Source organism: Rossellomorea sp. GCM10028870, from assembly GCF_042666755.1.
In the GTDB taxonomy this organism is placed as follows: domain Bacteria; phylum Bacillota; class Bacilli; order Bacillales; family Bacillaceae_B; genus Rossellomorea.
The window spans coordinates 1-56,196 of record NZ_JBHTGN010000008.1 but is presented as its reverse complement, the minus strand read 5'-3'; the positions used below and the strand labels follow the sequence as shown (position 1 = coordinate 56,196).

72 protein-coding genes and 2 other annotated features (1 of these 74 only partly in view) are annotated in these 56,196 nt (G+C 41.6%); of the genes, 70 read left to right on the top strand and 2 right to left on the bottom strand.

Going from position 1 to position 56,196, the window contains the following annotated elements; translation table 11 throughout:
- From clpC to ACFQWC_RS22205, 68 genes are all read left to right on the top strand, one after another.
- Positions 1–1,290: the 3' portion of an ATP-dependent protease ATP-binding subunit ClpC gene (clpC, locus tag ACFQWC_RS22540; protein WP_299746073.1), read on the top strand. 1,158 nt of this gene lie to the left of the window's left edge; the window shows 1,290 of its 2,448 coding nt (coding positions 1,159–2,448); its start codon lies beyond the left edge, outside the window; it ends in the stop codon at positions 1,288–1,290.
- A 480-nt stretch (positions 1,291–1,770) separates the two neighbouring features.
- Entirely contained in the window at positions 1,771–3,147 is a 1,377-nt protein-coding gene (gene radA, locus ACFQWC_RS22535) for a DNA repair protein RadA (protein WP_044340501.1), read from the top strand.
- A 3-nt stretch (positions 3,148–3,150) separates the two neighbouring features.
- Positions 3,151–4,224 carry a DNA integrity scanning diadenylate cyclase DisA gene (gene disA, locus ACFQWC_RS22530; protein WP_113970866.1) on the top strand — a complete coding sequence of 358 codons (1,074 nt, stop codon included), beginning with the start codon at positions 3,151–3,153 and terminating at the stop codon, positions 4,222–4,224.
- Positions 4,225–4,438: 214 nt separating this feature from the next.
- On the top strand, positions 4,439–5,530 hold the full coding sequence (locus ACFQWC_RS22525) for a PIN/TRAM domain-containing protein (RefSeq protein ID WP_299746078.1): 1,092 nt from the start codon (positions 4,439–4,441) through the stop codon (positions 5,528–5,530).
- Between the two features lie 76 nt (positions 5,531–5,606).
- Positions 5,607–6,311 carry a 2-C-methyl-D-erythritol 4-phosphate cytidylyltransferase gene (gene ispD / locus ACFQWC_RS22520; protein WP_377109123.1) on the top strand — a complete coding sequence of 235 codons (705 nt, stop codon included), beginning with the start codon at positions 5,607–5,609 and terminating at the stop codon, positions 6,309–6,311.
- On the top strand, positions 6,304–6,780 hold the full coding sequence (gene ispF, locus ACFQWC_RS22515; protein WP_299746083.1) for a 2-C-methyl-D-erythritol 2,4-cyclodiphosphate synthase: 477 nt from the start codon (positions 6,304–6,306) through the stop codon (positions 6,778–6,780). Before ispD ends, ispF begins: the two co-directional genes overlap by 8 nt.
- 83 nt (positions 6,781–6,863) lie before the next feature.
- Positions 6,864–8,321, top strand: a complete 1,458-nt coding sequence (gene gltX / locus ACFQWC_RS22510; protein ID WP_299746086.1) for a glutamate--tRNA ligase — start codon at positions 6,864–6,866, stop codon at positions 8,319–8,321.
- A 43-nt stretch (positions 8,322–8,364) separates the two neighbouring features.
- Positions 8,365–8,586, top strand: a binding site (T-box leader).
- A gap of 72 nt (positions 8,587–8,658) precedes the next feature.
- Positions 8,659–9,309 (top strand): serine O-acetyltransferase, encoded by a 651-nt coding sequence (gene cysE, locus ACFQWC_RS22505; RefSeq protein WP_148971226.1) that lies wholly within the window; start codon positions 8,659–8,661, stop codon positions 9,307–9,309.
- Positions 9,306–10,706 (top strand): cysteine--tRNA ligase, encoded by a 1,401-nt coding sequence (gene cysS / locus ACFQWC_RS22500; protein ID WP_299746090.1) that lies wholly within the window; start codon positions 9,306–9,308, stop codon positions 10,704–10,706. The genes cysE and cysS overlap by 4 nt, the downstream gene beginning before the upstream one ends.
- Positions 10,706–11,125 (top strand): Mini-ribonuclease 3, encoded by a 420-nt coding sequence (locus ACFQWC_RS22495; RefSeq protein ID WP_113970873.1) that lies wholly within the window; start codon positions 10,706–10,708, stop codon positions 11,123–11,125. Before cysS ends, ACFQWC_RS22495 begins: the two co-directional genes overlap by 1 nt.
- 2 nt (positions 11,126–11,127) lie before the next feature.
- Entirely contained in the window at positions 11,128–11,871 is a 744-nt protein-coding gene (gene rlmB / locus ACFQWC_RS22490) for a 23S rRNA (guanosine(2251)-2'-O)-methyltransferase RlmB (RefSeq protein ID WP_148971229.1), read from the top strand.
- Positions 11,872–11,877: 6 nt separating this feature from the next.
- Complete coding sequence (locus ACFQWC_RS22485) at positions 11,878–12,387, top strand: NYN domain-containing protein (protein WP_299746109.1); 510 nt, start codon at positions 11,878–11,880, stop codon at positions 12,385–12,387.
- A gap of 77 nt (positions 12,388–12,464) precedes the next feature.
- Positions 12,465–13,109, top strand: a complete 645-nt coding sequence (gene sigH / locus ACFQWC_RS22480; protein ID WP_374056919.1) for an RNA polymerase sporulation sigma factor SigH — start codon at positions 12,465–12,467, stop codon at positions 13,107–13,109.
- Positions 13,110–13,181: 72 nt separating this feature from the next.
- A complete protein-coding gene (gene rpmG / locus ACFQWC_RS22475; protein WP_079534455.1) occupies positions 13,182–13,328 on the top strand; it encodes a 50S ribosomal protein L33 in 147 nt (48 codons plus the stop codon).
- A gap of 48 nt (positions 13,329–13,376) precedes the next feature.
- A complete protein-coding gene (gene secE / locus ACFQWC_RS22470) occupies positions 13,377–13,556 on the top strand; it encodes a preprotein translocase subunit SecE (protein WP_044340513.1) in 180 nt (59 codons plus the stop codon).
- Positions 13,557–13,727: 171 nt separating this feature from the next.
- Entirely contained in the window at positions 13,728–14,261 is a 534-nt protein-coding gene (gene nusG, locus ACFQWC_RS22465) for a transcription termination/antitermination protein NusG (RefSeq protein ID WP_098353402.1), read from the top strand.
- 175 nt (positions 14,262–14,436) lie between these two features.
- Positions 14,437–14,862, top strand: coding sequence for a 50S ribosomal protein L11 (gene rplK / locus ACFQWC_RS22460; RefSeq protein ID WP_032085258.1), 426 nt, complete (start codon positions 14,437–14,439; stop codon positions 14,860–14,862).
- A gap of 119 nt (positions 14,863–14,981) precedes the next feature.
- On the top strand, positions 14,982–15,683 hold the full coding sequence (gene rplA, locus ACFQWC_RS22455; protein WP_034766007.1) for a 50S ribosomal protein L1: 702 nt from the start codon (positions 14,982–14,984) through the stop codon (positions 15,681–15,683).
- Positions 15,684–15,733: 50 nt separating this feature from the next.
- Positions 15,734–15,878 (top strand) — a sequence feature (ribosomal protein L10 leader region).
- A 42-nt stretch (positions 15,879–15,920) separates the two neighbouring features.
- Positions 15,921–16,421 (top strand): 50S ribosomal protein L10, encoded by a 501-nt coding sequence (gene rplJ / locus ACFQWC_RS22450; RefSeq protein ID WP_299746133.1) that lies wholly within the window; start codon positions 15,921–15,923, stop codon positions 16,419–16,421.
- A 57-nt stretch (positions 16,422–16,478) separates the two neighbouring features.
- Positions 16,479–16,838: a 50S ribosomal protein L7/L12 gene (gene rplL, locus ACFQWC_RS22445; protein WP_299746135.1), complete on the top strand. Its 360-nt coding sequence runs from the start codon at positions 16,479–16,481 to the stop codon at positions 16,836–16,838.
- A 157-nt stretch (positions 16,839–16,995) separates the two neighbouring features.
- Positions 16,996–17,604, top strand: coding sequence for a class I SAM-dependent methyltransferase (locus ACFQWC_RS22440; RefSeq protein ID WP_299746137.1), 609 nt, complete (start codon positions 16,996–16,998; stop codon positions 17,602–17,604).
- Positions 17,605–17,836: 232 nt separating this feature from the next.
- Positions 17,837–21,394 carry a DNA-directed RNA polymerase subunit beta gene (rpoB, locus tag ACFQWC_RS22435; protein ID WP_299746140.1) on the top strand — a complete coding sequence of 1,186 codons (3,558 nt, stop codon included), beginning with the start codon at positions 17,837–17,839 and terminating at the stop codon, positions 21,392–21,394.
- Positions 21,395–21,445: 51 nt separating this feature from the next.
- On the top strand, positions 21,446–25,045 hold the full coding sequence (gene rpoC, locus ACFQWC_RS22430) for a DNA-directed RNA polymerase subunit beta' (protein ID WP_219166393.1): 3,600 nt from the start codon (positions 21,446–21,448) through the stop codon (positions 25,043–25,045).
- Positions 25,046–25,205: 160 nt separating this feature from the next.
- Complete coding sequence (locus ACFQWC_RS22425; RefSeq protein ID WP_148971237.1) at positions 25,206–25,454, top strand: 50S ribosomal protein L7ae-like protein; 249 nt, start codon at positions 25,206–25,208, stop codon at positions 25,452–25,454.
- Between the two features lie 99 nt (positions 25,455–25,553).
- Positions 25,554–25,976: a 30S ribosomal protein S12 gene (gene rpsL / locus ACFQWC_RS22420; protein WP_032085266.1), complete on the top strand. Its 423-nt coding sequence runs from the start codon at positions 25,554–25,556 to the stop codon at positions 25,974–25,976.
- A gap of 44 nt (positions 25,977–26,020) precedes the next feature.
- On the top strand, positions 26,021–26,491 hold the full coding sequence (gene rpsG / locus ACFQWC_RS22415; RefSeq protein WP_034765993.1) for a 30S ribosomal protein S7: 471 nt from the start codon (positions 26,021–26,023) through the stop codon (positions 26,489–26,491).
- Positions 26,492–26,542: 51 nt separating this feature from the next.
- Positions 26,543–28,621, top strand: a complete 2,079-nt coding sequence (fusA, locus tag ACFQWC_RS22410) for an elongation factor G (protein WP_299746152.1) — start codon at positions 26,543–26,545, stop codon at positions 28,619–28,621.
- Between the two features lie 130 nt (positions 28,622–28,751).
- Positions 28,752–29,942 (top strand): elongation factor Tu, encoded by a 1,191-nt coding sequence (gene tuf / locus ACFQWC_RS22405; protein ID WP_299746155.1) that lies wholly within the window; start codon positions 28,752–28,754, stop codon positions 29,940–29,942.
- A 732-nt stretch (positions 29,943–30,674) separates the two neighbouring features.
- Positions 30,675–30,983 carry a 30S ribosomal protein S10 gene (gene rpsJ / locus ACFQWC_RS22400; RefSeq protein ID WP_007085291.1) on the top strand — a complete coding sequence of 103 codons (309 nt, stop codon included), beginning with the start codon at positions 30,675–30,677 and terminating at the stop codon, positions 30,981–30,983.
- A gap of 35 nt (positions 30,984–31,018) precedes the next feature.
- Complete coding sequence (gene rplC, locus ACFQWC_RS22395) at positions 31,019–31,648, top strand: 50S ribosomal protein L3 (RefSeq protein ID WP_044340523.1); 630 nt, start codon at positions 31,019–31,021, stop codon at positions 31,646–31,648.
- Positions 31,649–31,678: 30 nt separating this feature from the next.
- Positions 31,679–32,302: a 50S ribosomal protein L4 gene (gene rplD, locus ACFQWC_RS22390; protein ID WP_299746166.1), complete on the top strand. Its 624-nt coding sequence runs from the start codon at positions 31,679–31,681 to the stop codon at positions 32,300–32,302.
- Positions 32,302–32,586: a 50S ribosomal protein L23 gene (gene rplW, locus ACFQWC_RS22385; RefSeq protein WP_098353388.1), complete on the top strand. Its 285-nt coding sequence runs from the start codon at positions 32,302–32,304 to the stop codon at positions 32,584–32,586. Before rplD ends, rplW begins: the two co-directional genes overlap by 1 nt.
- 31 nt (positions 32,587–32,617) lie before the next feature.
- The gene (gene rplB, locus ACFQWC_RS22380; protein ID WP_044340525.1) at positions 32,618–33,448 is read left to right on the top strand and encodes a 50S ribosomal protein L2; all 831 of its coding nucleotides are present in this window, start codon (positions 32,618–32,620) and stop codon (positions 33,446–33,448) included.
- A gap of 60 nt (positions 33,449–33,508) precedes the next feature.
- On the top strand, positions 33,509–33,787 hold the full coding sequence (rpsS, locus tag ACFQWC_RS22375) for a 30S ribosomal protein S19 (protein WP_044340526.1): 279 nt from the start codon (positions 33,509–33,511) through the stop codon (positions 33,785–33,787).
- 19 nt (positions 33,788–33,806) lie between these two features.
- A complete protein-coding gene (gene rplV / locus ACFQWC_RS22370) occupies positions 33,807–34,148 on the top strand; it encodes a 50S ribosomal protein L22 (protein WP_034765976.1) in 342 nt (113 codons plus the stop codon).
- A 3-nt stretch (positions 34,149–34,151) separates the two neighbouring features.
- Positions 34,152–34,808 carry a 30S ribosomal protein S3 gene (gene rpsC, locus ACFQWC_RS22365; RefSeq protein WP_034765973.1) on the top strand — a complete coding sequence of 219 codons (657 nt, stop codon included), beginning with the start codon at positions 34,152–34,154 and terminating at the stop codon, positions 34,806–34,808.
- 2 nt (positions 34,809–34,810) lie between these two features.
- Positions 34,811–35,245, top strand: a complete 435-nt coding sequence (gene rplP / locus ACFQWC_RS22360) for a 50S ribosomal protein L16 (protein ID WP_044340527.1) — start codon at positions 34,811–34,813, stop codon at positions 35,243–35,245.
- On the top strand, positions 35,235–35,438 hold the full coding sequence (gene rpmC, locus ACFQWC_RS22355; protein ID WP_032085278.1) for a 50S ribosomal protein L29: 204 nt from the start codon (positions 35,235–35,237) through the stop codon (positions 35,436–35,438). The genes rplP and rpmC overlap by 11 nt, the downstream gene beginning before the upstream one ends.
- A 20-nt stretch (positions 35,439–35,458) precedes the next feature.
- Entirely contained in the window at positions 35,459–35,722 is a 264-nt protein-coding gene (gene rpsQ, locus ACFQWC_RS22350; protein ID WP_032085279.1) for a 30S ribosomal protein S17, read from the top strand.
- A gap of 44 nt (positions 35,723–35,766) precedes the next feature.
- A complete protein-coding gene (gene rplN / locus ACFQWC_RS22345; RefSeq protein WP_032085280.1) occupies positions 35,767–36,135 on the top strand; it encodes a 50S ribosomal protein L14 in 369 nt (122 codons plus the stop codon).
- A 39-nt stretch (positions 36,136–36,174) separates the two neighbouring features.
- The gene (rplX, locus tag ACFQWC_RS22340) at positions 36,175–36,486 is read left to right on the top strand and encodes a 50S ribosomal protein L24 (RefSeq protein WP_034765969.1); all 312 of its coding nucleotides are present in this window, start codon (positions 36,175–36,177) and stop codon (positions 36,484–36,486) included.
- A gap of 26 nt (positions 36,487–36,512) precedes the next feature.
- Positions 36,513–37,052, top strand: coding sequence for a 50S ribosomal protein L5 (rplE, locus tag ACFQWC_RS22335; RefSeq protein WP_034765967.1), 540 nt, complete (start codon positions 36,513–36,515; stop codon positions 37,050–37,052).
- Positions 37,053–37,076: 24 nt separating this feature from the next.
- Entirely contained in the window at positions 37,077–37,262 is a 186-nt protein-coding gene (locus ACFQWC_RS22330; RefSeq protein WP_044340528.1) for a type Z 30S ribosomal protein S14, read from the top strand.
- Between the two features lie 30 nt (positions 37,263–37,292).
- Complete coding sequence (gene rpsH, locus ACFQWC_RS22325) at positions 37,293–37,691, top strand: 30S ribosomal protein S8 (RefSeq protein WP_299746197.1); 399 nt, start codon at positions 37,293–37,295, stop codon at positions 37,689–37,691.
- A 30-nt stretch (positions 37,692–37,721) separates the two neighbouring features.
- Positions 37,722–38,261 carry a 50S ribosomal protein L6 gene (gene rplF, locus ACFQWC_RS22320; protein ID WP_044340529.1) on the top strand — a complete coding sequence of 180 codons (540 nt, stop codon included), beginning with the start codon at positions 37,722–37,724 and terminating at the stop codon, positions 38,259–38,261.
- A gap of 33 nt (positions 38,262–38,294) precedes the next feature.
- On the top strand, positions 38,295–38,657 hold the full coding sequence (rplR, locus tag ACFQWC_RS22315) for a 50S ribosomal protein L18 (protein WP_044340530.1): 363 nt from the start codon (positions 38,295–38,297) through the stop codon (positions 38,655–38,657).
- Between the two features lie 23 nt (positions 38,658–38,680).
- The gene (gene rpsE, locus ACFQWC_RS22310) at positions 38,681–39,181 is read left to right on the top strand and encodes a 30S ribosomal protein S5 (protein ID WP_044340531.1); all 501 of its coding nucleotides are present in this window, start codon (positions 38,681–38,683) and stop codon (positions 39,179–39,181) included.
- Positions 39,182–39,194: 13 nt separating this feature from the next.
- Positions 39,195–39,377, top strand: coding sequence for a 50S ribosomal protein L30 (gene rpmD, locus ACFQWC_RS22305; RefSeq protein WP_044340532.1), 183 nt, complete (start codon positions 39,195–39,197; stop codon positions 39,375–39,377).
- 32 nt (positions 39,378–39,409) lie between these two features.
- Positions 39,410–39,850 carry a 50S ribosomal protein L15 gene (gene rplO / locus ACFQWC_RS22300; protein ID WP_377109111.1) on the top strand — a complete coding sequence of 147 codons (441 nt, stop codon included), beginning with the start codon at positions 39,410–39,412 and terminating at the stop codon, positions 39,848–39,850.
- The gene (gene secY, locus ACFQWC_RS22295) at positions 39,850–41,142 is read left to right on the top strand and encodes a preprotein translocase subunit SecY (protein ID WP_044340534.1); all 1,293 of its coding nucleotides are present in this window, start codon (positions 39,850–39,852) and stop codon (positions 41,140–41,142) included. The genes rplO and secY overlap by 1 nt, the downstream gene beginning before the upstream one ends.
- Positions 41,143–41,202: 60 nt before the next feature.
- Complete coding sequence (locus ACFQWC_RS22290) at positions 41,203–41,853, top strand: adenylate kinase (RefSeq protein WP_299746202.1); 651 nt, start codon at positions 41,203–41,205, stop codon at positions 41,851–41,853.
- On the top strand, positions 41,853–42,599 hold the full coding sequence (gene map, locus ACFQWC_RS22285) for a type I methionyl aminopeptidase (RefSeq protein ID WP_341357230.1): 747 nt from the start codon (positions 41,853–41,855) through the stop codon (positions 42,597–42,599). Before ACFQWC_RS22290 ends, map begins: the two co-directional genes overlap by 1 nt.
- Positions 42,600–42,614: 15 nt before the next feature.
- Positions 42,615–42,938 (top strand): KOW domain-containing RNA-binding protein, encoded by a 324-nt coding sequence (locus tag ACFQWC_RS22280; RefSeq protein WP_201716425.1) that lies wholly within the window; start codon positions 42,615–42,617, stop codon positions 42,936–42,938.
- Positions 42,931–43,149, top strand: a complete 219-nt coding sequence (infA, locus tag ACFQWC_RS22275) for a translation initiation factor IF-1 (protein ID WP_034765945.1) — start codon at positions 42,931–42,933, stop codon at positions 43,147–43,149. The genes ACFQWC_RS22280 and infA overlap by 8 nt, the downstream gene beginning before the upstream one ends.
- 38 nt (positions 43,150–43,187) lie before the next feature.
- Entirely contained in the window at positions 43,188–43,301 is a 114-nt protein-coding gene (rpmJ, locus tag ACFQWC_RS22270; RefSeq protein ID WP_003156543.1) for a 50S ribosomal protein L36, read from the top strand.
- A 24-nt stretch (positions 43,302–43,325) separates the two neighbouring features.
- Positions 43,326–43,691 carry a 30S ribosomal protein S13 gene (gene rpsM / locus ACFQWC_RS22265; protein ID WP_034765943.1) on the top strand — a complete coding sequence of 122 codons (366 nt, stop codon included), beginning with the start codon at positions 43,326–43,328 and terminating at the stop codon, positions 43,689–43,691.
- 25 nt (positions 43,692–43,716) lie between these two features.
- Positions 43,717–44,106: a 30S ribosomal protein S11 gene (gene rpsK, locus ACFQWC_RS22260; protein WP_032085294.1), complete on the top strand. Its 390-nt coding sequence runs from the start codon at positions 43,717–43,719 to the stop codon at positions 44,104–44,106.
- A gap of 171 nt (positions 44,107–44,277) precedes the next feature.
- Positions 44,278–45,222, top strand: a complete 945-nt coding sequence (locus ACFQWC_RS22255) for a DNA-directed RNA polymerase subunit alpha (protein WP_034765941.1) — start codon at positions 44,278–44,280, stop codon at positions 45,220–45,222.
- 46 nt (positions 45,223–45,268) lie between these two features.
- Positions 45,269–45,631: a 50S ribosomal protein L17 gene (gene rplQ / locus ACFQWC_RS22250; RefSeq protein WP_299746220.1), complete on the top strand. Its 363-nt coding sequence runs from the start codon at positions 45,269–45,271 to the stop codon at positions 45,629–45,631.
- Between the two features lie 285 nt (positions 45,632–45,916).
- The gene (locus tag ACFQWC_RS22245; RefSeq protein WP_299746223.1) at positions 45,917–46,753 is read left to right on the top strand and encodes an energy-coupling factor ABC transporter ATP-binding protein; all 837 of its coding nucleotides are present in this window, start codon (positions 45,917–45,919) and stop codon (positions 46,751–46,753) included.
- Complete coding sequence (locus ACFQWC_RS22240) at positions 46,729–47,598, top strand: energy-coupling factor ABC transporter ATP-binding protein (RefSeq protein WP_299746225.1); 870 nt, start codon at positions 46,729–46,731, stop codon at positions 47,596–47,598. The genes ACFQWC_RS22245 and ACFQWC_RS22240 overlap by 25 nt, the downstream gene beginning before the upstream one ends.
- On the top strand, positions 47,595–48,392 hold the full coding sequence (locus tag ACFQWC_RS22235; RefSeq protein ID WP_299746228.1) for an energy-coupling factor transporter transmembrane component T family protein: 798 nt from the start codon (positions 47,595–47,597) through the stop codon (positions 48,390–48,392). The genes ACFQWC_RS22240 and ACFQWC_RS22235 overlap by 4 nt, the downstream gene beginning before the upstream one ends.
- Before the next feature lie 14 nt (positions 48,393–48,406).
- Complete coding sequence (truA, locus tag ACFQWC_RS22230) at positions 48,407–49,159, top strand: tRNA pseudouridine(38-40) synthase TruA (RefSeq protein ID WP_341357231.1); 753 nt, start codon at positions 48,407–48,409, stop codon at positions 49,157–49,159.
- Positions 49,160–49,341: 182 nt separating this feature from the next.
- The gene (gene rplM, locus ACFQWC_RS22225; RefSeq protein ID WP_113970906.1) at positions 49,342–49,779 is read left to right on the top strand and encodes a 50S ribosomal protein L13; all 438 of its coding nucleotides are present in this window, start codon (positions 49,342–49,344) and stop codon (positions 49,777–49,779) included.
- Positions 49,780–49,801: 22 nt separating this feature from the next.
- Positions 49,802–50,194 carry a 30S ribosomal protein S9 gene (gene rpsI, locus ACFQWC_RS22220; RefSeq protein WP_034765933.1) on the top strand — a complete coding sequence of 131 codons (393 nt, stop codon included), beginning with the start codon at positions 49,802–49,804 and terminating at the stop codon, positions 50,192–50,194.
- Positions 50,195–50,402: 208 nt separating this feature from the next.
- Entirely contained in the window at positions 50,403–50,849 is a 447-nt protein-coding gene (locus tag ACFQWC_RS22215) for a DUF2521 family protein (RefSeq protein ID WP_299746240.1), read from the top strand.
- 106 nt (positions 50,850–50,955) lie between these two features.
- Entirely contained in the window at positions 50,956–51,684 is a 729-nt protein-coding gene (gene cwlD / locus ACFQWC_RS22210) for an N-acetylmuramoyl-L-alanine amidase CwlD (protein WP_341357232.1), read from the top strand.
- A 391-nt stretch (positions 51,685–52,075) separates the two neighbouring features.
- Positions 52,076–53,125 (top strand): P-loop NTPase, encoded by a 1,050-nt coding sequence (locus ACFQWC_RS22205; protein ID WP_299746245.1) that lies wholly within the window; start codon positions 52,076–52,078, stop codon positions 53,123–53,125.
- 58 nt (positions 53,126–53,183) lie between these two features.
- Here the strand turns inward: ACFQWC_RS22205 and gerD are convergent, their stop codons facing one another.
- Entirely contained in the window at positions 53,184–53,831 is a 648-nt protein-coding gene (gene gerD / locus ACFQWC_RS22200; protein ID WP_299746248.1) for a spore germination lipoprotein GerD, read from the bottom strand.
- Positions 53,832–53,979: 148 nt separating this feature from the next.
- Between gerD and ACFQWC_RS22195 the strand changes: the two genes are divergently transcribed.
- Positions 53,980–54,615, top strand: a complete 636-nt coding sequence (locus ACFQWC_RS22195; RefSeq protein ID WP_341357233.1) for a KinB-signaling pathway activation protein — start codon at positions 53,980–53,982, stop codon at positions 54,613–54,615.
- Between the two features lie 46 nt (positions 54,616–54,661).
- On the opposite strand, the gene pdaB is transcribed toward ACFQWC_RS22195, so the two are convergent.
- Positions 54,662–55,411 (bottom strand): polysaccharide deacetylase family sporulation protein PdaB, encoded by a 750-nt coding sequence (gene pdaB / locus ACFQWC_RS22190; protein ID WP_341357234.1) that lies wholly within the window; start codon positions 55,409–55,411, stop codon positions 54,662–54,664.
- A gap of 140 nt (positions 55,412–55,551) precedes the next feature.
- Here pdaB and ACFQWC_RS22185 point away from each other — a divergent pair, with 140 nt between their 5' ends.
- Entirely contained in the window at positions 55,552–55,779 is a 228-nt protein-coding gene (locus tag ACFQWC_RS22185; protein ID WP_299746257.1) for a hypothetical protein, read from the top strand.
- Positions 55,780–56,196 lie beyond the last annotated feature (417 nt).

The following is a 56,196-nucleotide window of genomic DNA, read 5'->3' as shown; positions in this document are numbered from 1 at the left end:
TTACCGGATAAGGCAATTGATTTAATTGATGAAGCTGGGTCTAAGGTGCGCTTACGTTCTTATACAACGCCGCCAAACCTGAAAGAGCTTGAAGCAAAGCTGGAAGAAATCCGTAAAGAGAAGGATGCAGCGGTTCAAAGCCAAGAGTTTGAAAAAGCAGCTTCTCTAAGAGATTCAGAGCAAAAGCTTCGTGAAGAGCTGGAAGAAACGAAGAACACATGGAAAGAAAAGCAAGGTCAGGAAAATACGGAAGTGACGGTAGAAGATATTGCGAAGGTTGTATCGAACTGGACGGGAGTGCCGGTATCGAAACTTGCCCAGACTGAGACGGATCGATTACTTAAGTTAGAAGAGATCCTTCATTCCAGAGTCATTGGTCAATCTGAAGCAGTCGTAGCAGTATCGAAAGCGGTCCGTCGTGCAAGAGCAGGGCTGAAAGATCCGAAGCGTCCGATTGGTTCCTTTATTTTCTTAGGACCGACAGGAGTAGGGAAAACGGAACTTGCCCGTGCATTAGCGGAATCTATGTTCGGTGACGAGGATGCCATGATCCGCATCGATATGTCTGAGTACATGGAGAAGCATTCGACTTCACGTTTAGTAGGTTCTCCTCCAGGGTATGTAGGATATGAAGAAGGCGGTCAGTTAACAGAAAAAGTTCGCCGTAAGCCATATTCCGTCGTACTTTTAGATGAAATTGAAAAGGCACATCCTGATGTATTTAACATCCTCCTTCAAGTCTTGGAAGATGGTCGTTTGACAGACTCAAAAGGAAGAACGGTAGACTTCAGAAACACGGTGTTGATCATGACATCCAACGTTGGCGCCCAGTCCCTTAAGAGCAACAAATATGTTGGGTTCAATATTCAAGATGGAAAGCAGGATTATAAGGATATGAAAGGTAAGGTAATGGAAGAGCTGAAACGTGCGTTCCGACCAGAGTTCCTTAACCGTATCGATGAAATCATTGTCTTCCACTCACTTGAAAAAGATCACCTGAAAGAGATTGTGACACTAATGTCAAACCAACTGACAAGTCGCTTGAAAGAGCAGGATATTCATTTAGAGCTATCTGCTGCTGCTAAAGAAAAAATAGCAGATGAAGGATTCGATCCTGAATACGGTGCGCGCCCACTGCGTCGGGCCATTCAGAAACATGTAGAGGATAAACTGTCAGAGGAGTTATTAAGAGGCAAGGTGCTGACAGGTCAGAATATTGTCATTGATGTAGAAGATAGTGAGTTTGTTGTAAAGGTAAAAGAAGAAGAAGCAGCTAATACTCCTACTTAATACAAAGGTGAAAAAAGAGGTACACGTTTATGTTTTTCGTGTACCTCTTTTATAATAATGGATACCTTTGATGAGCTCTGGAAAAGCTTGTCGCCTCTGGGCAAGCCACCTGCGCTTTTCATATTGTCTGGCTCCGCCGGCTAGGCCCTCGAGGTCATAAGTCAATCTCGCCAAAAAGGCAAAGACCGCCTTTTCAGCAAGCTCGACTTATGCTTGTCGGGCCTGAACGAGCCGGCTGCGCTTTTCATATTGTCTAGCTCCGGTGGCTAGAGGCTCGAGGTCATAAGCCAAGTTAACCAAAAAGGCAAAAAACGCCTTTCCGGTTAACTCGTCTTATGCTTGTCGCCTCTAAGCAAGCCACCTGTGCTTTTCGAAGGGTCCTAAATTGAATACAGTACATAAAACCGATACAATCATTTCGAATGGGTATTGTCATGAAATGTAAAAAAAACAAATAGAGTGAAAGAGGAGAAGAATAGATTGGCAAAGAAAAAGACAAAGTTTGTATGTTCATCATGTGGTTATGAGTCTGCTAAATGGATGGGCAAATGTCCAGGTTGTAACGAGTGGAACACGATGGTGGAAGAAGTTGAGATGACGGGGAAAAAGCCTCGAGGATCATTTATGCATTCTGAAAATAGCGGGCCCACTAAAGCAGAAAAGCTTATCTCAATCGAAACAAAGCAAGAACCAAGAGTATTGACTGAATCGAAAGAGCTGAATCGGGTGTTAGGTGGAGGAGTAGTTCCGGGTTCACTTGTGTTGATCGGTGGAGATCCCGGGATCGGGAAATCTACTTTATTGCTTCAGGTATCTTCCCAGCTTGCCGATCAAAAGCAGAAGGTGCTATATATATCCGGAGAAGAATCGATCAAGCAAACAAAACTTCGGGCAGATCGATTAAGTATTAAGTCGGATGATTTATATATATTTGCGGAAACGAATCTTGAATTGATCCATCAAACGATTGAACAAATCTCTCCTGATTTTGTCATCATCGACTCGATTCAAACGATTTTTCATCCTGAAGTGACGTCTGCTCCCGGTAGTGTTTCCCAGGTGAGGGAGTGTACAGCTGAATTAATGAGAATAGGAAAAACAAAAGGCATTGCCATCTTCATAGTAGGGCATGTTACAAAGGAAGGATCCATTGCCGGACCTCGTTTGCTGGAGCATATGGTAGATACCGTACTGTACTTTGAAGGGGAGCGCCATCATTCATATCGTATTTTAAGAGCCGTGAAGAATCGCTTCGGTTCCACGAATGAGATGGGGATTTTTGAAATGAAAGAGCTTGGTCTGGAGGAAGTCGCAAATCCTTCTGAGATATTCCTGGAGGAGCGCTCACAAGGCGCGGCAGGCTCAACGGTCGTTGCATCCATGGAAGGTACAAGACCTGTTCTGGTGGAGATACAAGCCCTTGTCACCCCGACCAGCTTCAATAACCCTAGACGAATGGCGACGGGGATCGATCATAGCCGTGTTTCACTCATTATGGCCGTGTTGGAGAAACGCGCAGGAATGCTATTGCAGCAGCAGGATGCTTATTTAAAAGTGGCAGGAGGGGTCAAACTGGATGAACCTGCGATTGATTTGGCTGTTGCCGCGAGTATTGCGTCCAGCTTCCGTGATAAAGCGTCCAGTGCTCATGATTGTATTATCGGAGAGGTCGGATTAACGGGTGAAATAAGAAGGGTGTCAAGAATTGAGCAACGTGTTCAAGAAGCGGCTAAACTAGGCTTTAGACGTGTGATTATTCCCCAAAATAACTTAAGTGGATGGCAGCCGCCTTCGGATATAGAGGTCACAGGAGTGTCAAATATAAACGAAGCGCTGGCTATTATTTTAGGAGGATAAGAAATGGAAGATAAGAAGGCAAGAGAAAAGTCCATGTCGGATATATTGCAATTTGTTGCTCCAGGTGCTCCGATAAGAGATGGCATCGATAATGTTCTGAGAGCCAATACGGGCGGCCTTATTGTCGTTGGTTACAATGATAAGGTGAAATCTGTACTGGATGGCGGATTTCATATCAATTGTGCTTTTTCACCAAGCTATCTGTATGAGCTTGCCAAGATGGATGGGGCCATCATCCTGAATGAAGCGGGTACGAAGATCATTTTGGCAAACGCTCAGTTGGCTCCCGATGTGTACGTTCCCTCTACCGAAACGGGAATGAGACACCGCACGGCAGAGCGGGTTGCCAGGCAGACCAATGCCCTTGTCATCGCTATTTCGCAACGTAGAAACGTGATCACGTTGTATCAAGGGAATTTTCGATATGCTTTAAAGGATATCTCTGTCATCTTAACGAAGGCCAACCAGGCGATTCAAACTCTGGAGAAGTATAAGGTGGTTCTCGATCAGAGTATCTCTAATCTATCGGTTCTGGAGTTTGAGGAGCTTGTGACACAAAGCGACCTACTGCAAGTTCTTCACAGATTCGAAATGGTATTAAGGATTAAAAACGAGTTATTGACCTATTTAAGCGAGCTGGGTGTCGAAGGAAGATTGATACGCCTTCAGATGAATGAGCTATTGGCAGATATTGAAGATGAGGCGATGCTCATTATTAGGGATTATTCTCAGGAAAGAAATATAAAGCCGTTCGAACTACTCTATAAATTTCAGGAGCTTGTCCATTCAGAAGTATTAGAGGATAATGTCCTATTAAAATTATTAGGCTATCATGGGTATGTTCATCACGATGATGCCATCTATCCAAGAGGATATCGCGTGTTGAATAAGATCCCACGGTTACCGATTGTGATCATCGAAAACCTTATTACCAGGTTCGAAACCCTTCCCCATGTAGTGAGTGCTTCAGTGGATGATTTGGATGAAGTGGAAGGAATAGGAGAGGTCAGGGCACGGAAAATCAAAGAGGGATTAAAACTGATCAAAGAACAAACGTTTGCCGATCGACAGTTATAGGTATGTGGTCCTGTATTTGCCATACAGGGGATAATTGAAGCATTTTCAAAAAATTGACAGTCTTTAAGAGACATGTTAGCCTTCACTTAAGGAAGCTAGTAAAATGGGATAAGTATATCAAAATGGTTTCCAAAGTATTAAATTTAAAATTTTCAAGGGCTAAGACGTTTCAAAAATAGCAAATTGTTTATAATGAATAGGAGGAGGTGAGGGAATGTTAAAAAGAATCGTTCAAGCGTGCTTCCTTATAGTCGGGGGAACACTGGGGATATTTCTGCTTCCCGAATTATTTACCGTCATAAATTTATCAGACATTCCTTTAATTAATAACCCTTATATGACTGCTATATTTGGTGCCATTATTTTTTATATTCTTTCGTTTTGGGCAGTCGAGTATGTCGTCAATTTCGTCAAGTGGTTTGAAGATAGTTTAGTAAAAGCTCCAGTAACGGATCTGTTATTTGGCAGTTTAGGACTTATTATCGGTCTTTTTGTTGCGTATCTGTTTGGGATTCCTTTCAATCAAATGGAGATCCCGATTGTCAACACAGTGGTTCCGATTCTATTAACGCTGATTCTTGGTTATTTAGGCTTTCAAGTTGGCTTTAAGAAAAGGGATGAGCTGGTCGGTCTGTTTGGTACTACAAATAAAGGCAAGAAAAAAGGGACTGACGAAGATTCTGATGAAGCGGGTGTGAAAACGCTGAAGATACTGGATACGAGTGTGATTATCGATGGTCGTATCGCAGATATCTGTCAAACTGGATTTTTAGAAGGAATTGTCGTCATTCCACAGTTTGTGCTGGAAGAGCTTCAGCATATTGCGGATTCTTCAGATGTTTTGAAACGAAACCGTGGCAGGCGTGGACTTGATATCCTGAATCGAATTCAAAAGGAGCTCCCTGTAGAGGTTCAGATTTATGAAGGTGACTTTGAGGAAATTCAGGAAGTTGATTCGAAGCTTGTGAAATTAGCGAAGCTTACGAATGGGATCGTTGTCACGAATGATTTCAACTTGAATAAAGTATGCGATCTTCAAGGTGTACAAGTATTAAATATCAATGACTTGGCCAATGCCGTTAAGCCAGTTGTATTACCTGGAGAAGAATTGAAGGTTCAGGTAATCAAAGACGGTAAAGAACATAATCAAGGAATCGCCTATCTCGATGATGGTACGATGATTGTAGTGGAAGAGGGACGCAATTATATCGGCAAGTATATCGATGTACTTGTGACGTCTGTTCTTCAAACCTCTGCGGGTCGAATGATCTTTGCGAAGCCGAAGCAATTAGAAAAAGCTTTATAAGTAATCTTTGCCCTGACTCTATTGATTCAGTGAGGTATAATAAATAGTATTACTCGAGTGTTAAAGGAGTTATCGTATGGAATATGAAGTTGTCATTCCGGCTGCAGGGCAAGGGAAACGAATGAAAGCAGACAAGAATAAACTGCTCCTCGAGCTGAATAGCTGTCCAGTCATTATTCATACACTGCGCGTTTTTGAACTTGACTCCCATTGTCAGGGTATCTATTTAGCGATTCATCCATCGGAGCGAGATGAGTTCAAAAGTTTATTAGACCGCTTTGGTATTAAAAAGGTCGTTAAGCTTGTAGATGGCGGGGAAGAAAGACAGCATAGTGTATACAACGCATTGCTTGAGGTTGATCATGAAATTGTTCTTGTACACGACGGGGCAAGACCTTTTATTAAAGAATCCACGATTCACCAATTAGTAGAAAAAACTCAATCAACAGGAGCCGCCATTGCCGCTGTTCCTGTTAAAGATACGATCAAAAAAGTGATGGATGGAGAAGTCGAGGAAACGATTGAACGCTCAAGCTTGTGGATGGTTCAAACTCCACAAGCTTTTCGTGTTTCATTGTTGAAAAGAGCGCACGGGGAAGCGGAGCAAGATGGTTTCCTTGGCACAGACGATGCTTCTCTAGTAGAAAGAATGGATGTTATGGTTGCTGTTGTGGAGAGTGATTATGACAATATTAAACTGACAACACCTGAGGACTTATATTTTGCTGAGGCCATTTTGAAGAAGCAAGAGGAAATGAGTGGAGGAGACAACCATGTTTAGGATCGGACAAGGATTTGATGTTCATCAATTAGTAGAAGACAGACCCCTTATTATGGGAGGCATAACCATACCATATGAAAAAGGGTTATTAGGTCATTCAGATGCAGATGTACTATTACATGCTGTAGCGGATGCATGTTTGGGGGCGATTGCCGCTGGGGATATCGGAAAACACTTTCCAGACACAGATCCTGAATTCAAGGATGCAGATTCAGCTAAGCTTCTCGAGCATGTATGGGCTCTTGTGAAAGAGGAAGGCTATGAATTAGGGAATATCGATTGCACGATCATTGCTCAGAAACCAAAGATGGCTCCTTATATCGACGAAATGAGACAAAGCATCGCAACCCTATTAGAAGCGGATAGTACGCAAGTGAACGTGAAAGCCACAACCTCAGAGAAGCTTGGTTTTACTGGAAGAGGCGAAGGGATCGCAGCGCAAACCACCGTGTTGATCAAAAAGAAGTAAGGGGACAAATTCGCTTTATTCCCTTTCATAACGGTGTTAAAATAGGTCAGAGACTTTAATGCAGGAAAAGAGGAGGAAATCAAATGACAAAAGAAGTACGCGTCCGTTATGCTCCAAGTCCAACGGGTCATTTACATATTGGGAATGCAAGAACCGCTTTATTTAATTACTTATACGCTCGCAGTGTAGGTGGAAAGTTCATCATCCGTATTGAAGACACGGATAAGAAACGTAATATTGAAGGCGGAGAAGAAAGTCAGCTTAAATATCTTCAATGGCTTGGAATTGATTGGGACGAAAGCGTAGATAAGCCTGGTGACTATGGCCCTTATCGCCAATCAGAGCGTAATCATATTTATGAGCAATATTTAAATGAGCTGTTAGAAAGCGGACAAGCTTATAAATGCTACTGTACGGAAGAAGAGCTGGAAGCGGAACGCGAAGCTCAATCAGCATCAGGCCAAATGCCCCGCTATTCCGGTAAATGCCGTAACCTGACAAAAGAAGATCAAGAGAGATTAGCTGCAGAAGGACGTCAACCAAGTATTCGTTTCCGTGTGCCTGCAGGGAAAGTATATTCTTTCAATGATATTGTGAAAGAAGATGTGGCATTTGAATCAGACGGAATCGGTGATTTTGTCATCGCGAAAAAAGACGGTACACCTACATATAACTTTGCCGTTGCAGTAGACGATTACCTGATGAAAATTTCACACGTTCTACGTGGAGAAGATCATATTTCCAATACACCAAAGCAATTAATGATTTTTGAAGCTCTTGGATGGGAAGCTCCTGTTTACGGGCATATGACATTAATCGTTAATGAAAGCCGTAAGAAACTGAGTAAGCGTGATGAAAGTATCATTCAGTTCATCGAACAATACGAAGCATTGGGTTATTTACCAGAAGCTTTATTCAACTTCATAGCGCTACTCGGCTGGTCTCCTAAAGGAGAAGAAGAGATATTTTCTAAAGATGAGTTTATTGAAATCTTTGATCCGGCGCGTCTATCTACTTCTTCTGCCCTGTTCGATAACCAGAAGCTAACATGGATGAACAATCAATACATGAAGAATTTAGAATTAGAGCAAGTGGTGGAGTTATCCCTTCCTCACTTAATCAGCGCTGGTAAATTAGAAGAGAATATGTCTGACGAGCAGCGTGAATGGACGAGTCGCGTCATTTCTTTATACCAGGAGCAAATGAGCTTCGGTGCTGAAATCGTGGAGCTGTCTGAAATGTTCTTCAAAACAGATCTTGAATATGATGAAGAGGCGAAAGCGGTGTTGGAAGAGGAGCAGGTCCCTGAAGTACTTCAAGCTTTCTTGAACGAGATTGAAGCTCTTGAAAATTATGAAGCAGCAGAAATCAAATCGTCTATCAAAGCGGTGCAAAAGTCGACTGGTCATAAAGGGAAGAAGCTGTTTATGCCGATCCGTGTAGCGGTAACAGGACAGACACATGGTCCTGAATTACCGAATGCGATTGAGCTTTTAGGGAAAGATACCGTTAAACATCGTCTTCAAAGTCTTTTAGGTTAACATTTTGGATGTTATGTAATATAGTAAGAGTATCACAATAAATGATATCGCGTTGATGAGGAGAAGTAAGAAAAGGATGCTTAGTAGAGAGAACCATCACCGGCTGAAAGTGGTTTAAGCCCCTCCGATTCTGAAATGCACCTCTGAGCCCGTTACTGAAATATAGTAGGTAAAGGCGGCTTCCTACCGTTAACAGGATTCGAGTTGGAGAAGGGTATTTTTCTTCTCAATCAGAGTGGAACCGCGCTACCTAAGCGTCTCTGTCAGTTTATTGACAGAGGCGTTTTTTTATTGTTAAGTGCTTATATTTTTAAAAAAGGAAGGGGGATGGATCCGAATGTTTAAGTCATTTAGGGAAGATATAGAAGTAGTGTTTGATCAGGATCCGGCTGCCAGGAATTATCTCGAGGTCATCCTTACGTATTCGGGTCTTCATGCCATATGGGCCCATCGCATAGCCCATGCTTTTTTCAAAAGGAAATTCTTTTTTATCGCTCGCGTTATTTCGCAGGTAAGCCGCTTTTTCACCGGGGTTGAGATTCACCCAGGGGCAAAAATCGGCCGCCGATTTTTCATTGATCATGGTATGGGAGTCGTGATTGGTGAAACGTGTGAAATCGGAGATAATGTTACGCTCTTTCAAGGGGTGACCCTTGGTGGAACAGGCAAAGAAAAAGGGAAGCGGCATCCTACGATCCAGGATAATGCTCTTATCGCCACGGGAGCGAAAGTATTAGGATCGATTGTAGTTGGGGAAAATTCTAAGGTAGGGGCTGGATCGGTCGTGCTGAAAGATGTTCCCCCAAATTCAACCGTCGTCGGTATTCCGGGGAAGGTCGTCATTCAGGATGGCGTCAAGATACAGAAGGATCTGAATCACTGTGATCTCCCCGATCCGATGAATGATCGTATGAAGCAACTGGAAATGGAATTGAACGAGGTAAAATCATTATTAAGGGAATATGAAGGAAGGAGTCGATCATATTGACGATTCGTTTATATAACACATTGACAAGAAAAAAAGAGGAATTTATACCCCTGGAAGAGGGTAAAGTCAAAATGTATGTGTGCGGGCCGACGGTTTATAACTATATTCATATAGGAAATGCACGCCCGGCCATTGTCTTCGATACGGTGAGACGCTATTTGGAATACAGAGGCTTTGATGTTCACTTTGTCTCTAACTTCACAGATGTGGATGATAAATTGATTCGTGCGGCAAATGAGCTGGGAGTGGATGTTCCGACGGTTGCCCAGCGCTTTATCCAGGCGTACTTTGAAGATACCGGAGCACTTGGATGCAAGAAAGCGGATGTTCATCCGACTGTAACAGACAATATTGATGCCATCATTGATTTTATCTCTGCTCTTGTGGAGAAAGGGTTTGCTTACGAATCACAAGGTGACGTTTATTATCGTACAAGAAAGTTTGATGGATACGGTAAGCTTTCTCATCAGCCGATCGATGAGCTTAAAGCAGGCGCCCGCATAGATGTAGGGGATAAAAAAGAAGATGCTCTTGATTTCGTATTATGGAAAGCGGCGAAAGAAGGGGAAATTTCTTGGGAAAGCCCTTGGGGTGAAGGCCGTCCCGGCTGGCATATTGAGTGCTCTGCCATGGCAAAGCGCTACTTGGGGGATACCATCGATATTCACGCCGGGGGCCAGGATTTAACCTTCCCTCATCACGAGAATGAAATCGCACAATCAGAAGCACTTACAGGAAAGCCATTCGCAAAGTACTGGATGCACAATGGATATATTAATATTGATAATGAGAAAATGTCTAAATCACTTGGGAATTTTGTATTGGTTCATGACATCATTAAAGAACAGGATCCACAAGTCCTTCGTTTCTTTATGCTATCTGTTCATTATCGTCATCCTATCAACTACAATTTAGAGCTTCTTCAAAATGCAGAGTCCGCTTTAGATAGAATTAAGACAGCTTATGAGAACTTGAAGCACCGTAAGGAATCGAGTACAGACCTGACGGATAACAACCGGGAATGGCTGGACAAAATCGCTGAATTAAAAGCGCAGTTCATCTCTGAAATGGATGATGATTTTAACACAGCCAACGGAATTTCCGTCTTATTCGAATTATCCAAGCAAGCCAATTATTATTTAATGGAGAAAAATACAGCTACAGAAGTGATTGATATGTTCTTGAGCCAATTCGAAGACTTCTTCTCTGTCCTGGGGCTAAGCCTTCAGGAAGCAGAACTGTTGGACGAAGAAGTGGAAGAACTGATCGAGAAACGCGTTCAGGCACGTAAAGATCGGAACTTCCAATTAGCAGATGAAATTCGTGACACATTAAAAGAGATGAATATCATCTTGGAAGATACTCCTCAAGGCATTCGCTGGAAAAGAGGGTCTTAATGCTTCACGAGATAAATGAACAAATCGATGCGAAACAAATCAATGCACTTGCACTGGCTTATATGGGGGATGCTGTATATGAAACGTATGTACGGCAGCTCCTCTTAACAAAAGGAAAAATCAAGCCGAATCAGCTGCACAGAGCGGCGACGAAGTATGTGTCTGCTAAAGCTCAAGCGGCTATTCTCAGAACGTTGTTCGATCAGGACGTCTTAACGGAAGAAGAGATATCGATTGTCAAGCGCGGCCGGAATGCGAAATCCGGAACAACGCCAAAAAATACGGATGTACAAACGTATAAACACAGCACTGCTTTTGAGGCGCTTATTGGATATTTGTTTTTACTTAATCGGACAGAGCGATTAGAGGAACTGTTGAAGATGATATTTGAACAAGCCCAGGCAGGAAAGGAGGAGTAGAAATGAGTAAAGATTTTATCGGAGGAAGAAATCCGGTTATGGAAGCATTGAAGTCGGGAAGGGATATCAATAAGATTTGGATTGCAGAAGGTTCCCAGAAAGGCTCCATCCAGCAAATTGTTGGACTTGCCAAAGAATCGAATGTGATGGTTCAATACGTTCCGAAGAAGAAGATAGAACAAATGGTAGCGGAAAATCATCAAGGGGTAGTGGCCTCTGTAGCTGCTTATCAGTATGCGGAAATCGATGATTTGTTTCATAGGGCCGAACAAAAAGGGGAAGATCCATTCATACTGATCCTGGATGAATTAGAGGATCCTCATAACCTGGGTTCGATCATGAGAACAGCGGATGCTGCTGGTGCCCATGGAATCATCATCCCGAAGAGGAGAGCAGTGGGGCTGACGTCAACGGTAGCGAAAGCTTCAACGGGTGCCATTGAGCACATTCCGGTTGCACGTGTAACCAACCTGTCCAGAGCGGTTGATGAACTGAAAGAACGTGGTGTATGGGTGGCAGGAACGGATGCGAAAGGAAAGCAGGATTTCCGCCAATTGGATGGTACGCTGCCTATCGGCTTGATTATCGGAAGTGAAGGTAAAGGGATGAGCCGAATACTTAGAGATAAATGTGATTTCCTTGTTCAGTTGCCAATGGTCGGCCATGTAACATCATTAAACGCTTCGGTGGCAGCTAGTATTTTAATGTATGAGGTCTATCGTAAACGCCACCCGTTGGGAGAATAGAGAGACATGGATATTCTCCTTGTGGACGGCTATAACATAATCGGTGCCTGGTCAGAGCTGAATGAGTTGAAACATAAGGATTTGGCCGCAGCGAGAGATCGCCTTGTAGAACTAATGGCTGAATATCAAGGATATACCGGCTACCGGGTCATTGTCGTTTTTGATGCTTATTACGTTCAGGGAATTGCACGTAAATATAGAAATTATAAGGTGGAAGTCATTTTCACGAAAGAAAATGAAACAGCGGATGAACGAATTGAAAAATTAGCCATTGAGTTAAGTAATATTAAAACTCAAATTCATGTAGCCACTTCTGATTTCACGGAGCAATGGGCGATCTTTGGCCAGGGAGCCCTCCGTAAATCAGCAAGGGAGCTGCACACAGAAGTAAAAGTCATCGAAAAAAAGATTGAAAGAAAAGTACGGAATTCAAGTGATAAAAGGCCGGCTTCCAAGATCCAATTATCAGATGAAGTTGCTGAAATTTTCGAAAAATGGCGCCGCGGGGAACAATGAGAGGTTGACGATTGAATTTTCTGTAATGTATAATATTTCTATCTATTGTTTTGCGCGGGGGGATGTGTGTGAGCAATATCACCAGGACAGAAGCATTTGATAATCGATTAGAAGGCATGGATGATGAAGAGATCATAGAAGCCGTCCATCAGGGTCACAGCGAAGCGTTAGATTTCTTAATCAGGAAATATCGTAATTTTGTAAGAGCGAAAGCCCGCTCGTATTTCTTAATTGGGGCAGATAAGGAAGATATCGTCCAGGAGGGTATGATTGGATTATACAAGGCGATCCGTGATTATAAAGAGGACAAGCTGACTTCTTTTAAAGCGTTTGCAGAGCTTTGTATCACAAGACAAATCATTACAGCCATTAAGACAGCCACGAGACAGAAGCATATACCATTGAATTCGTATGTTTCATTGGACAAGCCCATTTATGACGACGAGTCAGACCGAACGCTCTTAGATGTTATTTCAGGTGCGAAAGTAATGGATCCGGAAGCGCTGATAATCAATCGTGAAGAATTCGATAATATGGAAGACAAGATGGCTCAGTTATTAAGTGATCTTGAGAGGAAAGTACTGGCTCTCTATTTAGACGGTCAATCCTATCAGGAGATCTCTGAAGAACTGAACCGCCATGTGAAATCCATCGACAATGCCTTGCAGCGAGTGAAAAGAAAGCTCGAACGATACTTGGAAGTTCGCGAAATAACGATGTAAAGTCATATTGACACAAATTGGTTGTCGTGTTATTTTTGATAGGACTTACTATGGATAGTATAGGTGGAATATATGACTACTAAATTAATACTTGCTTGTACGGTGTGTGGTTCCAGGAATTATAGTGTACCGGGTAATCGTAATCAAGCAGTTCGATTAGAATTGAAGAAATTCTGTAATACATGTAATGCTCACACCCTACACAAAGAAACAAAATAGTGGAGCACCAAGTCTTGCGTATTGATATTAGTTGGAGGTTACAAACGGATGTTTAAATTCTTTCGCAATGTTGCATCAGAAATGAGAAAGGTCAGCTGGCCTAAACGTAAAGAGTTAACACGCTATACGATTACCGTTATTACGACAGTGGTATTTGTTGCCCTTTTCTTTGCTGTCATTGACCTGGGCATCTCAGAACTTATGCGATTGATCATTGGTTCTAAGTAAGAGAAACATAGAATTAGTTGTATATATACCGTGAAATCATGGTATAATGAATGTTAATAGAGTACATGACCTTAGAGCCCGTTATCTTTTTACGGGTTTTTTCATTTGGAGAAAAAAAGGCGGATAAGTATTCTTAAACAGCGAGGAGGGACGGACGTTTAGTCCTATTAAATGGAGAAAAATTGGTATGTAGTTCATACTTATTCAGGATATGAGAACAAGGTTAAAGCGAACCTTGAGAAACGTGTTGAAACGATGGGGATGCAAGACAAAATCTTCCGCGTGATCGTACCTGAAGAAGAAGAGACAGATTTCAAGAACGGTAAGAAGAAAGTCGTTAAGAAGAAGGTCTTCCCTGGTTATGTGATCGTGGAAATCGTCATGACGGATGATTCCTGGTACGTTGTTCGTAACACGCCTGGAGTTACCGGGTTTGTCGGTTCATCAGGTTCAGGTTCAAAGCCTACTCCTTTATTACCCGAAGAAGTGACAAATCTTCTGAAGCAAATGGGTATGACAGAGAAAAAGGTAGAGATCGACTTCGAATTAGGAGAAACAGTAAAAGTAAACGAAGGTCCGTTTGCGAACTTTACCGGCTCAATCGAAGAGATTGATAATGCGAAAGCAAAAGTGAAAGTTCATGTTAATATGTTTGGCAGAGATACCCCGGTAGAACTGGATTTCTCCCAAATTGATAAATTATAATGGAAAAGAACTTGAAATCATTCTGAAAAAATGGTACTATTTCATAAGTCAGTGCGTCTCCGCAAAGAGATACTGAAACTAATAGACGTTCTTTATGTTGATAAAGACATTTTTTACATGAGTGGGAGGGTGAAAAACCCAATAACCACATCACGGACTTAAGGAGGTGTGTCTCGTGGCTAAAAAAGTTATTAAAATGGTTAAATTGCAGATTCCTGCCGGTAAAGCTAATCCAGCTCCACCAGTTGGTCCTGCACTAGGTCAAGCAGGTGTTAACATCATGGGATTCTGTAAGGAATTCAATGCTCGTACAGCAGATCAAGCTGGCTTAATCATTCCTGTTGAAATTACGGTATTTGAAGACCGTTCATTTACATTCATCACAAAAACTCCACCCGCTGCAGTTTTACTTAAAAAAGCAGCTGGTATCGAGTCTGGTTCAGGCGAACCAAACAGCAAGAAAGTGGCAACACTTAAACGCGACAAAGTACGTGAAATTGCTGAAACAAAAATGCCTGACTTAAATGCAGCTAGTGTTGAATCAGCTATGCGCATGGTAGAAGGAACTGCGCGCAGCATGGGTATCGTCATCGAAGACTAATCCCTGCTTCGTTAAAGGTCCTGTTGAACGAGGTTGCGATGATGAAATGTACGTTTCACTCGCAACCTTATTTCGTGGGAGGTTATTCCGCTAAAACCACATATAGGAGGAAATTTAAAATGGCAAAAAAAGGCAAAAAGTTTCTTGAAGCTCAAAAGCTTGTAGATCGTACTACAGCTTACTCAGTTGAAGAAGCAATCGAATTAGTAAAGAAAACAAACTTCGCTAAGTTTGACGCAACGATCGAAGTAGCGTTCCGCTTAGGTGTAGATACTCGTAAGAATGACCAGCAAATCCGTGGAGCAGTTGTACTTCCACACGGAACTGGTAAAACTCAAAAAGTTCTTGTGTTCGCTAAAGGTGATAAAGCAAAAGAAGCAGAAGCTGCTGGCGCTGATTTCGTAGGTGATGCAGAACTAATCAACAAAATCAACCAAGGTTGGTTCGAGTTCGATGTTATCGTAGCCACTCCTGACATGATGGGTGAAGTTGGTAAGCTTGGTCGTGTATTAGGACCTAAAGGTTTAATGCCAAACCCTAAAACTGGAACAGTTACATTCGACGTGACTAAAGCTGTCAATGAAATCAAAGCTGGTAAAGTTGAATACCGTGCTGACAAATCAGGTAACGTACACGTTCCTGTTGGAAAGATTTCTTTCGACAACGAAAAGCTTGTTGAAAACTTTGCTACAATGTATGAAACAATGCTTAAAGTTAAACCTGCAGCTGCAAAAGGAACTTACATGAAAAACGTTTCTGTAACTTCTACAATGGGACCTGGCGTTAAAGTCGATCCTTCAACTTTCGCAGTTAAGGCATAATTTGGTATTGACTTACCTTGAGCTAATGATTATAATTAGTTCTGTTGTTAAAAACGAATACATTTGTACCGTAGACAGTAGGTGCTCATTCAGAGCTTAATGTCCTGCCGAGGTAATTGCGATAAAATAACCGCTTATAGCGTGTTTGCAATGCCCTTATGTCTACCTTGATATAAGGGCATTTTTTATTGGATGACGGTATAAATGTTCATCAGTCAATCTACAGGAGGTGTAATGATGAGCAGCATTCTAGAACAAAAGAAACATATCGTTGGAGAAATCTCTGACAAGCTAAAAAACAGTGTATCTACAATCATTGTAGATTACCGTGGTCTGGATGTTTCCGAAGTAACTGAGCTTCGTAAACAACTTCGTGAAGCTGGCATCGACTTCAAAGTGTACAAAAACACTATGGTTCGTCGTGCGGCAGAAGAAGCTGGTCTTGAAGGGTTAAACGAATTCTTAACGGGTCCTAACGCGATCGCGTTCAGTACTGAAGAAGTAGTTGCACCTGCAAAGATTCTTAACAGCTTTGCTAAAGAACACGAAGCACTTGAAATCAAGACGGGTGTCATTGAAGGAACAATCACTTCAGTTGAGGATGTTAAAGCAATCGCTGAACTTCCAAACCGTGAAGGACTTCTTTCTATGCTACTCAGCGTGCTTCAAGCTCCAATGCGCAACTTTGCATTGGCGACAAAAGCCGTTGCAGATCAAAAAGAAGAGCAAGGCGCGTAAGTTAAAGCAAGTCGTTTAAATAAAAATTAAGCAAACATTACAAGGAGGAAATTTAAAATGAGTAAAGAGCAAATCATTGACGCGATTAAAGAAATGTCAGTTCTTGAATTAAATGATCTAGTTAAAGCAATCGAAGAAGAATTCGGAGTAACTGCTGCTGCACCTGTAGCTGTAGCTGCTGGTGGCGGAGACGCTGCTGCAGAAAAAACTGAATTCGACGTAATCCTTGAGAGCGCTGGATCTCAAAAAATCAAAGTTATCAAAGTTGTTCGTGAAATCACAGGTCTTGGCCTTAAAGAAGCGAAAGAAATGGTTGATAACACTCCAAAAGCTCTTAAAGAAGGTATTTCTAAAGAGGAAGCTGAAGAACTTAAAGCTAAACTTGAAGAAGTTGGAGCTGGCGTAGAAGTTAAGTAATGATTTTATAGATGAAAAGCTCGCTATATTTGGCGGGCTTTTTTCTTGTCTGGCACCTAACAGTAAGTAAACAATTGCGTTTATCGTCCGTTACCTTCATTTCCTTTTGGGAAAGATGGTTAATAGACTTGATGTACCAAAGGATGGAGATGATATAATGACCGATCACTATTATTCTCATAACCCTGATGTAGAGAGTAACCCCCAAACGATCGCCTTTGAATTGAGAGGACATGCGTTCCGTTTTAAAACGGATCAAGGTGTTTTTTCGAAGAAGGAAGTTGACTTTGGTTCAAGAGCTTTGATTGAAACGTTTAAATTACCAGACGTAACGGGTCCGTTACTGGATGTCGGTTGCGGGTATGGTCCAATCGGTTTGTCTTTAGCGAAAGAAAATGATAATCGTATGGTTCATATGATTGATGTAAACGAGAGAGCGTTGTCTTTAGCAAAAGAAAATGCTAGAGAGAATAAAGTTCAAAACGTGAGCATCTACCAAAGTGACCGATTTACGAATGTCGTTGAAACGGAATTTGCGGCCATTTTAACAAACCCGCCGATAAGAGCAGGGAAAGAAACGGTTCATTCGATTCTTGAAACTAGTTATGACTACCTGAAGGAGAATGGTGAATTGTGGGCCGTTATACAGAAGAAACAAGGCGCTCCATCTGCCATGGATAAAATGGAAGAATTGTTTACAAATGTAGAAATTGTCGCCAGGAAAAAGGGTTACTACATCTTGAAATCGGTAAAAGAAATCCGTTGACGTAGCTTTACTGCTATGATAACATTATAAAATGCAAAAATATTATTTTCCGGTATTATGTCCATATGTATACATATTGGATAAATTGGAAAAGATTATAAAATAATAGTTCGTAATATGAAAATGAGGTTTTATCATTAAAACCCTTTTTCTTTTTGTCTTGTGTAGAGTAGCATTCCTACTTGAAGGCATATAGACACAACCAAAACGCTTGATTTGAGGGGTGAATCAGTTGACAGGTCAACTAGTTCAGTATGGACGACACCGCCAACGCAGAAGTTTTGCGCGTATCAGTGAAGTTTTAGAATTACCGAATTTAATCGAAATTCAAACTTCCTCGTATCAATGGTTTCTTGATGAGGGGTTAAGAGAAATGTTCCGTGACATTTCTCCGATTGAGGACTTCACTGGTAATCTCTCTTTAGAATTTATTGATTATAGTCTGGGAGAGCCAAAGTACTCGGTGGAAGAATCAAAGGAAAGAGATGTTACTTACTCTGCACCGCTTAGAGTGAAAGTCCGTCTTGTGAACAAGGAAACAGGAGAAGTAAAAGATCAAGACGTATTTATGGGTGATTTCCCATTAATGACAGACACAGGTACTTTTGTCATTAATGGTGCTGAGCGCGTTATCGTATCTCAGTTAGTACGTTCACCTAGTGTTTACTTTAGCGGAAAAGTAGATAAGAACGGAAAGAAAGGGTTTACTGCTACCGTTATACCAAACCGCGGAGCTTGGCTTGAGTATGAAACAGATGCGAAAGATGTTGTATATGTGCGAATTGATCGAACTCGCAAACTACCGGTAACGGTTCTTTTACGTGCCCTTGGGTTTGGCTCTGATCAAGAAATCATCGATTTGATCGGTGATAATGAGTACATTCGTAACACGCTCGAGAAAGACAACACGGAAGGTATCGACAAGGCATTGCTCGAGATTTACGAGCGTCTGCGTCCGGGAGAGCCTCCTACAGTAGAAAATGCTAAAAGTTTACTCGTTTCTCGTTTCTTTGATCCTAAGCGTTATGACTTAGCAAACGTTGGACGTTACAAAATGAACAAAAAGCTTCACATTAAGAACCGTTTATTCGGTCAAACTCTAGCAGAAACTCTAGCAGATCCGGAAACGGGTGAGATTCTGGCGGAGAAAGGCACGGTTCTTGATCGCCGCGCTCTTGATAAGGTCATTCCTTATTTAGAAAATGGCATCGGGTTTAAGAACTACCAACAGTCAGGTGGCGTGTTAGAAGAAGACGTCGTTCTTCAATCTATCAAAATCTATTCTCCTAACGAAGAGGGAGAATTTGAGATTAATGTCATCAGCAATGCGTATGTTGAAGAAGAGGTTAAGTACATTACACCTGCAGATATCATCTCTTCTATTTCTTACTTCTTTAACTTATTACACGGAGTAGGACTAACGGATGATATTGACCATTTAGGGAACCGTCGTTTACGTTCGGTAGGTGAATTGCTTCAAAACCAATTCCGCATCGGTTTATCACGTATGGAGCGTGTCGTTCGTGAAAGAATGTCCATTCAGGATACGAACACGATCACGCCTCAACAACTGATCAACATTCGTCCTGTTATCGCATCAATTAAAGAGTTCTTTGGAAGCTCTCAATTGTCTCAATTTATGGATCAAACGAATCCTCTTGCAGAGTTAACGCACAAACGTCGTCTTTCTGCTTTAGGACCTGGTGGATTAACGCGTGAACGTGCAGGATTCGAAGTGCGTGACGTACATTACTCCCACTATGGTCGTATGTGTCCGATTGAAACGCCTGAGGGACCAAACATCGGACTGATCAACTCACTTTCTTCATTTGCGAAAGTGAATAAATTCGGCTTTATCGAAACGCCGTATCGTCGTGTTGACCCTGATACCGGGAAAGTAACCGATCGTATCGATTACTTGACAGCAGACGAAGAAGATAACTATGTAGTGGCACAAGCAAACGCACGTCTAGGTGATGACGGTGCATTCCTTGATGAAGAAGTCATTGCTCGTTTCCGTGGTGAAAACACGGTCATCAAGCGTGAACGTCTGGACTACATGGATGTATCTCCTAAACAAGTAGTATCAGCTGCGACAGCATGTATTCCTTTCTTAGAGAACGATGACTCCAACCGTGCTCTTATGGGAGCGAACATGCAGCGTCAAGCAGTACCTTTAATGAATCCAGAATCACCGATCGTCGGAACAGGTATGGAACACGTATCAGCCAAAGACTCTGGTGCCGCCGTGATTTGTAAATATGAAGGTATTGTAGAAAAGGTTGAAGCGAAACAAGTTTGGGTGCGTCGTGTGAAAGAAATCGACGGTCAAGAAGTAAAAGGTGACCTCGATAAATATCGTATGCAAAAATTCATCCGTTCAAACCAGGGAACATGTTACAACCAGCGTCCAATCGTAAGTGAAGGCGACCGTGTCGTAAAAGGAGAAATCCTTGCTGATGGTCCTTCAATGGAAAAGGGAGAACTCGCCTTAGGACGTAACGTAATGGTTGGATTCATGACTTGGGACGGTTACAACTATGAAGATGCGATCATCATGAGTGAACGTCTTGTAAAGGACGATGTATATACTTCTATTCATATTGAAGAATATGAGTCTGAATCCCGTGATACGAAATTAGGACCAGAAGAAATCACTCGTGATATTCCAAACGTTGGTGAAGATGCACTTCGCAATCTTGATGAACGTGGAATCATCCGCATCGGTGCTGAAGTGAAAGACGGCGACCTACTTGTTGGTAAAGTAACGCCTAAAGGTGTAACAGAGTTGACTGCTGAAGAACGCTTGTTACATGCAATCTTCGGTGAGAAAGCTCGCGAAGTGCGGGATACATCTCTTCGTGTACCACATGGTGGCGGGGGAATCATCCTCGATGTTAAAGTCTTCAATCGTGAAGACGGCGACGAATTGCCTCCAGGTGTAAACCAGCTTGTCCGTGTATACATCGTTCAGAAACGTAAGATTTCTGAAGGTGACAAAATGGCTGGTCGTCACGGTAACAAGGGTGTTATTTCAAGAATTCTTCCTGAAGAAGACATGCCGTTCTTACCAGACGGTACACCGATCGATATCATGTTAAACCCGTTAGGGGTACCATCTCGTATGAATATCGGACAGGTGCTGGAGCTTCACTTAGGTATGGCAGCAAGATATCTTGGTGTTCATGTCGCTTCACCGGTATTTGATGGAGCGCGTGAGGAAGACGTATGGGCAACCATTGAAGAAGCAGGTATGGCACGTGATGCGAAAACCGTTCTTTATGATGGTAGAACAGGTGAACCGTTTGATAACCGTGTATCAGTTGGTATCATGTATATGATCAAGCTTGCTCACATGGTTGATGACAAACTTCACGCTCGTTCAACTGGTCCTTATTCACTTGTTACGCAGCAGCCACTTGGAGGTAAAGCTCAATTCGGTGGACAGCGTTTCGGTGAGATGGAGGTATGGGCACTTGAAGCTTATGGTGCTGCTTACACTCTACAAGAAATTCTAACGGTTAAGTCTGATGATGTTGTGGGTCGTGTGAAAACATACGAAGCCATTGTCAAAGGTGAAAACGTTCCTGAACCAGGAGTTCCGGAATCATTCAAAGTTCTGATCAAAGAGCTTCAAAGTTTAGGTATGGATGTTAAGATCCTCTCTAGTACCGAAGAAGAAATCGAAATGCGTGACTTAGAGGATGAAGAAGAAGTACAACAAGCAGACACGCTAAATATCTCTGAATCTAATGCACAAGAATCCGAGACAGTAGGGTCTAAAGAATAAATTTAGAGCAATTAGGGTTAGAGCCTGTAGATTAAAAGGGAGGTAGGCCCCTTGCTAGATGTAAATAATTTTGAGTATATGAAAATTGGTTTAGCTTCCCCCGATAAGATCCGTTCGTGGTCTTTCGGGGAAGTCAAAAAGCCCGAAACGATTAACTATCGTACGTTAAAACCAGAAAAAGATGGTTTGTTCTGTGAACGTATCTTCGGTCCTACGAAGGACTGGGAATGTCACTGTGGTAAATACAAACGTGTACGCTATAAAGGCGTCGTTTGTGACCGCTGTGGTGTAGAAGTAACAAAGGCTAAAGTTCGCCGTGAACGTATGGGTCACATTGAACTGGCTGCTCCTGTATCTCATATTTGGTACTTCAAAGGAATCCCAAGCCGTATGGGACTTGTTTTAGACATGTCTCCCCGTGCTTTAGAAGAAGTGATCTACTTCGCTTCCTATGTTGTAACAGAACCAGGTGACACGGCTCTGGAAAGAAAGCAACTTCTTTCTGAGAAAGAGTACCGTGCCTACCGTGAGAAATACGGAGTCAAATTCCAAGCTGCAATGGGAGCTGAAGCGATTAAAAAGCTTCTTCAAGACATTGACCTGGATAAAGAAGCTGATTTCCTTAAAGAAGAACTGAAAACAGCTCAAGGTCAACGCCGTACCCGTGCAATTAAACGTTTAGAAGTAGTGGAATCTTTCAGAAACTCAGGTAATGATCCGGATTGGATGATTCTTGATGTATTACCTGTCATTCCTCCAGAGCTTCGCCCGATGGTTCAGCTTGACGGTGGACGCTTTGCGACTTCTGACTTAAATGATTTATATCGTCGTGTTATTAACCGTAATAACCGTTTGAAACGTTTATTGGACCTTGGTGCTCCAAGTATCATCGTTCAAAACGAGAAGCGTATGCTTCAAGAAGCGGTCGACGCTTTAATTGACAATGGTCGTCGCGGCCGTCCTGTTACAGGACCGGGTAACCGCCCATTAAAATCCCTTTCACATATGCTTAAAGGGAAGCAGGGGCGTTTCCGTCAAAACCTTCTCGGTAAACGTGTTGACTATTCCGGTCGTTCTGTAATCGTTGTTGGACCTAACCTTAAGATGTATCAATGTGGTCTTCCTAAAGAAATGGCACTTGAGTTATTCAAACCATTTGTAATGAAAGAGCTCGTTGAAAAAGGATTGGCTCACAACATTAAGAGTGCTAAGCGCAAGATTGAACGCGTTCAACCGGAAGTATGGGATGTATTAGAAGGGGTTATTAAAGAACATCCAGTTCTTTTAAACCGTGCACCTACTCTTCACAGACTTGGTATTCAAGCATTTGAACCAACTCTAGTCGAAGGTAGAGCGATCCGTCTTCACCCACTTGTATGTACGGCATACAACGCGGATTTTGATGGTGACCAAATGGCGGTTCACGTACCTCTATCTTCTGAAGCACAAGCTGAAGCTCGCATGCTGATGCTTGCTGCCCAAAACATCCTAAATCCGAAAGACGGTAAGCCAGTTGTTACTCCGTCCCAGGATATGGTATTAGGTAACTATTACCTGACACTTGAGCGTGAAAATGCTGTTGGTGAAGGTATGATCTTCAATGATGCAAATGAAGTTATCCTTGCATATCAAAATGGTTATGTACACTTGCATACCCGTATTGCGATCCATGCCAGCACCATCAACAACAAAACGTTCACCGATAAGCAAAATAAACAATTATTATTAACAACGGTAGGTAAAGTAATCTTTAACGAGATCTTACCTGATACATTCCCGTTCATTAACGAACCAACAAGAACGAACTTGGAAGTAGCTACTCCTGAGAACTACTTTGTTGATCCGTCAACGGACGTTAAAGAAGTATTCCAAAATCGTGAGTTAATCAACCCATTTAAAAAAGGTTTCTTAGGGAATATCATTGCAGAAGTATTCAAGAAGTTTGCTATCACTGAGACGTCTCGTATGCTTGATAAAATGAAAGACTTAGGATTCAAATACTCTACTAAAGCCGGTATTACGGTTGGTATCGCAGATATCGTCGTACTAGCGGAAAAAGAAGAAATCTTAATCGAAGCACAAAGTAAAGTAGACAACGTATTAAAACAATTTAAACGTGGTCTTATTACAGAAGATGAAAGATACGATCGTGTTATCTCAATCTGGAGTGCTGCGAAAGATACCATTCAAGGTAAATTAATGGCGACACTGGATAAACGCAACCCGATCTTCATGATGAGTGATTCAGGTGCCCGTGGTAACGCATCTAACTTTACTCAGCTTGCTGGTATGCGTGGACTGATGGCCAACCCGGCTGGTCGTATCATTGAGTTACCGATCAAATCAAGTTTCCGTGAAGGATTAACGGTCCTTGAGTACTTTATTTCTACACATGGTGCCCGTAAAGGTCTTGCCGATACAGCACTGAAAACAGCTGACTCAGGTTACCTGACACGTCGTCTTGTTGATGTGGCCCAGGATGTAATCGTTCGTGAAGAAGACTGTGGAACGGACAGAGGACTACTTGTAGGATCCATTAAAGAGGGTACAGAAATCATCGAGCCTCTTGAAGAACGTTTACTTGGTCGTTATTCACGTAAAACATTACGTCATCCTGAGACAGATGAAATCATCATCACAGAAAATCAGCTGATCACAGAAGACTTAGCTAAGACGATCATTGATGCTGGTGTCGAACATGTTTCGATCCGTTCTGCTTTCACATGTAACACTAGACATGGTGTTTGTGAGAAATGTTACGGTACGAACTTGGCAACAGGACAAAAAGTCGAAGTAGGGGAAGCTGTTGGGATCATCGCTGCTCAATCCATCGGGGAACCGGGTACACAGTTAACGATGCGTACCTTCCATACTGGTGGGGTTGCAGGAGACGATATCACTCAAGGTTTACCGCGTATCCAAGAGATCTTCGAAGCGCGTAATCCTAAAGGTCAAGCCGTTATTTCTGAAATCGATGGTGTCATTACTTCCATCAGTGAAGGAAAAGATCGTCAGTACGAAATTACCGTTCAAGGTGATGTGGAAACGAGAAGTTACACAGCTCCATACACAGCTCGCCTGAAATTCGCTGTGAACGATAAAGTAGCACGCGGTCAGGAGATCACAGAAGGTTCAATCGATCCAAAAGAACTTCTTAAAGTACGTGATGTGTCAGCCGTTCAGGAATACTTGCTGCGTGAGGTACAAAAAGTATACCGTATGCAAGGGGTTGAAATCGGCGACAAACACGTTGAGGTTATGGTTCGTCAAATGTTACGCAAGGTTCGTGTTATTGATGCAGGTGAATCTGAGGTACTACCAGGTACTCTTATGGACATCCATCAATTCAGGGATGCGAACGAAAAAGCTCTATTTGGCGGTAAGCTTCCGGCAACAGGACGCCCTGTATTGCTCGGGATCACCAAAGCTTCACTTGAAACAGATTCCTTCTTATCCGCAGCATCGTTCCAGGAAACAACTCGTGTGTTAACGGACGCTGCCATAAAAGGAAAACGTGATGAGTTACTTGGACTGAAAGAAAATGTTATCATCGGTAAATTGGTTCCTGCCGGTACGGGTATGCAACGTTACCGCAAGGCAGAGCCGGTATTGGCAGAAGATACTAGTGAAGAAACAGTAACAGTAGAGTAATCTATTTAGGCTAACTCTTAGGCGCGTTTGATTGCTCAATCATAAGCTCTAAGAGTTAGCTTTTATAAATCTTTTAAATCTATGTTGACATAGAGATTTTAAGATGATAATATATTCAAGGTTGCTCCTATTAATAACCTGTTACTTTGGAGGATATGAAATGTCTTATGAAAAAGTAGCGCAGGCTAAAGAAATTATTGTAGGAACAAAGCAAGCAGTGAAAGCTCTGAAAACAGGTCATGTACTAGAAGTTGTTATTGCGGAGGATGCTGATCCCAAAGTTACAGCAAAAGTAGTCCAGGCCGCTATTGATCTTAAAGTACCGGTTAACAAAGTGGATTCAATGAAGAAACTTGGTAAATCGTGCGGAATAGATGTTGGAGCAGCAGCTGTTGCGATTATACAGTAAAATAGTTTTTGTAGAAGCTATCTGCAAAAACTTTACTTTTACCCAAAAAAGAACCACCTGGATGTGTGGGCTTACCAAATAAGAAGGGAGGAAAACAAAATGCCAACTATTAACCAATTAGTTCGCAAGCCTCGTCAGTCTAAATCAACTAAATCAAAGTCACCTGCACTTAACAAAGGTTATAACAGCTTTAAGAAAGTGCACACGAACTTGTCATCTCCACAAAAACGTGGTGTATGTACTCGTGTTGGTACAATGACTCCAAAGAAACCGAACTCGGCGCTACGTAAATATGCTCGTGTTCGTTTAACGAATGGAATCGAGGTTACTGCTTACATTCCTGGTATCGGACATAACCTTCAAGAGCACAGTGTTGTTCTTATCCGTGGAGGACGTGTAAAGGATTTACCAGGGGTACGTTATCACATCGTACGTGGTGCGCTTGATACAGCTGGAGTTGAAGGCCGTATGCAAGGACGTTCTAAATACGGAACTAAGCGCCCTAAAGCAGCTAAAAAATAATTTAAAAATCATAAATTCATTTCTCGTTGAAAGGAGGAAATCACATGCCACGTAAAGGTCCTGTAGCAAAAAGAGACGTTTTACCTGATCCAATGTACAATTCAAAATTAGTTACTCGTTTAATCAACAAAATCATGATTGACGGTAAAAGAGGTAAAGCTCAAAAGAAACTATACGCTGCGTTTGATATCATTAGCGAGCGTTCAGGTAAAGATGCAATGGAAGTATTCGATGCAGCTCTAAAAAATATCATGCCGGTATTAGAAGTTAAAGCTCGTCGTGTTGGTGGTTCAAACTATCAAGTACCTGTAGAGGTACGTCCAGAGCGTCGTACTACATTAGGTCTTCGTTGGTTAGTAAACTACTCTCGTCTTCGCGGTGAGAAGACAATGGAAGAGCGTTTAGCTAACGAAATCCTTGATGCAGCTAATAACACTGGAGCTTCTGTTAAGAAGCGTGAAGATACACACAAGATGGCTGAAGCGAACAAAGCGTTTGCTCACTATCGTTGGTAATCTGATCTTAAACAAACAAATCATTCTCATATAAGGAAGGAGAAAGACCGCATGCCTAGAGAGTTCTCCTTAGAAAACACTCGTAATATCGGTATCATGGCTCACATCGATGCTGGTAAAACAACTGCAACTGAGCGTATCCTATTTTATACAGGTCGTATCCATAAAATTGGAGAAACTCACGAAGGTGCTTCTCAAATGGACTGGATGGAGCAAGAGCAAGAACGTGGTATCACTATCACTTCTGCTGCGACAACAGCTCAATGGAAAGGCCATCGTATTAACATCATCGATACACCGGGACACGTAGACTTCACTGTTGAAGTTGAGCGTTCATTACGTGTACTTGATGGTGCAGTAGCAGTACTTGATGCTCAATCTGGTGTTGAGCCTCAAACTGAAACAGTATGGCGCCAAGCAACAACTTACGGGGTTCCCCGTGTTGTGTTCGTTAACAAAATGGACAAAATCGGTGCTGACTTCCTTTATTCTGTTGGGACACTTCATGAACGTTTACAAGCGAATGCGCATCCTATTCAGCTTCCAATCGGTGCTGAGGATGACTTCGAAGGTATCATCGACTTAGTAGAAATGAAAGCTTACTTCTATGAAGATGACCTTGGAACGCGTGCAGAAGCTCGTGACATTCCTGAAGAGTACAAAGATCAAGCTGATGAATACCGCGGAAAGTTAATTGAAGCAGTATCTGAACTTGATGAAGAGCTTATGATGAAATACCTAGAAGGCGAAGAGCTTACAAATGATGAGCTTAAAGCGGCTATCCGTACAGCAACTCTAACTGTAGAGTTCTACCCGGTAGTTTGTGGATCTGCCTTCAAAAACAAAGGGGTTCAATTATTAATTGACTCAGTTATCGACTATCTTCCAGCGCCAACAGACGTTGAAGATATCAAAGGTTTTGTACCTGAAACAGAAGAAGAAGTAACTCGTCCATCTTCAGACGAAGCGCCATTCTCTGCTTTAGCGTTCAAAGTTGCAACTGACCCTTATGTTGGTAAGTTAACTTTCTTCCGTGTATACTCTGGTGTTCTTGAGTCAGGTTCATACGTAAGAAACTCTTCAAAAGGGAAACGTGAACGTGTGGGTCGTATCCTGCAAATGCACGCAAACTCCCGTGAAGAAATCTCTAAAGTATATGCTGGAGACATTGCAGCAGCAGTTGGTCTGAAAGATACATCTACTGGAGATACGCTATGTGATGAAAAGAGTCTAGTTATTCTTGAATCTATGGTATTCCCAGAGCCTGTTATCTCTCTATCTGTTGAGCCTAAATCAAAAGCCGACCAAGATAAAATGACTACTGCACTACAAAAACTTCAAGAGGAAGATCCAACATTCCGTGCGCATACTGACCAGGAAACAGGTCAAGTTATCATCGCGGGTATGGGTGAGCTTCACTTAGATATCATCGTTGACCGTATGAAACGTGAATTCAAAGTAGAAGCTAACGTAGGTGCTCCTCAAGTATCTTACCGTGAGACTTTCCGTGATACGGCTAAAGTTGAAGGTAAGTTCGCCCGTCAATCTGGTGGACGTGGACAATTCGGACACGTATGGATCGAATTCTCACCTAACGAAGAAGGTAAAGGATTCGAATTCGAGAACGGTATCGTCGGTGGTGTAGTTCCTCGTGAATACATCCCTGCAGTACAAGCCGGTCTATCTGACGCTTTAGAAAATGGTGTCTTAGCTGGTTTCCCACTAGTTGATGTTAAAGCAAGATTATTCGATGGTTCATACCATGATGTTGACTCCTCTGAAATGGCGTTTAAAATCGCTGCTTCTATGGCACTTAAGAATGCCGCTTCTAAATGTAAGCCGGTAATCTTAGAGCCAATGATGAAGGTTGAGGTTGTTATCCCTGAGGAATACCTTGGAGATATCATGGGTGATGTAACTTCTCGTCGTGGACGTGTAGAAGGTATGGAAGCACGCGGTAACGCTCAAGTCGTTAAAGCGTTCGTACCTCTATCAGAAATGTTTGGATATGCAACTTCCCTTCGTTCTAACACACAAGGACGTGGAACATACTCCATGCACTTCGATCACTATGAAGAAGTACCTAAATCGATTTCTGAAGAAATCATCAAAAAAAATAAAGGTGAATAATTGATTTATTCCCTTTAATAAAGTATAAATACTATTGTAAGCATTACTGGTTCAGGGGTGGACATAAACTGCCTCTGGATTAGCCTAACTAATATACTTATTTTCTTTAAAATTAAAGGAGGATTTTCAAATGGGTAAGGAAAAATTTGATCGTTCCAAGCAACATGCGAATATCGGTACAATCGGTCACGTTGACCATGGTAAAACAACTCTAACAGCTGCAATCACAACTACACTTCACAAGAAGTATGGTCGTGGAACTGCAATGGCATATGACCAAATTGACGGTGCTCCAGAAGAAAGAGAGCGTGGAATCACAATCTCTACAGCACACGTTGAGTATGAAACTGATACTCGTCACTATGCACACGTTGACTGCCCAGGACATGCTGACTATGTTAAAAACATGATCACTGGTGCTGCACAAATGGATGGTGGGATCCTAGTAGTATCTGCTGCTGACGGCCCAATGCCACAAACTCGTGAGCACATCCTTCTTTCTCGTCAAGTAGGTGTACCTTACCTAGTTGTATTCATGAACAAATGTGACATGGTAGACGACGAAGAGCTACTTGAATTAGTAGAAATGGAAGTACGTGACCTTCTTTCTGAGTACGATTTCCCTGGTGATGACGTACCAGTAATCAAAGGTTCTGCTCTTAAAGCTCTTGAGGGAGATCCTGAGTGGGAAGAGAAAATCTTCGAACTTATGGAAGCTGTAGATAGCTACATCCCAACTCCAGAGCGTGACACTGAAAAACCATTCATGATGCCTGTTGAGGACGTATTCTCAATCACAGGTCGTGGTACAGTTGCTACTGGTCGTGTTGAGCGTGGACAAGTTAAAGTTGGAGACACTATCGACATCATCGGTCTTTCTGAAGAACCAAAATCTACTACTGTAACAGGTGTAGAAATGTTCCGTAAGCTTCTTGACTATGCTGAAGCTGGAGACAACATCGGTGCACTACTTCGTGGTGTAGCTCGTGAAGATATCCAACGTGGACAAGTACTTGCTAAGCCAGGTACAATCACTCCACACACAAAGTTCAAAGCAGAAGTTTATGTTCTTTCTAAAGAAGAGGGTGGACGTCACACTCCATTCTTCACTAACTACCGCCCACAGTTCTACTTCCGTACAACTGACGTAACTGGTATCTGTAACCTTCCTGAAGGTGTAGAAATGGTTATGCCTGGCGATAACATCGAAATGACTGTTGAGCTTATCGCTCCAATCGCTATCGAAGAAGGTACTAAGTTCTCTATCCGTGAGGGTGGACGTACTGTAGGTGCTGGAGTAGTAGCTACAATCACTGAGTAATCATTGATATCAAAAACAGATGGACACCATGTCCATCTGTTTTTTTGTGTTTAAATTGCTATACCACTTGGACGTACTACCACGATTATGATAATGGTGTTGTCGAGTTTCTTCTATATAGTATAGTACTTGTATATTTATGTTGATCAACCTCCAGTATGAATTATAAAAAGTTGAAAAATGTCGATTATGACTCACCCTTCATATTAATTATATTTCTTCATGAATAAATAATTGAAACACTAAGTTGATTGGAGCGGAAGGATGTTCGACTCCTGCGGGAATAGCGGGACAGGTGAGACCCCGCAGGCGAAGCAGAGGAAGCTCACCGCCCGCCCCGCGGAAAGCGAACATCCTGGAGCGTAAATCAACAAGCACTCACTCTTTAGGAGGTAGTAGAAACAAGTTCTAATATAGAATGAATACTAGTTCCCTTTGAATTAATGTTTTCTTTAATTCACTATAACCGTTATATTAAATATTGTGAAAATACCACAAAACCTTGAAAACAACACGGTTCGTTTGTATAATAGAGAAAGTGTGCAAAACATAAAGAATTTGCAAGAAACAGTTGCATCTTCTAGGTGTTTTAGTTATAATAGACAATGTTGGTCTTTGACTGCGATGAAACAGAAGGTTGCTGACACACACGGCCGCTTTGCCATGGCGAGTGTGTGGGAAATTTCTGTGGAGAATGTCTATTCAAAAATAGGCGATAAAGGAGGGAAAATAATGGCAAAACAAAAGATTCGTATCCGTTTAAAGGCTTATGATCACAGAATTCTTGATCAATCAGCTGAGAAAATTGTTGAAACAGCAAAACGTTCTGGTGCGGCGGTTTCTGGACCGATCCCACTACCAACAGAAAAGTCTGTTTACACAATCTTACGTGCTGTGCACAAATACAAAGATTCTCGTGAGCAATTCGAAATGCGTACTCATAAACGCTTAATCGACATTGTAAACCCAACACCTCAAACAGTTGATGCGCTTATGCGTTTAGACTTACCATCAGGTGTAGATATCGAAATCAAACTTTAATTCATAAAAACCATAATTATTAGGAGGTGTGACTTATGACCAAAGGAATCTTAGGAAGAAAGATCGGTATGACTCAAGTTTTCGCTGAAAACGGTGATCTTATCCCTGTAACTGTTATCGAAGCTGCTCAAAACGTGGTACTTCAAAAGAAATCTATCGATGTTGATGGCTACGAAGCTATCCAAGTAGGTTTTGAAGACAAACGTGAAAAGCTTTCTAACAAACCAGAGAGAGGCCACGTTGCTAAAGCTGAAACTGCTCCTAAGCGCTTCATCCGTGAAATCCGCGGTGTAAACGTAGAAGAGTACGAAGTTGGTCAAGAAGTCAAAGTTGATATTTTCGCAGCAGGCGAAATCGTAGATGTAACAGGAGTATCAAAAGGTAAAGGATTCCAAGGTGCTATCAAGCGTCATAACCAATCTCGCGGACCTATGTCCCATGGTTCTCGTTACCACCGTCGTCCTGGTTCAATGGGTCCTGTTGATCCAAACCGTGTATTCAAGGGTAAATTACTACCTGGACGTATGGGCGGAGAGCAAATTACAATTCAGAACCTTGAAATTGTAAAAGTTGATGCTGAACGTAACCTTATCTTAGTTAAAGGTAATGTACCTGGACCTAAGAAACAACTAATCAAAGTAAAGTCAGCTATTAAAGCAAACTAATAGAACTTTTCAAGAAAGGAGGAAACAAGAATGCCGAAAGTAGCATTATTTAACCAAAGCGGTTCTAAAGTTGGTGATATCGAACTTAATGACACTGTTTTTGGTATTGAACCAAACAAACATGTAATGTTTGAAGCAGTATTGATGCAAAGAGCTTCTTTACGTCAAGGTAATCACAAAGTAAAAAATCGTTCTGAAGTACGTGGCGGTGGGCGTAAGCCTTGGCGTCAAAAAGGAACAGGTCGTGCTCGTCAAGGGTCAATCCGTTCTCCACAATGGCGCGGTGGTGGTACTGTATTTGGACCAGTTCCACGCAGCTACAGCTACAAACTTCCTAAGAAGGTTCGTCGCTTAGCGATTAAATCTGCTCTTTCTTCTAAAGTAGTAGAAGAAAACATTTTAGTATTAGAAGCATTATCATTCGATGCTCCTAAAACAAAAGAATTTGCTAACGTTCTTAAAGGTCTTTCAGTTAACTCTAAAACATTAGTAATCACTGATGGTCTTGACGAAAACGTAGCACTTTCAGCTCGTAACATCCCTGGTGTAACTGTTGTTCCTGCTGATGGAATTAGCGTTCTGGACGTATTAGGACATGACAAACTAGTGATGACTAAATCAGCTGTTGAAAAAGTAGAGGAGGTGCTTGCATAATGGATGTACGTGAAATCATTAAGCGCCCCGTAATTACTGAGGCTTCAACTGATCTTATGTCTGAGAAAAAATATACTTTCGAAGTTGATACTAGAGCGAACAAAACTCAAGTAAAAGACGCTGTTCAAGAAATCTTTGACGTGAAAGTAGAAAAAGTTAACATCATGAACTACAAAGGTAAGTTCAAACGCATGGGTAAACACGCTGGTTACACTAACAAGCGTCGTAAAGCAATCGTTAAACTTACTGCAGATAGTAAAGAAATCGAATTCTTTGAAGTATAAAATCTTTTAATTAAGAAGAGGAGGGAAAAACATGGCGATTAAAAAGTATAAACCTACCTCTAATGGTCGTCGCGGCATGACTAGTTCTGATTTCGCTGAAATCACTACGGATTCTCCGGAAAAGTCACTTTTAGCACCCCTACACAAAAAGGGTGGCCGTAACAACCAAGGTAAGTTAACAGTTCGTCATCAAGGTGGCGGTCACAAGCGCCAATACCGTATCATCGACTTCAAACGTGAAAAAGATGGTATACCTGGACGCGTTGCTACGATCGAATACGATCCAAACCGCTCAGCAAACATTGCACTAATTAACTACGCTGATGGGGAAAAACGTTACATTCTTGCACCGAAAACAATCGAAGTAGGTATGGAAGTAATGTCTGGACCTGAAGCAGATATTAAAGTGGGTAACGCATTACCACTTATCAACATCCCTGTTGGTACAATCGTACACAATATCGAACTTAAACCAGGTAAGGGTGGCCAGTTAGTACGTTCTGCTGGAACATCTGCTCAAGTACTTGGTAAAGAAGGTAAATATGTACTTGTACGTCTTAACTCTGGTGAAACTCGTATGATCCTTTCTGCTTGTCGTGCTACTGTAGGTCAAGTTGGAAATGAACAACACGAATTAATCAACATTGGTAAAGCCGGACGTTCTCGTTGGTTAGGTAAACGCCCAACAGTTCGTGGTTCTGTAATGAACCCTAACGATCACCCACACGGTGGTGGTGAAGGACGCGCTCCAATCGGACGTAAATCACCAATGTCTCCATGGGGTAAACCTACTCTTGGATACAAGACACGTAAGAAAAACAACAAATCTGATAAATTTATTGTGCGTCGTCGCAAAAAATAACGGGATTGTACTACGGTTCCTGAAAAGAGCCGTAGATCAATCACGAAGGGAGGTTCAAACATGGGTCGTAGCTTAAAAAAAGGACCTTTTGTTGATGATCATTTAATGAATAAGATCGAGAAATTGAACGAAACTGAAGGCAAACAAGTTGTTAAAACTTGGTCTCGTCGCTCAACGATCTTCCCAGCATTCATCGGTCACACTATCGCAGTTTACGATGGTCGTAAACATGTACCTGTATACGTCACTGAAGACATGGTAGGACACAAGCTTGGTGAATTCGCACCATCTCGTACTTACAAAGGTCATGCAAGTGATGATAAGAAAACAAGACGCTAATTGAGAGGAGGGTATCCTAATGCAAGCAAAAGCTGTTGCAAGAACAGTACGTATTGCTCCTCGTAAAGTACGTTTAGTCGTTGATCTAATCCGAGGTAAGCAAGTTGGAGAAGCGGTTGCTATCTTAAAGCACACACCTAAAGCTGCTTCACCAGTAATCGAAAAAGTACTTAAGTCTGCTATTGCGAACGCAGAGCACAACTTTGATATGGATATTAATAGCCTAGTGGTAACTGAGGCTTATGTAAATGAAGGACCAACACTTAAACGTTTCCGTCCTCGTGCGATGGGACGTGCAAGTCAAATTAACAAACGTACAAGTCACATTACACTTGTCGTATCAGAAAAGAAGGAGGGATAAGCTGTGGGTCAAAAAGTACATCCGGTCGGACTTCGTGTCGGTATAATCCGTGATTGGGAATCTAAATGGTACGCAGATAAAGATTACGCTAATCTATTACACGAAGACATTAAAGTACGTGAATATATTGCAAAACGTTTAGTAGACGCTTCCGTTTCTAAAGTAGAAATCGAGCGCGCTGCAAATCGTATTAACATTACTGTTCATACAGCTAAGCCTGGTATGGTTATCGGTAAAGGTGGTACAGAAGTTGAAGCACTTCGTAAAGCTTTAAACGAGTTAACTTCAAAGCGTGTACACATCAACATCGTTGAAATTAAAAGAGCAGACGTTGATGCTAAATTAGTAGCTGAAAACATCGCTCGTCAATTAGAAAACCGTGTTTCTTTCCGTCGTGCTCAAAAGCAATCGATCCAACGCGCTATGCGTGCTGGTGCAAAAGGAATCAAAACACAAGTATCTGGTCGTTTAGGCGGAGCAGATATCGCTCGTGCAGAACATTACAGTGAAGGTACTGTTCCACTTCATACTCTACGCGCTGACATTGACTATGCTCATGCAGAAGCTGACACAACTTATGGTAAGCTTGGCGTTAAAGTATGGATCTACCGTGGAGAAGTTCTTCCTACAAGAAAGAAATCTGAGGAAGGAGGCAAATAATTATGTTATTACCTAAACGCGTTAAACATCGTCGCGAACACCGCGGAAAAATGCGTGGACGTGCTAAAGGCGGTCAAGAGGTAGCGTTCGGTGAATACGGTTTACAAGCAGTGGAAGCTTCTTGGATCACAAACCGTCAAATCGAAGCAGCTCGTATCGCTATGACTCGTTACATGAAACGTGGCGGTAAAGTATGGATTAAAATCTTCCCTCATAAACCTTACACTGCAAAACCTTTAGAAGTACGTATGGGTTCAGGTAAAGGTGCTCCAGAAGGTTGGGTAGCAGTAGTTAAGCCTGGAAAAATCATGTTTGAAATCGCTGGTGTATCTGAAGAGGTAGCTCGTGAAGCACTTCGTTTAGCATCACACAAACTTCCAATCAAAACGAAGTTTGTAAAACGTGAGGAAATTGGTGGTGAATCAAATGAAAACTAATGAAATTCGTGACCTAACCACTGCTGAAATTGAACAAAAAGTAAAAACTCTGAAAGAAGAGTTATTTAACCTTCGCTTCCAACTTGCGACTGGGCAATTAGAAAACACAGCTCGCATCCGTGAAGTCCGCAAAGGGATCGCTCGTATGAAAACTGTAATCCGTGAAAGAGAGATCGGGGTTAACAATCGATAAATGAGAGGAGGTTTGCTTAAATGAGTGACCGCAACCAACGTAAGGTATACACTGGCCGTGTTGTTTCCGACAAAATGGATAAAACAGTAACGGTTATGGTAGAAACTTATAAAAAGCATTCTCTATACGGCAAGCGCGTTAAGTACTCTAAGAAGTTTAAAACTCATGATGAGAACAACGAAGCAAAAGTAGGCGATATCGTACGTATCATGGAGACTCGTCCACTATCTGCTACAAAACGTTTCCGTTTAGTAGAAGTTGTTGAAAAAGCAGTTATTATCTAATATATTTGTTCGGATATTTTATATTCCGAAGGGAGGTTACCTACATGATTCAACAAGAATCACGTTTAAAAGTTGCTGACAACTCTGGTGCTCGTGAAGTATTAACTATCAAAGTACTTGGTGGTTCTGGACGCAAAACAGCTAACATCGGTGATGTTATCGTGTGTACAGTAAAACAAGCAACACCAGGTGGCGTTGTTAAAAAAGGTGACGTAGTAAAAGCGGTTGTTGTACGTACTAAATCTGGTGTACGTCGTCAAGACGGTACTTACATTAAGTTCGACGAGAACGCTTGTGTCATTATCCGTGACGATAAGGGACCACGTGGAACTCGTATCTTCGGACCTGTTGCTCGTGAACTACGTGACAGCAACTTTATGAAAATTGTATCTTTAGCTCCAGAAGTTCTTTAATAGATATTAGCATTGGGCCATTCAAGGAGGTGCGATGAAATGCATGTAAAAAAAGGCGATAAAGTAATGGTCATTACTGGGAAAGATAAAGGCAAAACAGGTGTTGTTCTTGCTTCATTCCCTAAGAAAGACCGAGTGCTAGTTGAAGGAATCAACGTTGTAAAAAAACACGCTAAGCCTTCACAGATGAACCCGCAAGGCGGTATCATCAGCCAAGAAGCATCTATCCATGTATCAAATGTTATGCTTCTAGATCCGAAATCTAACGAGCCAACTCGTGTAGGTTATAAGACAGAAGACGGCAAGAAAGTACGTGTAGCAAAAAAATCAGGTGAAGTTCTAGATAAATAGTACGATTAAGAAGGGAGGTATTCTGAATGAACCGCCTAAAAGAAAAATTTCAACAAGAAATCAGTCCAGCTCTAGTGAGCAAATTCAATTACAAATCAGTAATGGAAGTACCTAAAGTTGAAAAGATCGTTGTCAACATGGGTATCGGTGATGCTGTTCAAAACTCAAAAGCTCTTGATGTAGCTGTTGATGAATTAACTCAAATCACTGGTCAAAAGCCAGTTGTAACTAAAGCTAAAAAATCTATCGCAGGCTTCCGTCTACGTGAAGGTATGCCAATCGGTGCAAAAGTTACTCTACGCGGAGAGCGTATGTACCAATTCTTAGATAAATTAATTTCTGTTTCACTTCCACGTGTACGTGACTTCCGTGGTGTTTCTAAAAAAGCATTCGACGGTCGCGGTAACTACACATTAGGAGTTAAAGAGCAATTGATTTTCCCTGAGATTGACTATGATAAAGTGTCTAAAGTACGTGGTATGGATATCGTAATCGTAACAACTGCGAACACAGACGAAGAAGCTCGTGAATTATTGACACAAATCGGAATGCCATTCCAAAAGTAATCGCTATATAAGGGAGGCGAAAATGTGGCTAAAAAATCTATGATTGCGAAACAAAAACGCGCGCCAAAGCATAATGTTCAAGCGTACACACGTTGCGAACGTTGCGGACGTCCTCATTCAGTAATCCGTAAATTCAAGCTTTGCCGTATTTGTTTCCGTGAACTTGCATACAAGGGTCAGATTCCTGGCGTTAAGAAAGCTAGTTGGTAATACCCTATATTGGGAAGGAGGTAAATTATTATGACAATGACAGATCCAATTGCAGATTTGCTAACTCGCATCCGTAATGCGAACATGGTTCGTCACGAAAGATTAGAAGTTCCTGCTTCTAACATCAAGAAAGAAATTGCAGAAATCCTTAAACGTGAAGGTTTCGTACGTGACGTAGAATATGTAGAAGATAACAAGCAAGGTGTTATCCGCATTTTCTTAAAATATGGAGCAAACAACGAACGCGTAATTACTGGATTAAAGCGTATCTCTAAACCTGGTTTACGTGTATATGCAAAATCAACTGAAGTACCTAAAGTATTAAACGGATTAGGTATCGCACTTGTTTCAACTTCTTCAGGTGTTTTAACTGATAAAGAAGCTCGTGCTCAACAAGTAGGCGGAGAAGTACTAGCTTACGTTTGGTAATATTTTTTATATGAATGGAGGTGCAACAGGATGTCACGTGTAGGAAAACTACCAATCGAAATTCCATCTGACGTTACTCTAACAGTAGGTGAAAACAACACTGTAACTGTAAAAGGACCTAAAGGGGAACTTTCTCGTACATTCAATTCTGATATTAAAGTAGAATTAGAAGGAAACGTAGCAACAGTTACTCGTCCTTCTGATGCAAAAGAACACCGCGCGTTACACGGTACAACTCGTGCCCTAATCGCGAACATGGTTGAAGGTGTATCTAAAGGATTCCAAAGAAATCTTGAGCTAGTCGGTGTTGGTTACCGTGCTCAAAAACAAGGTACTAAGCTTGTACTTAACGTTGGTTACTCTCACCCAGTTGAGATCGAACCAGAACAAGGTATTGAGATCGAAGTACCGGCAAACACAAAGATATCTATCAAAGGTATCGACAAAGAACGTGTTGGAGCATTAGCTGCTAACATTCGTGCTGTACGCTCTCCTGAGCCTTACAAAGGAAAAGGTATTCGCTACGAAGGTGAATATGTTCGTCGTAAAGAAGGTAAAACAGGTAAATAATGCCGCGTAGGCAAAAGAAAGGAGTGACCGTAGGTGATTACTAAGCCAGATAAGAACAAAACACGTAAGAAGAGACATGCTCGTGTCCGTTCAAAAATTACTGGAACTGAAACTCGTCCTCGTTTGAACGTTTTCCGTTCTAACAAAAATATCTACGCTCAACTTATCGATGATATGAACGGTGTTACTCTAGTAAGTGCATCTTCTCAAGATAAAGATTTCGATCTAGACTCAGCTGCTACTATCGATGCAGCAGCGAAAGTTGGAGAACTAGTTGCGAAACGTGCAGTAGAAAAAGGATTAAAATCTGTAGTATTTGACCGTGGTGGATATTTATATCATGGCCGTATCAAAGCTTTGGCTGAAGCAGCTCGTGAAAACGGCTTAGAATTTTAATAAAAAAAGGAGGGACAATCCAGATGCGTCGTATTGATCCAAGTAAACTAGAATTTGAAGAACGCGTAGTTACAATCAATCGTGTTGCGAAAGTTGTAAAAGGTGGACGTCGTTTCCGTTTCGCTGCTCTTGTAGTAGTAGGCGACAAAAACGGTCACGTTGGTTTCGGAACTGGTAAAGCTCAGGAAGTACCTGATGCAATCCGTAAAGCGATTGAAGATGCGAAGAAAAATCTAATTGAAGTTCCTATGGTTGAAGGTACAACTCCTCACCTGGTAACTGGACGATTTGGTGCTGGTCAAATTCTTATCAAACCTGCTTCTGCGGGTACAGGAATTATTGCTGGTGGACCTGTTCGTGCCGTACTTGAATTAGCTGGTGTTCAAGACATCCTATCTAAATCTTTAGGATCTAACACTCCAATTAACATGGTTCGCGCTACTATCGAAGGTTTAAAACAATTAAAGCGTGCTGAAGACGTTGCAAAACTACGTGGTAAATCAGTAGAAGAGATATTAGGATAAGGGAGGGATAACGATGGCTAACAAACTAGAAATTACCCTCACTCGCAGTACAATTGGTCGTCCACAAGATCAACGTAAAACTGTTGAAGCTTTAGGACTTCGCAAAATGCATCAAACTGTTGAACAACAAGATAATGCTGCTATCCGCGGTATGATCAATAAAGTTGCTCACCTTGTAACGGTTACAGAAAAATAATCGATTTCTTTCGAAAAAAAGGAGGTGCCGACATGAAATTACATGAGTTAAAACCTACAGAAGGTTCACGTAAAGTCCGCAATCGTGTAGGACGTGGTATTGGTTCAGGTAATGGAAAGACTTCTGGTAAAGGTCATAAAGGACAAAACGCTCGTTCAGGTGGCGGAACTCGTCCTGGCTTTGAGGGTGGTCAAACACCATTGTTCCAACGTCTACCGAAACGTGGATTCACGAACATCAACCGTAAAGAATACGCAATCGTCAATCTTGACGCATTGAATCGCTTCGAAGATGGTACAGAAGTTACTCCAGCGCTACTTGTAGAAACTGGCGTTGTAAGTAACGAAAAAGCAGGAATTAAGATTCTTGGTAAAGGTTTAATCGAGAAAAAGCTTACTGTAAAAGCACAGAAATTCTCAACCACTGCTAAAGAAGCTATCGAAGCTGCTGGCGGTACATCCGAGGTGATCTAATGTTTCAAACTGTCTCCAATTTTATGCGCGTGGGTGATATAAGAAATAAAATTATTTTCACCCTTCTAATGTTAATAGTCTTCCGTCTTGGTACCTTTATTCCGGTGCCAAACGTAGACGCTAATGTGTTGAAAATGCAAGACCAGGCAGGAATTCTTGGATTCCTGAATACATTTGGTGGCGGTGCTCTTCAAAACTTCTCCATCTTTGCGATGGGTATCATGCCTTACATTACCGCTTCAATCATCGTACAGCTCCTTCAAATGGATGTTGTTCCGAAGTTTACAGAGTGGTCTAAGCAAGGTGAAGTCGGACGCCGTAAGTTAGCTCAGTTTACACGTTATTTCACCATCGTTCTAGGGTTTATCCAAGCTTTAGGTATGTCCTATGGTTTCAACAGAATATATGGTGGAATGCTTATCCAAAGCCCTGGAGTTAGTACGTACCTACTAATAGCGTTAGTTCTGACAGCTGGTACGGCTTTTCTTATGTGGTTAGGTGAACAAATCACGGCTAAAGGTGTGGGGAATGGTATCTCGATCCTGATCTTTGCAGGTATCGTTGCCGCTATCCCTAACACAGTAAACCAAATCTATGCTCAACAAATTGAAGGAGCAGGCGAACAGCTCTTCCTTCGAATTGTGGTTCTTGCACTTCTTGTTTTAGCAGTTATTGCAATCGTAGTTGGTGTTGTGTTTATTCAGCAAGCACTTCGTAAAATTCCGATTCAATATGCAAAACGTTTAGTGGGGCGTAGTCCGGTTGGTGGACAATCAACACATCTACCATTAAAGGTGAATGCTGCGGGTGTTATTCCAGTTATCTTTGCGATTTCTTTCATTATCACGCCACAGACCATTTCATCCTTCTTTGGAGAAAATGATGTGACTAGTACAATACAGTACATTTTTGATTACACTAAACCAGTTGGTATGATCATCTATGTAGCTCTGATCGTTGCCTTTACGTATTTCTATGCTTTCATTCAAGTGAATCCAGAACAAATGGCTGAAAACTTGAAGAAGCAAGGTGGATATATCCCTGGTATTCGTCCAGGTAAAACCACACAAGAGTATCTCACTCGCGTTCTGTATCGTCTAACATTTGTTGGGGCAATCTTCTTAGCTGTTATCTCAATTCTTCCTGTTTTCTTCATTAACTTTGCAGGATTACCTCCTGCAGCTCAAATCGGTGGAACAAGCTTACTAATCGTAGTGGGTGTTGCACTTGAGACAATGAAGCAACTTGAAGCACAGTTAGTGAAACGTCACTACAAAGGATTTATTAAATAGAGGGTTTTCGGGAACATTTTGTTCCTGAGACCATTTTATAGACAATTAGGGGGAGTTCGAGTGAATATAGTTCTTATGGGCTTACCAGGCGCAGGAAAAGGCACTCAAGCTGAAAAGATCGTAGAAAAATATGGTATCCCCCATATCTCTACAGGAGACATGTTCCGTGCAGCTATCAAAGGCGGTACTGAGCTAGGCTTGAAGGCTAAATCATTCATGGATAATGGCGATCTTGTTCCTGATGAAGTAACAATCGGTATTGTTCGTGAACGTTTAAGCAAAGAGGACTGTGAAAAGGGCTTCTTACTGGATGGGTTTCCAAGAACGGTTGCTCAGGCAGAAGCACTTGAAAACATCCTGGCTGATCTTGGTAAAAAAATGAATTATGTCATTAATATAAATGTAGATAAGGACATCCTGATGGAGCGCTTGACAGGTCGCAGGATCTGTAAAGAGTGCGGCGCTACTTATCATCTTGTCTTTAATCCGCCAACAGAAGAGGGCGTTTGTGATCGCTGCGGCGGCGAGTTATATCAACGCGCAGATGACAACGAAGAAACGGTACAAAATCGTTTAGACGTAAACATTAAACAAACTCAACCACTATTGGCTTACTACGAAGACAAAGGCTATCTGAAAAACATTGACGGTCAACAAGACATCCATAGAGTGTTTGATGACATTGATGAACTACTTGGAGGCCTTTCATAATGATCATTTCTAAAACTCCGAGAGAGATTGAGATTATGCGGCAGGCTGGAAAGATTGTGGCATTAACTCATGCGGAATTGCGAAAGTATATTTCTCCGGGAATATCGACGAAGGAATTGGATGCAATTGCTGAAAAATTCATTCGTAAACATGATGCAATTCCATCTTTTAAAGGGTATAATGGGTTTCGTGGCAGCATCTGTGCTTCAGTCAACAATGAGTTGGTTCATGGAATTCCAGGCGATCGGGTATTGAAGGATGGCGATATAATCAGTATCGATATCGGTGCTAAATATAACGGTTATCACGGTGACTCCGCTTGGACGTATCCAGTTGGAACAATAGATGATGAAACCCAGAAGCTTCTCAATGTTACAGAAGAATCATTATTTCTGGGGCTTAAAGAAGCTAAACCAGGCGAGCGTCTGTCGAATATCTCTCATAGTATACAAACTTTTGTTGAGGCTAATGGCTTTTCTATCGTTCGAGAGTATGTGGGACACGGAGTTGGTCAAGACTTACATGAGGATCCTCAAATTCCTCATTATGGACCACCCAACAAAGGTCCTCGTTTAAAGCCTGGCATGGTACTGGCTATTGAACCAATGGTTAATGCAGGAAGTCGATATGTTAGAACGTTATCAGATAACTGGACAGTCGTCACAGTAGATGATAAAATGTGTGCGCACTTTGAACACACCATTGCAATTACTGAAGACGGCTATGAGATATTGACGAAAGCCTAAGTGAAGGTGATTGGATTGATCGAGTCAGATTCGACGATACCGAGGATTGGTCAGATTGTTCAAACCCTTAAAGGGAGAGAAACAGGAAGCTACTCGGTCGTTGTTCAGCAATTGGATGAACGTTTTGTACTCATAGCAGATGGGGATAGACGAAAGTTTGATCGCGCCAAGCGAAAGAACATCGCTCATCTTCACTTGTGTGACTATGTTTCTCCAGAAGTTCAAAACAGTATTATTGAATCAGGCAGAGTAACGAACGGTAAACTGCGTTATGCTGTTTCAAAGTTTGTTAACGAAGTTTTAAATGATGAGAAGAAGGGAGACATGTTCGATGGCTAAGGATGATGTAATTGAAGTTGAAGGTAAGGTCGCTGAGACTTTGCCCAATGCGATGTTTAAGGTAGAATTAGAAAATGGTCATACAGTACTGGCACATGTTTCAGGAAAGATCCGTATGCATTTCATTCGTATCCTACCTGGTGACAAGGTAACAGTAGAATTATCACCGTATGACTTAACTCGTGGTAGAATCACTTATCGTTATAAATAATCTATTGCACTCCGTACTATTAAGGAGGTTAGAATAAGATGAAAGTTAGACCATCTGTTAAACCAATCTGCGAAAAATGTAAAGTTATTCGTAGAAAAGGTAAAGTTATGGTTATCTGTGAAAACCCTAAACATAAACAAAAACAAGGCTAATCTTAAAGGAGGTGCGCTATCACTATGGCACGTATTGCTGGTGTAGACATTCCACGTGACAAACGTGTTGTCATTTCATTAACATACATCTACGGTATTGGTAAAAATACTGCAGCGAAAATCTTATCTGAAGCTGGTGTATCTGAGGATACTCGCGTTCGCGATCTTACTGACGACGAACTAGGAAAGATTCGTGATATCGTTGATAAATTAAAAGTAGAAGGTGATCTTCGTCGTGAAGTATCACTAAACATCAAACGTCTTATGGAAATCGGTTCATACCGCGGTCTTCGTCACCGTCGTGGACTACCTGTTCGTGGACAACATACGAAGAACAATGCTCGTACACGTAAAGGTCCTCGTAAGACTGTAGCTAACAAGAAAAAATAATAGGTAAAGGAGGTTACTTCTTAGTATGGCACGTAAAACAAACACTCGTAAACGTCGTGTGAAAAAGAATATCGAAGCTGGTATTGCACACATTCGTTCTACATTCAATAACACAATCGTAACTATTACTGATGTTCACGGAAATGCTGTTGCTTGGTCAAGTGCAGGTTCACTAGGATTCAGAGGTTCTCGTAAATCCACTCCATTCGCAGCGCAAATGGCAGCTGAAACTGCAGCGAAAGCTTCTCAAGAACATGGTTTAAAAACTCTTGAAGTAACAGTTAAAGGTCCTGGTGCTGGTCGTGAAGCAGCTATCCGTGCTCTTCAAGCAGCAGGTCTAGAAGTTACTGCAATCAGAGACGTTACTCCAGTTCCTCATAATGGATGCCGTCCACCAAAACGTCGCCGCGTTTAATTTTTCTGTATAAATTTTGTATCGTTGTCTATAATGGGATATGATACAAGATACGTTCATTCAGAAAAGTAACCAGTTGTTGGTGCACAATAGGGAACGTAAACATGGGGAATTTCGGACTTTAACTTATTTAGCCCGGAGTTTCGACGTTTTGAAGGAGGGTAAATATTAATGATCGAAATTGAAAAGCCAAAAATTGAAACGGTTGAGATCAGCGATGATGCCACATATGGAAAGTTCGTCGTAGAACCACTTGAGCGTGGATATGGTACAACTTTGGGTAACTCCTTACGTCGTATCCTACTATCGTCACTCCCAGGTGCTGCTGTCACATCTATTCAAATAGATGGAGTACTGCATGAGTTTTCAACAATTGAAGGCGTCGTAGAGGATGTCACATCCATCATTTTGAATATCAAGAAGCTAGCGTTAAAGATTTACTCTGATGAAGAGAAAACGCTAGAAATTGATGTACAGGGCGAAGGAGTTGTAACGGCTGCTGATATTACTCATGATAGTGATGTAGAAGTGTTAAATCCTGATTTGCACATCGCAACATTATCTAAGAGTGGACACTTCCGTGTGCGTTTAAGCGCATCACGTGGACGTGGATACAGACCAGCAGACCAGAACAAACGTGAGGATCTTCCTATTGGCGTGATCCCAATCGATTCTATTTACACTCCAGTTTCACGCGTTAACTATCAAATAGAAAATACTCGTGTTGGTCAAATGACGAACTACGATAAACTTTCTCTTGATGTATGGACTGATGGAAGTATTGGACCAAAAGAAGCGATTTCTTTAGGTGCTAAGATTCTAACAGAACACTTAAATATTTTCGTTGGCCTTACAGATGAAGCGCAGAATGCTGAAATCATGGTAGAAAAAGAAGAAGACCAAAAAGAGAAAGTTCTTGAGATGACGATCGAAGAATTAGATCTTTCTGTTCGTTCTTATAACTGCCTGAAGCGTGCTGGAATCAATACTGTTCAAGAGCTTGCTAACAAGACAGAAGAAGATATGATGAAAGTGCGTAACTTAGGACGTAAATCACTTGAAGAGGTTAAAGTTAAACTTGAAGACCTTGGACTTGGCTTACGTAAAGACGACTGATAACATCTTCTTTCATATATAGATTCAACAAAGGAGGGAACCCTTAATGGCTTACAGAAAGTTAGGACGTACCAGTGCTCAACGTAAAGCAATGCTACGTGATTTAGCTACAGACCTAATCATTAACGAGCGCATCGAAACAACTGAAACTCGTGCGAAAGAGCTTCGTTCAGTTGTGGAAAAAATGATCACTTTAGGTAAACGTGGTGACGTTCATGCTCGTCGTCAAGCTGGTGCATACATTCGTAAAGAAGTTGCAAACGCTGAAAACAACCAAGATGCTTTACAAAAGTTATTCTCTGACATCGCTCCTCGTTACACAGAGCGTCAAGGCGGATATACTCGCATTATGAAGGTTGGTCCTCGCCGTGGTGACGGTGCTCCAATGGCAATCATCGAATTAGTTTAATAATTCGTGACTACTAACATTAAGGGCGGGACAGTTAATCCTTAACTGCTTCTTTGCCCTTTTTGTATAAGTGCATGTTGATGAAAAGCAGAGCGTTACGATGAGCAGCGCTGTCTGACTCGTCTAGCTCGTGCACCCCTTCCAACTTCTATATTCATAGAAGCTGTTCAATGGTTGAACAAGAAAAGATTCTCTTTTCTTTGGTCGGGGTGCAGGCTTTTTTTTATATGCAGAGATTTCTATAGCAGAGCTGAGTATGGAAGAGCGTAGAGGAGGTTACAGAAATTGAAGGAAATCATTAAAGTAGACGATGTGCATTTCAGATACCCTGATCAGAATACCTACGCCCTTAAAGGCATTAGTCTGACTGTCAATCAAGGTGAATGGCTGGCGATTGTCGGACATAACGGTTCCGGTAAGTCGACGCTTGCCAAAATGTTGAATGGGCTTCATTTTCCTGAAAAGGGAAGTGTAACGGTTGATGGGATTGTTCTTTCAGAAGGATCTATATGGGACATCCGTTCAAAGCTGGGTATGGTTTTTCAAAATCCCGATAATCAGTTTGTTGGTGCTACAGTAGAAGATGATGTGGCTTTTGGGTTAGAAAACCATGGGGTACCGTATGAAACAATGGTACAGAGAGTCACTGATGCTTTAAAAAGTGTCCATATGGAAGATTTTCTTGTTCAAGAGCCGCACCATTTGTCAGGTGGTCAAAAACAGCGTGTAGCGATCGCCGGGGTCGTAGCCCTGCAGCCATCGATCATCATCTTAGATGAAGCTACATCCATGCTTGATCCAAAAGGAAGAAAAGAAGTTCTTGAAACGGTTCGTAAGCTGAAAGAGGAAGAAAACTTAACGGTTATCTCCATTACCCATGACCTGGAAGAAGCAACAAAGGCAGATCGAATGATTGTATTAAATCAAGGGGGGGTTTTTAAGGAGGGCATCCCGGAAGATATTTTTCTATTAGAGGACAAGTTAATCGGACTGGGACTGGACTCCCCTTTTACGATTAAGCTTGCCGGAGCCCTTAAAGAAGCAGGGATTCCCCTGTCTAAAACCTATTTTACAGAAGAAGAGTTGGTGGATGAGTTATGCAAATCACATTTCAACAGGTAGAATACCGATATTCATTCAACACTCCATTCGAAAAACTTGCCCTTCAAGATATCAATCTTTCCATCCCGACAGGTCAGTTTCTCGCGGTTATCGGTCACACCGGTTCGGGAAAGTCAACACTCCTCCAGCATTTAAACGGATTGTTAAAGCCTACGGAAGGTCTTGTCCAGGTAGGAGAATATCAAATAAAAGCGAAGCAAAAGGCAAAAAGTTTAAAGCCGGTAAGACAGAAAGTAGGCATCGTCTTTCAATTTCCTGAGCATCAGCTGTTTGAAGAAACCGTGCTCAAGGATATTTGCTACGGTCCAATGAACTTTGGCGTATCGGAGGAAGAAGCGATACGAAGAGCGAAAGAGTTGATCGTAAAGGTGGGTCTCTCTGAAGAGGTATTACAAAAATCTCCATTTGATTTATCAGGGGGACAAATGAGACGGGTAGCCATTGCAGGTGTACTTGCTATGAATCCGGAGGTCATTGTCTTAGACGAACCTACGGCAGGACTCGATCCCAGAGGTCAACGTGAGATCATGGACATGTTCTATGCTCTTCATAAAGAAAAGGGACTGACGACCATTCTCGTTACCCATAGCATGGAAGACGCAGCTCATTACGCAGAAGAGATTGTGATTATGCAGAAGGGCCGCCTAAAGAGAAAGGGAAGTCCTGAAGAGATTTTCTCCCAGGCAGATGAACTGTTTGAGATGGGATTAGACGTTCCCGACGTCGTTCGTTTTCAATATCAATTTGAACAGAAAACGGGGAAGAAGCTCCCGAAAACCTGTTTAACGATAGAGGAATTAGCTTCAGCCATCCGTTCACTTCGAGATGGAGGTGAAGCCCCATGATGGAGAAAATGATCTTTGGCCGATATGTACCCGCTAAATCCATTCTTCATCAGATGGATCCAAGGGCAAAGCTCTTATTTATTTTTGGGTTTATATGTGTCGTCTTTTTAGCAAATAATTTTGTTACGTATGCACTGCTCGGCCTTTTTACGTTTAGCGCACTTATTCTTTCTAATCTTTCGCTGCGTTTTATTATCGGTGGATTGAAGCCTATCCTATGGTTAATCTTATTTACATTCTTCTTACATGTGTTTTTTACCAAGGAAGGCCCTGTCATTCTGGATATGGGAATATTGTCTGTTCATGAAGAGGGGTTAAGGCAGGGGATCTTTATTTCTTTACGATTCTTTTATCTGATTCTCGTAACGTCTTTATTAACCCTGACGACTTCCCCTATCACGATTACAGACGGTCTTGAGACGCTTCTGAATCCATTAAGAAAAGTAAAATTTCCAGTTCATGAGCTGGCTCTTATGATGTCGATTTCTTTACGTTTCATTCCGACCTTGATGGAGGAAACAGATAAAATCATGAAAGCCCAAATCGCAAGGGGGGCTGAGTTTTCTTCCGGTCCCGTGAAAGACCGGATTAAAGCCATCATTCCTTTACTGATCCCTCTCTTTGTCAGCGCCTTTAAACGTGCTGAGGATCTGGCAACAGCCATGGAGGCAAGAGGGTATCAAGGTGGAGAAGGCAGAACGAAATACCGACTGTTATCCTGGCACAAGAAGGATACGGGAGCTTTAGTGGTACTGGCCCTTTTAACAGTTGTATTGATTATTTTTAGAGGATAACGGGAGTGTCGTGTATGCAGAGAGTGAAGTGTACCATCGCCTACGATGGGACTAATTTTCATGGTTATCAGGTTCAACCCAGTCAGCGAACCGTCCAGGGGCTCATCGAAGATATTCTATCCACTATCCATAAAGGGGAAAGAATCCGTATCAGTGGGTCGGGACGTACGGACGCTGGTGTCCATGCGAATGGTCAGGTTTTTCATTTTGATACACCATTGGCCATCCCTGAAGAGAAATGGCCGGTGGTACTGAACACCCGCTTACCGGATGAAGTAACCATTAAAGAAGCTGAGCTTGTTCCTACTGACTTCCACTCAAGGTTCTCTGTCCTACAGAAGGAATATCGATACCGTGTTTATACGGGAGAGTCGAGAAGTCCGTTTAACCGTCACTTTTCCCTTCATTATCCCTACACTTTATCTGTGACGGATATGGAGCGTGCTGCACGGCATCTGATCGGGGAGCATGACTTCACGAGTTTTTGTTCAGCGAAAACCGAAGTAGAAGATAAAGTAAGAACCATTCACCATATTGAGATTCAAGAGCATGAGGAAGAAATCATTTTTTCTTTTGTGGGAAATGGATTTCTCTATAATATGGTGAGGATATTGGTTGGTACATTATTAGAGGTAGGTTCTGGGAATATCCAAGTAGAAGAGATTCCTGGAATACTGGATGCCAGGGATCGTAATCGGGCAGGGAAGACTGCACCTCCTCATGGACTTTATCTGTGGAAGGTCGATTATGACCCTATTGTTAAATAGAAATTTATATTACTTTCAAAAAAAATACTAAAACAACTAATCCTGGTGTAACATTCTCTTGACAATAGACTGGGAACAAGATAATATAGCATATGGTATGTTATTAACCCCACGATAAGCCCCGGAAACTTATTGTGATTAGAAAATAAATACTACGGATTCATTAAATAGGAGGTTAAATCATGCGTACAACGTATATGGCAAAAGCCAACGAAATCGATCGTAAATGGTTCGTTGTAGATGCTGAAGGCAAAACTCTAGGACGTTTAGCTAGTGAAGTTGCTTCTATTCTACGCGGAAAACACAAACCAACATTCACACCACATGTAGACACTGGTGATCATGTTATCATTCTTAATGCTTCAAAAATTGAACTAACTGGTAAAAAGTTAACGGATAAGATCTACTACCGTCACACGAATCACCCAGGTGGTTTAAAGCAACGTACAGCATTAGAAATGCGTACAAACTACTCAGAGAAAATGTTAGAGCTTACTATCAAAGGTATGCTTCCAAAAGGTTCTCTAGGTCGTCAAATGTTCAAGAAATTACATGTGTATGCTGGAGCAGAGCATAAGCATCAAGCACAACAACCTGAAGTTTACGAACTTCGTGGATAATTAATAAGAGGAGGTTATTATCTTGGCTCAAGTTCAATATTACGGAACTGGTCGTCGTAAGAGCTCAGTAGCTCGTGTACGTTTAGTACCAGGTAACGGAAACATTGTTATCAATGATCGTGAAGTAGAAGTTTATATCCCATTCGCAGCACTAAGAGAAGTAATTAAGCAACCACTAGTTGCAACTGAAACTCTTGGTAACTATGACGTTTTAGTAAACGTTAATGGTGGAGGCTATGCTGGTCAAGCTGGTGCGATCCGTCACGGAATCGCTCGTGCTTTACTCCAAGCAGATCCTGAGTACCGCGGAACTCTAAAACGCGCTGGATTATTAACTCGTGACTCTCGTATGAAAGAGCGTAAAAAATACGGTCTTAAAGGTGCACGTCGCGCTCCACAATTCTCTAAGCGTTAATTATTATTTCAAACAAAAGCTCAACCGATTCATTCGGTTGGGCTTTTTTTGTTGGGGACGGACCTCCAATTTCACCACACCATGAACTTCGATCAGCTTCATGGCCGGCATTGAATCGGGAGTTCCGTCCCTCAAAAAAATTGGTAACAGTTACTCGAATGAACTGTTGTGTTAAGTAGGAAAATACGTTCAAAGGGGTGGATGATCTTTGAACGTTATTACAACTTTCAATACAAAGAGAAGAGAAAAACAAATTAAGTCGGAAAGAACGTTGCTGAAAGAGATTTCGATTAAAATGCTTCAGGAAAGTGTCCGTAAGCATTTTGGATATATAAAGGTTCAGGGCGGTGTATTTATGCAGCAGGGCTTTGATGAGGCATGCTTTGATGTGGCCATTGAAGCTTATCTGCTGGGTGGAAAGGTTAGCAAGTTTGGATATACTGGTGAACCTTCTGATGTCGTTAAAAAGCGGTGCGAGGAAGAATTAAAACACTTTATCGATACGCTTTATAATTTCTGGTTGTATTGGTCTGAGATGGGCGTTTCCAATCAAGTTGATGAGTCCTTTTATTTTTGCTGTGAGCACTTTGTGGAAACATGGTGGTCAGAAGGGTATGAAAAGGGGATCAAGCGTCACAAACTGCGTTTGAATTAATCAATTCAGTTCTAAAAATCATTCTTGTCCCATATTTTTTAGTAAGGACAGCGGAGCTATAAAGAGTTTTTTCTCCGGGTTGAAACTGGGAAATAGGAGGACTGGAATGGTTCATAAACTAAAGGTCGTCGGGATAATTTCTGCACTGGCTATTTTATTATTCATTATTCAATATAAGGTTTTAGACAAGGATACATGGGATTCCTGGAACCTTCCTTTATCAGGTAAGATCATCTATATAGACCCAGGGCATGGCGGTCCAGACGGTGGAGCCGGTGATAAAGATGCCTTGGAAAAGGATATTGCTTTAAATGTGTCTTTGATGATAAGGGATTATCTCCAAGAACAAGGAGCTCTCGTCATCCTGACACGGGAAAAAGACGAGGATCTTGCTGATGAAGATACAAAGGGATACAGCCGTCGGAAAGTGGAGGATTTAAAGAACAGGCTTAGCTTAATCAATGAATCCGAAGCAGACTTATTTTTAAGTATCCATCTGAACTCCATTCCATCAGCAAAGTGGAGCGGTGCCCAAACATTCTATAATCCAAAGTATGAAGAAAATAAAGTCCTTGCCAAAGCTATTCAAGGAGAGTTGACACGTAATTTAGAAAACACGACACGAGAAGCGAAAGGTCTTCAAAACGTGTATATTTTAAAACACGCCAAAAAGTCAGGTGCCTTAGTGGAAATCGGGTTTCTATCGAATCCAGGTGAGCGGGCCAATTTGCTTAAAGAAGATTATCAGCAAAAGATTGCTGCCTCAGTGTATCAGGGAGTTCTCAATTATTTAACAATGGATGAAGAAGATAAAGAAGAAGCTGACGAGGAATAACCTCTCAGCTTTTATTTTTGGCTAATTTCGAAAAGATTGTTGTTTTAATACAGAAGAGCTCTTTGACCTGTGTCAGTGAGTGTGTAGAGAATAGCCTTTAAAGAAACATGCTTCGAAAGTTGATTGGAGCGGAAGGATGCTCTACTCCTGCGGGAAAAGCTGGACAGTACAAAAAGCGGAGGCTCACCGCCAGCCCCGTGGAAAGCGAGCATCCTGTACCGGAAATCAACTGCTGCTTTCTTATCTAAGAAAGAATCAAACGTTACGAAAAGAGCTTTTTTCATTATTCAACAAAAGCATTCAAAACCTTTTGATCATTCATTCAACTAAGAATATGTTATACTGAAAGCAGGTTGATTGAAAACGAATACATAGAAAAGGGTGGATATTCATGTTAACTGAACAACAGACACGCGAACTTTTATTTGGATTAAAAGATCCTTTTTTAAATAAAACGTTAGAAGAAACAAATGGTATCGTCGAAATTTCAATTAAGGAAGAAAAGAAGCATGTAAGCGTGAAGATCGCCATTGCCAAGACAGGTACTGGTGAACAAATGCAATTCCAGCAAAAGATCGTACAAGTCCTAAAGGATAATGGAGCTGAATCTGTCGGGATCCGCTTCACGGAGCTTCCACAGGAAGAGCTTGAAAAGCACAGAGGATCCGGTGGAGAAGGAACGGATTTATTATCACCTGCAAGTAAAACAACCTTTATCGCGATTGCGAGTGGAAAAGGCGGAGTAGGAAAGTCGACGGTTTCTGTTAACTTAGCTGTATCATTGGCCCGTCAAGGAAAAAAAGTCGGGCTGGTGGATGCTGATATTTACGGGTTCAGTGTGCCTGATATGATGGGAATCGTGAAACGACCAGTCGTTAGGGGAGAAAGAATTATTCCAGTAGAACGTTTTGGCGTAAAAGTCATTTCCATGGGCTTCTTTGTTGAGGACAATGCTCCCGTGATTTGGAGAGGTCCTATGCTTGGGAAAATGCTCAACAATTTCTTCTCAGAAGTAGAGTGGGGAGAACTGGACTATTTACTGCTGGACCTGCCACCAGGGACAGGTGACGTTGCCCTTGATCTTCACACGATGCTCCCACATTGTAAGGAGATCATCGTTACAACACCGCATCCAACAGCAGCATTCGTAGCGGCCCGTGCAGGCGCCATGGCTCTGCAAACCGACCATGACATTCTTGGTGTGGTTGAGAACATGTCCTATTTCGAAAGTAAATTAACAGGCGAAAAAGAATTCGTATTCGGGCAAGGTGGAGGAGAGAAGCTAACGGAAGAACTACGTACCGACTTATTAGGCAAGCTCCCACTTCAACAGCCTGACTGGAACGAAGAGGATTTTGCTCCTTCCATTTACGCAGAGGACCACCGTTTAGGGCAGATTTATGGAGACATCGCTCATAAAGTGATTGAAAAACTGTCTTAGGTAGACGAATAAAAGGACAAATGCGTTGGAACCTCCACGCATTTGTCCTTTTTAACAATTATTGGCCACCGCCACCACCGCTGCCAGAACCTCCAGAATCACCAGATCCGCCCTCATCACCGCCGGAAGAAGACTCACTGCCACCTTCGCTTTTACCGCCTTCTTTCATTTCACCGGCAGCCTTCAGTAACACATCCTGCATCTTAGCCTTGAATAGAGGGCTTTCAAATGTTTCCGTAATGACTTTTTGCAGATGTTCCCTATATTCCTGGCTTTTTAAAGCTTCAGTCAGTTCCTTCTTGAATTCAGGGTCCTTTAACAGATCCATCATCATCTTTTGATACTCTGGATCCTTCATGAGGTCTTTGAGTAATTTTTCATTTCCATCCTTCATGCTTTTTGCCATCGCTTCGGCAAACTTAGGGTCTTCGAAGGATTTCTTCCAGAATTCAGTTCCTTTTTCAGAGGTTAACGTCTTAGAAATCGTATCCGTCACAACCCCTTGGTCCATAATAAGCTCTGATTTCATTTTTTCATCAGACATGACTTCTTCAATCGCTTTTTTACCATCATCGGTCTTTAATATATCGACAACCATTTTCTTGGTTTCTTCATAATCCATTTTGCCACTGCCTGTATCTCCGCCACCGCCACAAGCGGATAGAAGAAGAATCGACAGTAGAAAAAGAAAGGAATATCTTTTCATGGGTAGGCTCCTTCCATACAAATTCCTTACCCTTAATATGAGAAATAACGAAAAAAATATGCATAAGAAAAACTGGAACCTAGATTTTTTATAGTAGCGTTGGTACAATCAAAAGAGTGTATATTTTTTTATTTGGAGGAAAATAGAAGTGACCATCCGCAATTGGATTCGTTTTTTCATTCATACGTTAGTGATCGGTGGAGTCGTTACCGGTGTAGCCGCACTTCTCATTAGATGGGATCAGTTCGGACCATACATCCAAGACGGAAACGTGATTGGCATATTATCAAGTCTACTTTGGTTTGTTTTTGTAGGTTTCACATTTAGTGTAATCAGTCAGATGGGCTATTTTGCTTATTTGACCATCCATCAATTCGGGATGGGAATGTTTAAGAGCTTATGGAATCCTGTTCAAGTGGTGCTGATTGCCCTTGTCCTGTTTGATTTAATCTACTTCCGATTCAGAGCTTTCGCTGAGGAAGGTGAGTCGTATACCCCTTATATTTTTCTGGGAATCGGCATCCTGGTCGTTGGTTTAGTCGTAGCTTATATGAAGAATAAGCAATCAGAAGCCAAGACGAACACATTTGTGTCTGCCTTATTCTTTATGATTGTTGTAACCACACTGGAGTGGTTGCCGGTTTTACTGGTGAATTCCGTTAAATGGCTGTACCTTATGCTGCTGGCCTTATTGGCATGTAATGCATTCCAGCTTCTGCGTCTTCCTAAATATATCGAGAAGTCCCAAGTGGAAAGGCAACGTAAGCAGCCTACTAAGAGTTAAACAAATAAAAGCCCGCTGATGAGGTCCCTTCATCAGCGGGCTTTTATTACTGTATGAGGGAAGACTTGGCATCCCCGTTTGAAATCATGTCTGAAACCGTAATGAAGTTACCTTTTCCTTTTAATTCTTTCACGATGGTCGGCAAAGCGGATTTCGTTTGTTTAGCTGAATCCGATGCGTGAAGGAGAATGATATCCCCTTTTTTGGCTTTCTTCACATTATTGATAATTTCATCTACACCAGGATTCGTCCAATCTTTAGAGTCTACACTCCAGTGAACCACAGTAAGCCCAAGAGAGTCGGCTACCTTTAATGTTTCTTTATTAAAGTGACCGGTAGGCACGCGTAATAACTTCACATCTTTAACATTTAGCTTCTTAAAAACGGTATCGGCTTTTAATATGTCCTGCTTGATCTTATTTGGTTCCATATCCGTATAATCGGAATAGGCATAGCCAAGATTTCCGATTTCATAACCCTGCTTCACAATTTTCTCCACTAAATCAGGGTGTCTCTCCGCCCAGGCTCCGGAAAGAAAGAAGGTAGCTGACTGGACATTCATTTTCTTTAATTCTTCAAGGATCGGCCCCGCTTTTTCATCTCCCCAACCAATATTGAATGTAATCGCGACTCCTTTTTCCCCTTTGTAGATCGCTTTCGGTCCATCCTTCGTACTAAAAACAGAAAGTGTCGAAAGGTTACTGCTATATACAAACAAGGCAGTAAAAAATGAAATCACGATAATCAGACTGATTTGCTTTAATTTCTTAGCATTAATTGTGTGAAACGTATTCAATCGTTCATCCCTCCGTTCAACCGTCTATCTCTACTAAAGATATGCATGTCCCCGGAAAAAATATCTATCTTTTAAAAAAATGATTATAAATTTCTTTTAATGGAAAAAACTACAAATACAAATATTAAGGGGTGACATACTTGCTGGGGTTAATGATTAATGACAGAGAGAAACAAGAAATAGAGTATTTGTTAAAAAGAGAGATGGATGAAATACTGTTCGATCTAAGAGATTCTCGAATTGATCATATCGTTAAGAGAGCAATGGATGAACGGTATAAAATCTTATTCTCACTCTTTAAAAGGTTTGCCAGTCAAAAGGAATGTTTAAAGTATATGAAGACGGCAGCAAAGAAAGAAACATATTAAAGAAAATCAGCTTCCGCTTATATTCGAGTGGGAGCTTTACTATTAATGAGTTCAGGGGACAGCTGCCTGAATAAGATGCGGGTGTGTAAGATAGTTAATGTGTTTGAAATATTTTTTTGAAAAAAATTCATAAATGTATTGACCCTCCCGAAAAATCTTGGTATATTAATAAACGTCGCTGAAACACAATGAATTATTTAGAAGAAACACCAATAAATAATTTCAAAAAACAGTTGACATCACACATTGATGTGTGATAAATTAATAAAGTCGCTCCAAACGGACGTGACACACATTGAACCTTGAAAACTGAACAAAACAAGACAATACGTCAACGTTAATTCTAGATTTATTTTTAAAGAGCTATTCAAACTTTTATCGGAGAGTTTGATCCTGGCTCAGGACGAACGCTGGCGG

Excerpts from the sequence above, each read along its gene's own strand:
- ACFQWC_RS22485 (WP_299746109.1), top strand. The coding sequence starts at position 11,878 with ATGGATATTCTCCTTGTGGACGGCTATAACATAATCGGTGCCTGGTCA.
- rplN (WP_032085280.1), top strand. The coding sequence starts at position 35,767 with ATGATTCAACAAGAATCACGTTTAAAAGTTGCTGACAACTCTGGTGCT.
- rplE (WP_034765967.1), top strand. The coding sequence starts at position 36,513 with ATGAACCGCCTAAAAGAAAAATTTCAACAAGAAATCAGTCCAGCTCTA.
- nusG (WP_098353402.1), top strand. The coding sequence starts at position 13,728 with ATGGAGAAAAATTGGTATGTAGTTCATACTTATTCAGGATATGAGAAC.
- rpsS (WP_044340526.1), top strand. The coding sequence starts at position 33,509 with ATGGGTCGTAGCTTAAAAAAAGGACCTTTTGTTGATGATCATTTAATG.
- ACFQWC_RS22240 (WP_299746225.1), top strand. The coding sequence starts at position 46,729 with ATGCAAATCACATTTCAACAGGTAGAATACCGATATTCATTCAACACT.
- tuf (WP_299746155.1), top strand. The coding sequence starts at position 28,752 with ATGGGTAAGGAAAAATTTGATCGTTCCAAGCAACATGCGAATATCGGT.
- rplM (WP_113970906.1), top strand. The coding sequence starts at position 49,342 with ATGCGTACAACGTATATGGCAAAAGCCAACGAAATCGATCGTAAATGG.
- ACFQWC_RS22525 (WP_299746078.1), top strand. The coding sequence starts at position 4,439 with ATGTTAAAAAGAATCGTTCAAGCGTGCTTCCTTATAGTCGGGGGAACA.
- cwlD (WP_341357232.1), top strand. The coding sequence starts at position 50,956 with ATGGTTCATAAACTAAAGGTCGTCGGGATAATTTCTGCACTGGCTATT.
- ACFQWC_RS22495 (WP_113970873.1), top strand. The coding sequence starts at position 10,706 with ATGCTTCACGAGATAAATGAACAAATCGATGCGAAACAAATCAATGCA.
- rplA (WP_034766007.1), top strand. The coding sequence starts at position 14,982 with ATGGCAAAAAAAGGCAAAAAGTTTCTTGAAGCTCAAAAGCTTGTAGAT.
- rpmC (WP_032085278.1), top strand. The coding sequence starts at position 35,235 with ATGAAAACTAATGAAATTCGTGACCTAACCACTGCTGAAATTGAACAA.
- rplQ (WP_299746220.1), top strand. The coding sequence starts at position 45,269 with ATGGCTTACAGAAAGTTAGGACGTACCAGTGCTCAACGTAAAGCAATG.
- rlmB (WP_148971229.1), top strand. The coding sequence starts at position 11,128 with ATGAGTAAAGATTTTATCGGAGGAAGAAATCCGGTTATGGAAGCATTG.
- ACFQWC_RS22255 (WP_034765941.1), top strand. The coding sequence starts at position 44,278 with ATGATCGAAATTGAAAAGCCAAAAATTGAAACGGTTGAGATCAGCGAT.
- secE (WP_044340513.1), top strand. The coding sequence starts at position 13,377 with ATGTTTAAATTCTTTCGCAATGTTGCATCAGAAATGAGAAAGGTCAGC.
- rpsH (WP_299746197.1), top strand. The coding sequence starts at position 37,293 with ATGACAATGACAGATCCAATTGCAGATTTGCTAACTCGCATCCGTAAT.
- rpsQ (WP_032085279.1), top strand. The coding sequence starts at position 35,459 with ATGAGTGACCGCAACCAACGTAAGGTATACACTGGCCGTGTTGTTTCC.
- rpsL (WP_032085266.1), top strand. The coding sequence starts at position 25,554 with ATGCCAACTATTAACCAATTAGTTCGCAAGCCTCGTCAGTCTAAATCA.
- ACFQWC_RS22235 (WP_299746228.1), top strand. The coding sequence starts at position 47,595 with ATGATGGAGAAAATGATCTTTGGCCGATATGTACCCGCTAAATCCATT.
- ACFQWC_RS22205 (WP_299746245.1), top strand. The coding sequence starts at position 52,076 with ATGTTAACTGAACAACAGACACGCGAACTTTTATTTGGATTAAAAGAT.
- rplL (WP_299746135.1), top strand. The coding sequence starts at position 16,479 with ATGAGTAAAGAGCAAATCATTGACGCGATTAAAGAAATGTCAGTTCTT.
- rplP (WP_044340527.1), top strand. The coding sequence starts at position 34,811 with ATGTTATTACCTAAACGCGTTAAACATCGTCGCGAACACCGCGGAAAA.
- gltX (WP_299746086.1), top strand. The coding sequence starts at position 6,864 with ATGACAAAAGAAGTACGCGTCCGTTATGCTCCAAGTCCAACGGGTCAT.
- gerD (WP_299746248.1), bottom strand. The coding sequence starts at position 53,831 with ATGAAAAGATATTCCTTTCTTTTTCTACTGTCGATTCTTCTTCTATCC.
- truA (WP_341357231.1), top strand. The coding sequence starts at position 48,407 with ATGCAGAGAGTGAAGTGTACCATCGCCTACGATGGGACTAATTTTCAT.
- rpsK (WP_032085294.1), top strand. The coding sequence starts at position 43,717 with ATGGCACGTAAAACAAACACTCGTAAACGTCGTGTGAAAAAGAATATC.
- ispF (WP_299746083.1), top strand. The coding sequence starts at position 6,304 with ATGTTTAGGATCGGACAAGGATTTGATGTTCATCAATTAGTAGAAGAC.
- rplB (WP_044340525.1), top strand. The coding sequence starts at position 32,618 with ATGGCGATTAAAAAGTATAAACCTACCTCTAATGGTCGTCGCGGCATG.
- disA (WP_113970866.1), top strand. The coding sequence starts at position 3,151 with ATGGAAGATAAGAAGGCAAGAGAAAAGTCCATGTCGGATATATTGCAA.
- infA (WP_034765945.1), top strand. The coding sequence starts at position 42,931 with ATGGCTAAGGATGATGTAATTGAAGTTGAAGGTAAGGTCGCTGAGACT.
- fusA (WP_299746152.1), top strand. The coding sequence starts at position 26,543 with ATGCCTAGAGAGTTCTCCTTAGAAAACACTCGTAATATCGGTATCATG.
- rpsE (WP_044340531.1), top strand. The coding sequence starts at position 38,681 with ATGCGTCGTATTGATCCAAGTAAACTAGAATTTGAAGAACGCGTAGTT.
- rpmD (WP_044340532.1), top strand. The coding sequence starts at position 39,195 with ATGGCTAACAAACTAGAAATTACCCTCACTCGCAGTACAATTGGTCGT.
- ispD (WP_377109123.1), top strand. The coding sequence starts at position 5,607 with ATGGAATATGAAGTTGTCATTCCGGCTGCAGGGCAAGGGAAACGAATG.
- rplD (WP_299746166.1), top strand. The coding sequence starts at position 31,679 with ATGCCGAAAGTAGCATTATTTAACCAAAGCGGTTCTAAAGTTGGTGAT.
- map (WP_341357230.1), top strand. The coding sequence starts at position 41,853 with ATGATCATTTCTAAAACTCCGAGAGAGATTGAGATTATGCGGCAGGCT.
- ACFQWC_RS22425 (WP_148971237.1), top strand. The coding sequence starts at position 25,206 with ATGTCTTATGAAAAAGTAGCGCAGGCTAAAGAAATTATTGTAGGAACA.
- rpmG (WP_079534455.1), top strand. The coding sequence starts at position 13,182 with ATGACTACTAAATTAATACTTGCTTGTACGGTGTGTGGTTCCAGGAAT.
- rplJ (WP_299746133.1), top strand. The coding sequence starts at position 15,921 with ATGAGCAGCATTCTAGAACAAAAGAAACATATCGTTGGAGAAATCTCT.
- rplX (WP_034765969.1), top strand. The coding sequence starts at position 36,175 with ATGCATGTAAAAAAAGGCGATAAAGTAATGGTCATTACTGGGAAAGAT.
- rplO (WP_377109111.1), top strand. The coding sequence starts at position 39,410 with ATGAAATTACATGAGTTAAAACCTACAGAAGGTTCACGTAAAGTCCGC.
- ACFQWC_RS22440 (WP_299746137.1), top strand. The coding sequence starts at position 16,996 with ATGACCGATCACTATTATTCTCATAACCCTGATGTAGAGAGTAACCCC.
- rpsM (WP_034765943.1), top strand. The coding sequence starts at position 43,326 with ATGGCACGTATTGCTGGTGTAGACATTCCACGTGACAAACGTGTTGTC.
- rpsJ (WP_007085291.1), top strand. The coding sequence starts at position 30,675 with ATGGCAAAACAAAAGATTCGTATCCGTTTAAAGGCTTATGATCACAGA.
- rplW (WP_098353388.1), top strand. The coding sequence starts at position 32,302 with ATGGATGTACGTGAAATCATTAAGCGCCCCGTAATTACTGAGGCTTCA.
- rpsG (WP_034765993.1), top strand. The coding sequence starts at position 26,021 with ATGCCACGTAAAGGTCCTGTAGCAAAAAGAGACGTTTTACCTGATCCA.
- rplV (WP_034765976.1), top strand. The coding sequence starts at position 33,807 with ATGCAAGCAAAAGCTGTTGCAAGAACAGTACGTATTGCTCCTCGTAAA.
- secY (WP_044340534.1), top strand. The coding sequence starts at position 39,850 with ATGTTTCAAACTGTCTCCAATTTTATGCGCGTGGGTGATATAAGAAAT.
- rpmJ (WP_003156543.1), top strand. The coding sequence starts at position 43,188 with ATGAAAGTTAGACCATCTGTTAAACCAATCTGCGAAAAATGTAAAGTT.
- cysE (WP_148971226.1), top strand. The coding sequence starts at position 8,659 with ATGTTTAAGTCATTTAGGGAAGATATAGAAGTAGTGTTTGATCAGGAT.
- rplF (WP_044340529.1), top strand. The coding sequence starts at position 37,722 with ATGTCACGTGTAGGAAAACTACCAATCGAAATTCCATCTGACGTTACT.
- rplC (WP_044340523.1), top strand. The coding sequence starts at position 31,019 with ATGACCAAAGGAATCTTAGGAAGAAAGATCGGTATGACTCAAGTTTTC.